At 63.8% G+C, this 54,796-nt stretch carries 58 protein-coding genes and 1 pseudogene (2 of these 59 running past the window's edge); 28 read left to right on the top strand and 31 right to left on the bottom strand.

The features are described 5' to 3' along the window. Together EP007_RS15190 and EP007_RS15185 are read right to left on the bottom strand one after the other, a co-directional pair. Positions 1-362, bottom strand: partial view of a S8 family peptidase gene (locus EP007_RS15190; RefSeq protein ID WP_128478455.1) — the start only. It extends 829 nt beyond the left edge of the window; the window shows 362 of its 1,191 coding nt (coding positions 1-362); the start codon lies at positions 360-362; its stop codon lies off the left edge, out of view. A gap of 159 nt (positions 363-521) precedes the next feature. Next, a complete protein-coding gene (locus EP007_RS15185; protein ID WP_128478454.1) occupies positions 522-1,718 on the bottom strand; it encodes a S8 family peptidase in 1,197 nt (398 codons plus the stop codon). Positions 1,719-1,874: 156 nt separating this feature from the next. Between EP007_RS15185 and EP007_RS15180 the strand changes: the two genes are divergently transcribed. Both EP007_RS15180 and EP007_RS15175 read left to right on the top strand, forming a co-directional pair. Continuing rightward, entirely contained in the window at positions 1,875-2,678 is an 804-nt protein-coding gene (locus EP007_RS15180; protein WP_394346044.1) for a DUF2797 domain-containing protein, read from the top strand. Positions 2,679-2,802: 124 nt separating this feature from the next. Continuing rightward, positions 2,803-3,984 carry a redox-regulated ATPase YchF gene (locus EP007_RS15175; protein ID WP_128478453.1) on the top strand — a complete coding sequence of 394 codons (1,182 nt, stop codon included), beginning with the start codon at positions 2,803-2,805 and terminating at the stop codon, positions 3,982-3,984. A 147-nt stretch (positions 3,985-4,131) separates the two neighbouring features. On the opposite strand, the gene EP007_RS15170 is transcribed toward EP007_RS15175, so the two are convergent. Continuing rightward, positions 4,132-5,076: an alpha/beta fold hydrolase gene (locus tag EP007_RS15170; RefSeq protein WP_128478452.1), complete on the bottom strand. Its 945-nt coding sequence runs from the start codon at positions 5,074-5,076 to the stop codon at positions 4,132-4,134. Between the two features lie 109 nt (positions 5,077-5,185). Here EP007_RS15170 and EP007_RS15165 point away from each other — a divergent pair, with 109 nt between their 5' ends. Beyond that, complete coding sequence (locus EP007_RS15165; RefSeq protein WP_128478451.1) at positions 5,186-5,452, top strand: hypothetical protein; 267 nt, start codon at positions 5,186-5,188, stop codon at positions 5,450-5,452. 74 nt (positions 5,453-5,526) lie between these two features. Here EP007_RS15165 and EP007_RS15160 read toward each other — a convergent pair whose 3' ends face one another. Together EP007_RS15160 and EP007_RS15155 are read right to left on the bottom strand one after the other, a co-directional pair. Then, a complete protein-coding gene (locus EP007_RS15160; RefSeq protein ID WP_128478450.1) occupies positions 5,527-6,168 on the bottom strand; it encodes a DUF7282 domain-containing protein in 642 nt (213 codons plus the stop codon). Between the two features lie 155 nt (positions 6,169-6,323). Further along, a complete protein-coding gene (locus EP007_RS15155) occupies positions 6,324-7,175 on the bottom strand; it encodes a UbiA family prenyltransferase (RefSeq protein WP_128478449.1) in 852 nt (283 codons plus the stop codon). Positions 7,176-7,273: 98 nt separating this feature from the next. On the opposite strand from EP007_RS15155, the gene EP007_RS15150 reads away from it, so the two are divergent. Continuing rightward, on the top strand, positions 7,274-7,927 hold the full coding sequence (locus EP007_RS15150; protein WP_166035632.1) for a ribonuclease H-like domain-containing protein: 654 nt from the start codon (positions 7,274-7,276) through the stop codon (positions 7,925-7,927). 174 nt (positions 7,928-8,101) lie between these two features. Here EP007_RS15150 and EP007_RS17995 read toward each other — a convergent pair whose 3' ends face one another. The 4 genes from EP007_RS17995 to EP007_RS15130 all read right to left on the bottom strand — a co-directional run bounded on the left by EP007_RS17995 (position 8,102) and on the right by EP007_RS15130 (position 10,576). After that, positions 8,102-8,197, bottom strand: coding sequence for an antitoxin VapB family protein (locus EP007_RS17995; RefSeq protein WP_128478447.1), 96 nt, complete (start codon positions 8,195-8,197; stop codon positions 8,102-8,104). Between the two features lie 103 nt (positions 8,198-8,300). Next, positions 8,301-9,422 carry a pyridoxal phosphate-dependent aminotransferase gene (locus EP007_RS15140; RefSeq protein ID WP_128478446.1) on the bottom strand — a complete coding sequence of 374 codons (1,122 nt, stop codon included), beginning with the start codon at positions 9,420-9,422 and terminating at the stop codon, positions 8,301-8,303. A gap of 63 nt (positions 9,423-9,485) precedes the next feature. After that, on the bottom strand, positions 9,486-10,025 hold the full coding sequence (locus EP007_RS15135) for a CBS domain-containing protein (RefSeq protein ID WP_128478445.1): 540 nt from the start codon (positions 10,023-10,025) through the stop codon (positions 9,486-9,488). Positions 10,026-10,195: 170 nt separating this feature from the next. Continuing rightward, complete coding sequence (locus EP007_RS15130; protein WP_128478444.1) at positions 10,196-10,576, bottom strand: DUF555 domain-containing protein; 381 nt, start codon at positions 10,574-10,576, stop codon at positions 10,196-10,198. Between the two features lie 379 nt (positions 10,577-10,955). Between EP007_RS15130 and EP007_RS17640 the strand changes: the two genes are divergently transcribed. Both EP007_RS17640 and psmB read left to right on the top strand, forming a co-directional pair. Continuing rightward, complete coding sequence (locus tag EP007_RS17640; RefSeq protein WP_166035384.1) at positions 10,956-11,096, top strand: hypothetical protein; 141 nt, start codon at positions 10,956-10,958, stop codon at positions 11,094-11,096. Positions 11,097-11,229: 133 nt separating this feature from the next. Next, positions 11,230-11,958, top strand: coding sequence for an archaeal proteasome endopeptidase complex subunit beta (psmB, locus tag EP007_RS15125; RefSeq protein ID WP_128478443.1), 729 nt, complete (start codon positions 11,230-11,232; stop codon positions 11,956-11,958). Between the two features lie 116 nt (positions 11,959-12,074). Here psmB and EP007_RS15120 read toward each other — a convergent pair whose 3' ends face one another. From EP007_RS15120 to EP007_RS15105, 4 genes are all read right to left on the bottom strand, one after another. Next, positions 12,075-12,908 carry a hypothetical protein gene (locus EP007_RS15120; protein WP_128478442.1) on the bottom strand — a complete coding sequence of 278 codons (834 nt, stop codon included), beginning with the start codon at positions 12,906-12,908 and terminating at the stop codon, positions 12,075-12,077. Continuing rightward, positions 12,905-14,110, bottom strand: a complete 1,206-nt coding sequence (locus tag EP007_RS15115; protein ID WP_208023509.1) for a PQQ-binding-like beta-propeller repeat protein — start codon at positions 14,108-14,110, stop codon at positions 12,905-12,907. The genes EP007_RS15120 and EP007_RS15115 overlap by 4 nt, the downstream gene beginning before the upstream one ends. Before the next feature lie 45 nt (positions 14,111-14,155). Then, on the bottom strand, positions 14,156-15,703 hold the full coding sequence (locus EP007_RS15110; RefSeq protein WP_128478441.1) for a glutamate--cysteine ligase family protein: 1,548 nt from the start codon (positions 15,701-15,703) through the stop codon (positions 14,156-14,158). Positions 15,704-15,837: 134 nt separating this feature from the next. Beyond that, complete coding sequence (locus EP007_RS15105; RefSeq protein ID WP_128478440.1) at positions 15,838-16,650, bottom strand: hypothetical protein; 813 nt, start codon at positions 16,648-16,650, stop codon at positions 15,838-15,840. Positions 16,651-16,916: 266 nt separating this feature from the next. Here EP007_RS15105 and EP007_RS15100 point away from each other — a divergent pair, with 266 nt between their 5' ends. From EP007_RS15100 to EP007_RS15085, 4 genes are all read left to right on the top strand, one after another. After that, positions 16,917-17,489, top strand: a complete 573-nt coding sequence (locus tag EP007_RS15100; protein ID WP_128478439.1) for a hypothetical protein — start codon at positions 16,917-16,919, stop codon at positions 17,487-17,489. Beyond that, complete coding sequence (locus EP007_RS15095; RefSeq protein WP_128478438.1) at positions 17,486-18,262, top strand: RNA methyltransferase; 777 nt, start codon at positions 17,486-17,488, stop codon at positions 18,260-18,262. Before EP007_RS15100 ends, EP007_RS15095 begins: the two co-directional genes overlap by 4 nt. 174 nt (positions 18,263-18,436) lie before the next feature. Continuing rightward, positions 18,437-19,258 (top strand): phosphatase PAP2 family protein, encoded by an 822-nt coding sequence (locus tag EP007_RS15090; RefSeq protein ID WP_166035631.1) that lies wholly within the window; start codon positions 18,437-18,439, stop codon positions 19,256-19,258. A gap of 133 nt (positions 19,259-19,391) precedes the next feature. Then, the gene (locus EP007_RS15085) at positions 19,392-20,888 is read left to right on the top strand and encodes a globin-coupled sensor protein (protein WP_128478436.1); all 1,497 of its coding nucleotides are present in this window, start codon (positions 19,392-19,394) and stop codon (positions 20,886-20,888) included. 34 nt (positions 20,889-20,922) lie between these two features. On the opposite strand, the gene gatE is transcribed toward EP007_RS15085, so the two are convergent. The 3 genes from gatE to EP007_RS15070 are packed head-to-tail and all read right to left on the bottom strand — an operon-like array spanning position 20,923 to position 24,800. Further along, positions 20,923-22,794, bottom strand: coding sequence for a Glu-tRNA(Gln) amidotransferase subunit GatE (gene gatE / locus EP007_RS15080; protein ID WP_128478435.1), 1,872 nt, complete (start codon positions 22,792-22,794; stop codon positions 20,923-20,925). A 36-nt stretch (positions 22,795-22,830) separates the two neighbouring features. Beyond that, positions 22,831-24,339: a PH domain-containing protein gene (locus EP007_RS15075; protein WP_128478434.1), complete on the bottom strand. Its 1,509-nt coding sequence runs from the start codon at positions 24,337-24,339 to the stop codon at positions 22,831-22,833. Then, complete coding sequence (locus tag EP007_RS15070) at positions 24,336-24,800, bottom strand: PH domain-containing protein (protein ID WP_128478433.1); 465 nt, start codon at positions 24,798-24,800, stop codon at positions 24,336-24,338. The genes EP007_RS15075 and EP007_RS15070 overlap by 4 nt, the downstream gene beginning before the upstream one ends. Before the next feature lie 221 nt (positions 24,801-25,021). On the opposite strand from EP007_RS15070, the gene EP007_RS15065 reads away from it, so the two are divergent. Both EP007_RS15065 and EP007_RS15060 read left to right on the top strand, forming a co-directional pair. After that, complete coding sequence (locus EP007_RS15065; RefSeq protein WP_128478432.1) at positions 25,022-25,735, top strand: hypothetical protein; 714 nt, start codon at positions 25,022-25,024, stop codon at positions 25,733-25,735. A 197-nt stretch (positions 25,736-25,932) separates the two neighbouring features. Then, entirely contained in the window at positions 25,933-26,634 is a 702-nt protein-coding gene (locus EP007_RS15060; RefSeq protein ID WP_128478431.1) for a TMEM165/GDT1 family protein, read from the top strand. A 1-nt stretch (position 26,635) separates the two neighbouring features. Here the strand turns inward: EP007_RS15060 and EP007_RS15055 are convergent, their stop codons facing one another. After that, positions 26,636-27,028, bottom strand: a complete 393-nt coding sequence (locus EP007_RS15055; protein ID WP_128478430.1) for a hypothetical protein — start codon at positions 27,026-27,028, stop codon at positions 26,636-26,638. 70 nt (positions 27,029-27,098) lie between these two features. Beyond that, the gene (locus tag EP007_RS15050) at positions 27,099-28,292 is read right to left on the bottom strand and encodes a PQQ-binding-like beta-propeller repeat protein (protein ID WP_128478429.1); all 1,194 of its coding nucleotides are present in this window, start codon (positions 28,290-28,292) and stop codon (positions 27,099-27,101) included. A 114-nt stretch (positions 28,293-28,406) separates the two neighbouring features. Between EP007_RS15050 and EP007_RS15045 the strand changes: the two genes are divergently transcribed. Further along, positions 28,407-29,237: a hypothetical protein gene (locus EP007_RS15045; RefSeq protein WP_128478428.1), complete on the top strand. Its 831-nt coding sequence runs from the start codon at positions 28,407-28,409 to the stop codon at positions 29,235-29,237. A 292-nt stretch (positions 29,238-29,529) separates the two neighbouring features. On the opposite strand, the gene EP007_RS15040 is transcribed toward EP007_RS15045, so the two are convergent. Continuing rightward, positions 29,530-30,939, bottom strand: coding sequence for a class II fumarate hydratase (locus tag EP007_RS15040; RefSeq protein WP_128478427.1), 1,410 nt, complete (start codon positions 30,937-30,939; stop codon positions 29,530-29,532). 157 nt (positions 30,940-31,096) lie between these two features. Here EP007_RS15040 and EP007_RS15035 point away from each other — a divergent pair, with 157 nt between their 5' ends. From EP007_RS15035 to EP007_RS15020, 4 genes and pseudogenes are all read left to right on the top strand, one after another. Next, positions 31,097-32,110: a hypothetical protein gene (locus tag EP007_RS15035; RefSeq protein WP_128478426.1), complete on the top strand. Its 1,014-nt coding sequence runs from the start codon at positions 31,097-31,099 to the stop codon at positions 32,108-32,110. Positions 32,111-32,316: 206 nt separating this feature from the next. Next, positions 32,317-33,219, top strand: a pseudogene (locus EP007_RS15030) (ABC transporter ATP-binding protein); the annotation flags it as partial. Positions 33,220-33,351: 132 nt separating this feature from the next. Further along, the gene (locus EP007_RS15025; protein ID WP_128478424.1) at positions 33,352-34,776 is read left to right on the top strand and encodes a S8 family peptidase; all 1,425 of its coding nucleotides are present in this window, start codon (positions 33,352-33,354) and stop codon (positions 34,774-34,776) included. 156 nt (positions 34,777-34,932) lie between these two features. Continuing rightward, complete coding sequence (locus EP007_RS15020; protein ID WP_128478423.1) at positions 34,933-35,550, top strand: hypothetical protein; 618 nt, start codon at positions 34,933-34,935, stop codon at positions 35,548-35,550. Positions 35,551-35,560: 10 nt separating this feature from the next. Here EP007_RS15020 and EP007_RS15015 read toward each other — a convergent pair whose 3' ends face one another. Further along, positions 35,561-35,818 carry a BolA family protein gene (locus tag EP007_RS15015; RefSeq protein WP_128478422.1) on the bottom strand — a complete coding sequence of 86 codons (258 nt, stop codon included), beginning with the start codon at positions 35,816-35,818 and terminating at the stop codon, positions 35,561-35,563. A 120-nt stretch (positions 35,819-35,938) separates the two neighbouring features. Beyond that, on the bottom strand, positions 35,939-36,214 hold the full coding sequence (locus EP007_RS15010) for a MarR family transcriptional regulator (protein WP_128478421.1): 276 nt from the start codon (positions 36,212-36,214) through the stop codon (positions 35,939-35,941). A 227-nt stretch (positions 36,215-36,441) separates the two neighbouring features. On the opposite strand from EP007_RS15010, the gene pan1 reads away from it, so the two are divergent. Then, positions 36,442-37,656, top strand: coding sequence for a proteasome-activating nucleotidase Pan1 (gene pan1, locus EP007_RS15005; RefSeq protein WP_128478420.1), 1,215 nt, complete (start codon positions 36,442-36,444; stop codon positions 37,654-37,656). A gap of 92 nt (positions 37,657-37,748) precedes the next feature. Here the strand turns inward: pan1 and EP007_RS17635 are convergent, their stop codons facing one another. From EP007_RS17635 to EP007_RS14995, 3 genes are all read right to left on the bottom strand, one after another. After that, entirely contained in the window at positions 37,749-38,597 is an 849-nt protein-coding gene (locus EP007_RS17635; protein ID WP_166035629.1) for a lamin tail domain-containing protein, read from the bottom strand. Positions 38,598-38,667: 70 nt separating this feature from the next. Further along, entirely contained in the window at positions 38,668-38,805 is a 138-nt protein-coding gene (locus EP007_RS17630) for a hypothetical protein (RefSeq protein ID WP_166035627.1), read from the bottom strand. A 71-nt stretch (positions 38,806-38,876) separates the two neighbouring features. After that, complete coding sequence (locus EP007_RS14995) at positions 38,877-39,074, bottom strand: DUF5800 family protein (RefSeq protein WP_128478419.1); 198 nt, start codon at positions 39,072-39,074, stop codon at positions 38,877-38,879. A gap of 114 nt (positions 39,075-39,188) precedes the next feature. On the opposite strand from EP007_RS14995, the gene EP007_RS14990 reads away from it, so the two are divergent. From EP007_RS14990 to EP007_RS14960, 7 genes are all read left to right on the top strand, one after another. Then, positions 39,189-40,304 (top strand): polymer-forming cytoskeletal protein, encoded by a 1,116-nt coding sequence (locus tag EP007_RS14990; protein ID WP_128478418.1) that lies wholly within the window; start codon positions 39,189-39,191, stop codon positions 40,302-40,304. 219 nt (positions 40,305-40,523) lie between these two features. Further along, entirely contained in the window at positions 40,524-41,393 is an 870-nt protein-coding gene (locus EP007_RS14985; protein ID WP_128478417.1) for an electron transfer flavoprotein subunit beta/FixA family protein, read from the top strand. Between the two features lie 20 nt (positions 41,394-41,413). Further along, positions 41,414-42,880, top strand: coding sequence for an electron transfer flavoprotein subunit alpha/FixB family protein (locus tag EP007_RS14980; protein WP_128478626.1), 1,467 nt, complete (start codon positions 41,414-41,416; stop codon positions 42,878-42,880). Between the two features lie 16 nt (positions 42,881-42,896). Continuing rightward, positions 42,897-44,564, top strand: coding sequence for an FAD-dependent monooxygenase (locus tag EP007_RS14975; protein ID WP_128478625.1), 1,668 nt, complete (start codon positions 42,897-42,899; stop codon positions 44,562-44,564). Between the two features lie 15 nt (positions 44,565-44,579). Next, the gene (locus EP007_RS14970; RefSeq protein ID WP_128478416.1) at positions 44,580-44,972 is read left to right on the top strand and encodes a hypothetical protein; all 393 of its coding nucleotides are present in this window, start codon (positions 44,580-44,582) and stop codon (positions 44,970-44,972) included. A gap of 28 nt (positions 44,973-45,000) precedes the next feature. Next, entirely contained in the window at positions 45,001-45,780 is a 780-nt protein-coding gene (locus tag EP007_RS14965; RefSeq protein ID WP_128478415.1) for a GNAT family N-acetyltransferase, read from the top strand. 78 nt (positions 45,781-45,858) lie between these two features. Continuing rightward, positions 45,859-46,398: a hypothetical protein gene (locus EP007_RS14960; protein WP_128478414.1), complete on the top strand. Its 540-nt coding sequence runs from the start codon at positions 45,859-45,861 to the stop codon at positions 46,396-46,398. Positions 46,399-46,506: 108 nt separating this feature from the next. On the opposite strand, the gene EP007_RS14955 is transcribed toward EP007_RS14960, so the two are convergent. The 5 genes from EP007_RS14955 to EP007_RS14935 all read right to left on the bottom strand — a co-directional run bounded on the left by EP007_RS14955 (position 46,507) and on the right by EP007_RS14935 (position 51,216). Next, positions 46,507-47,616, bottom strand: a complete 1,110-nt coding sequence (locus EP007_RS14955; RefSeq protein WP_128478413.1) for a twin-arginine translocation signal domain-containing protein — start codon at positions 47,614-47,616, stop codon at positions 46,507-46,509. A gap of 367 nt (positions 47,617-47,983) precedes the next feature. Then, complete coding sequence (locus EP007_RS17820; RefSeq protein WP_208023507.1) at positions 47,984-48,112, bottom strand: dodecin family protein; 129 nt, start codon at positions 48,110-48,112, stop codon at positions 47,984-47,986. Between the two features lie 105 nt (positions 48,113-48,217). Next, positions 48,218-49,192 carry a phosphoribosylformylglycinamidine cyclo-ligase gene (purM, locus tag EP007_RS14945; protein WP_128478412.1) on the bottom strand — a complete coding sequence of 325 codons (975 nt, stop codon included), beginning with the start codon at positions 49,190-49,192 and terminating at the stop codon, positions 48,218-48,220. A gap of 108 nt (positions 49,193-49,300) precedes the next feature. Next, complete coding sequence (locus EP007_RS14940) at positions 49,301-49,918, bottom strand: zinc metalloprotease (RefSeq protein WP_128478411.1); 618 nt, start codon at positions 49,916-49,918, stop codon at positions 49,301-49,303. After that, entirely contained in the window at positions 49,915-51,216 is a 1,302-nt protein-coding gene (locus EP007_RS14935; protein ID WP_128478410.1) for a TraB/GumN family protein, read from the bottom strand. The genes EP007_RS14940 and EP007_RS14935 overlap by 4 nt, the downstream gene beginning before the upstream one ends. Positions 51,217-51,426: 210 nt before the next feature. On the opposite strand from EP007_RS14935, the gene EP007_RS14930 reads away from it, so the two are divergent. Continuing rightward, entirely contained in the window at positions 51,427-51,921 is a 495-nt protein-coding gene (locus tag EP007_RS14930; protein ID WP_128478409.1) for an acyl-CoA thioesterase, read from the top strand. A 54-nt stretch (positions 51,922-51,975) separates the two neighbouring features. Here the strand turns inward: EP007_RS14930 and EP007_RS14925 are convergent, their stop codons facing one another. Beyond that, positions 51,976-52,767, bottom strand: a complete 792-nt coding sequence (locus EP007_RS14925) for a DUF4397 domain-containing protein (RefSeq protein ID WP_128478408.1) — start codon at positions 52,765-52,767, stop codon at positions 51,976-51,978. A 245-nt stretch (positions 52,768-53,012) separates the two neighbouring features. Between EP007_RS14925 and EP007_RS14920 the strand changes: the two genes are divergently transcribed. Beyond that, entirely contained in the window at positions 53,013-53,477 is a 465-nt protein-coding gene (locus EP007_RS14920) for a hypothetical protein (RefSeq protein WP_128478407.1), read from the top strand. Between the two features lie 30 nt (positions 53,478-53,507). Here the strand turns inward: EP007_RS14920 and EP007_RS14915 are convergent, their stop codons facing one another. Further along, entirely contained in the window at positions 53,508-54,407 is a 900-nt protein-coding gene (locus EP007_RS14915; protein WP_128478406.1) for a DUF7551 domain-containing protein, read from the bottom strand. A 185-nt stretch (positions 54,408-54,592) separates the two neighbouring features. Between EP007_RS14915 and EP007_RS14910 the strand changes: the two genes are divergently transcribed. Next, positions 54,593-54,796: the 5' portion of an FKBP-type peptidyl-prolyl cis-trans isomerase gene (locus EP007_RS14910; protein ID WP_128478405.1), read on the top strand. It continues 276 nt past the right edge of the window; 204 of the gene's 480 nt are visible here — the first part of the coding sequence; the start codon lies at positions 54,593-54,595; its stop codon lies beyond the right edge, outside the window.

Genomic DNA, 54,796 nt, shown 5'->3' with positions numbered 1-54,796 from the left:
TCTCCGTTCGCGTGTAGCACGTCGGCGTCGATGCGGTCCTGCCCCCACGGGAGAGTTTCGGCAAGCGCCTCCATCGTGCCGTTCTCCTCGACGAACTCGACGTTCGGGTTCTTCGACAGTCCCGTCGCCGCCCGCTTCGCCACGCGAATCGTCACGACATCGAGGGAGTCGAACGTCCGAACGGTCTCGTCGGCCTGACTGAGCGCGGCTTGGCGACCGCGCTCGGACTTGAACCCGACGTTGACCTCGACCGTGTCGTCGGGTTTCGCGGCCGCGAGTCCGCTCGCCGCCGCCGTTGCGACGGACGCACCGGCCACTTTCAGCACGTTACGCCTCGACACACCATTGTCATTATCTCCCATGACAATTGTAAAATAATGATTATGATATATAAATGTTCTAGCTAATATGTAAAATAAACGATTAGCAGAGCATTTCCAGGGGTTAGGGGCCAGATTTCTCTGTTTCGAATTCTCATCATTTCCTCGGAAAAATGAGCGCGTGACCGCTCGAACGCGAGGTCACGTATCGTCCGACGAGTCGAGACCGAGTGCGGCGGCCACGTCCAACAGGCCCGCTCCCGATTCGTTGCTCGACAGGCCGATGTTCTCGGCGGTGGACTTCAACTGACTGCGGGCGTCGCCGTTGGTCGCGCCGTTCGCCATGAGTTGGCCACCTCCGCCCGCGACGTGCGGACACGCCATCGACGTGCCCGAGAAGGTGGCGTAGCCGCCGGGCACCGTCGAGTAGATGTCGGTTCCGGGCGCGGCGAGTTCGATTTCGGGACCCTGCGAGGAGAACTCCGAGAGGTCGTCGTTCGAGTCGGTCGAACTGACCGCGACGACTTCGTCGTAGGCGGCAGGGTAGCCCACACAGCCGGTACACGGGCCGTCGTTGCCCGCGGCCGCGACGAGCAGGACGCCCTCGCCCTGCGCGTACTCGACGGCGTCCTTGAGCGCGGAGGACCCCGAACTGCCGCCGAGACTCATGCTGGCCACGTCCCAGCCTTGGTCGGCGACGTACTCGACGCCCGCCGCGATGTCCGAGAACGTCCCGCTCCCCGAACAGTCCAGCACCTTGACCGCGTGGAGGGTCGCCTCCGTCGAGACTCCCACGACGCCCTCGGTGTTGTCCACCGCGTCGGCGATGCCCGCGCAGTGGGTGCCGTGGTCGTTGTCGTCGGACCACGGTTCGTTACAGGCGTTGTTGTTGCCCGAGAACTGGCAGTTCCCGAAGTAACCGCCGTTCCCGCAGGAGACAAAGGCCTTGCCCCGCCCGAGGTTGGCTTGCAGGTCGGGGTGGTCGTCGTCGATGCCCGTGTCCACGATGGCGATGTCCGCGCCAGCGCCCGTCTCCCCGTTCGCGTGGGCGACCTCCGCGTCCACGCGGTCAACGCCCCACGGCAGGGTTTGAGCGAACGCCTCCATCGTCCCGTTCTCCTCGACGTAGCGGACGTTCGGATTCGTTTCGAGCGCCGTCACCGCCTGCTTTGGCAGGCGGAGCGTCAGCACGTCGATGGAGTTGAACGTCCGGACGGTCTCGTCGGCCCGACTGAGCGCGGCCTGACGACCGCGCTCGGAGTTGAACCCGACGTTGACTTCGACCGTGTCGTCGGGTTTCGCGGCCGCGAGACCGGTTCCCACACCTGCGGCCGCCACGGACGCGCCGACCCCTTTCAGTACGTTTCGCCTCGACACACCGTTGTCATTGTGAGACATGACGTGTGTAAATAATCGTGATAGATAATGAATTTTTCTTAGGTATAAATACTAAATGTAGGACTAGATATTATTTGTATAAGGTTGCGCAAGCTACATTGACCCGTTGACGCACCAAACCGCACGCCTTTAGGAGCCGACCCCGTAGCCAGCGGCGTGCAAATCGTCGGGTACGAGACCGAGCGCGAGGGCGACACGGACGCGAGCGGTGCGACTGTGAGCGAGACGGACGACCAGCGCGTGCGCGCCGCGCTGGTCGTCGCCGACGAGGGCGAGGTCCGCCGCGAGCGACTCGACCCCGGCCGCACCCTCGGCTATTCGCTCGGGGAGCGTCGCTGTGCGGGCGCGCTCGACGGCCCGACCCACTACGAGTGTGCGAACGAGGGCGCACCCTACTGCGACCAACACACCCGAACGTGGGTCTGCGCTCGGTGTACCGGGAGTTGTCTCAAAGACGAGATGGACTGCTACGACGACCACGCCATCTACCTCGCGGCGTTCGCGCCCGCGACGTTCAAGGTCGGCGTGACCAAGGAGTGGCGACTCCGGACACGCCTCCGAGAGCAGGGCGCGGACCGCGCGGCCCACCTCCGAACGGTCGAGAACGGCCGGGTCGCCCGCGACATCGAATCGCAACTGGCCGAGGAGTTCACCGACCGCGTTCGCGTCCCCGACAAGATAACGGGGCTTCACCGCGACGTGGACGCCGCGGCGTGGCGCGACACCCTCGCGGAGTTCGAACCCATCGAGCGATTCGACTTCGAGTACGGTCTCGACCTCTCGGCCCAACCAGTCGCAGAAACGCTGGCGACCGGCGAAGTTCTCGGCGTGCAGGGCCGCGTGCTGGTGCTAGCGCAGGGCGGCACGACCTACGCAGTCGATTTACGGGACTTGGTGGGCTACGAAATTAGCGAGGACGAAAGCGACCGACAGTTACAGTCGAGTCTCGGCGCGTTCTGAGCGTCGTCGCGGCCGACCGCTGGCGGTCGGCCGCGCGAGAACAGCGACTCTTGCGCGACGACTAGCGACCCTCGGAACTCGCGGAACCGAAAGGCAGTTCCCCGATACGCCGGTAGCTTCTCGCATGATTTCCATCGCGCTGGCGGGCAAGCCCAACGCGGGCAAGTCCACCTTCTACAAGGCCGCGACGATGGCCGACGTGGACGTGGCGAACTACCCGTTCACGACCATCGACGCGAACCGCGGCGTCAGCCACGCACGGACCGACTGCCCCTGTCTCGAACGCGACGAGCGCTGTGGCGACGAGAACTGCCACGACGGGAAACGCTACGTCCCCGTCGAACTGCTCGACGTGGCCGGACTGGTGCCGGGCGCCCACGAGGGCCGCGGACTCGGCAACCAGTTTCTGGACGAACTCACGAACGCCGACGCGATACTCAACGTCGTGGACGCCTCCGGCGGCACCAACGAGGAGGGCGAACCGGTCGAAATCGGCACGTTCGACCCCGTCGAAGAGGTCGATTTCATCGAGGAGGAGATGGACCAGTGGCTCGCCAGCATCATCGACCGCAACTGGGAGAGCGTCGAGCGCAAGTCCCGGTCGCCCGATTTCGACATCGACGACGCGCTGGCGGACATGCTGACCGGATTCGGCGCGACGGAGGCCGACGTGGCCGCCAGTCTGCGTGAACTCGACTATCCCGACGACCCGATTCAGTGGACCGACGACCACCGGGTCGCGCTCGCCCGCGACGTTCGAGCGCGAACGAAGCCCATCATCCTCGTGGCGAACAAGGCCGACGTGGCTCCCCCGGAGAACATCGAGCGCCTGAAAGAGACCGGCAAGCCCGTGATTCCGGCGACCGCAGAGGGTGAACTGGCGCTCCGACAGGCCGAGCAGGCCGGAGCCATCGACTACGACCCCGGCGACGAGGACTTCGAGGTGGTCGGCGACCTGAGCGACGACCAGCAGGCGGGTCTCGAAAAGATTCGGGAGGTCATGGGCGAGTGGGGCGGAACCGGCGTACAGGAGTCGCTGAACGCCGGGGTTTACGACCTGCTCGACCGGATTACGGCCTACCCGGTCCAGAACGAGACCAAGTGGACCGACGCGAAGGGCAACGTCCTGCCCGACGCCTTCCTCCTGCCTCGCGGGGCGACGCCGAAGGACCTCGCCTACGCGGTCCACAGCGACATCGGCGACGGCTATCTCCACGCGGTCAACGGGAAGACGAACCGGGAGATCAGCGACGAGTACGAGATGGAGGAGGGCGACGTGGTGAAAATCGTGAGTACCGCGAAGTAGTCGCCTCCAACCTCTGCGGTGCGCAGGCCGATCTGCTGACCGCCGTCGAAATAATTGCCGAGATGGACCGCGGTGAGGCGAGAACGCGCCTTGACTGTCTCATACCCTCTCGCTTTTGCTCACTCTCTTCCTCTTTCTCTCTGCCTCCTACTCTCGCTCACCCTCTCCGAAGAACTCGACCAGCAGGTCGCCGACCGCCTCTGGTCGGTCGTTCTGGACCCAGTGAGTCGCGCCGGGTAGTCGCTCAACGCGCAGGTCCGCCACCCACTCGCCCAGTCCCTCGGTCAGTTCCGTGCCGAGCGCCACGTCGTCCTCGCCCCAAATCAACAGCGTCGGCGCGCGAACGCGGTGCTGGCGGTCGTCTCTCCCGACGAGTCGGCGCGCCTCGGCGACCAGATTCTCGCGGAACAGCGCCCGGTAGTAGCTGATAGCCGCGGCGAGTGCGCCCGGCCGGGCGGCGGCCTCCCGGTAGCGCCGAACGTCCTCGTCGCTGAAGGTGTCCGGACGTGCGCTCTCGCGGAGCATCCGCCCGATTCCGGCGGCGGTTCCCGCGCCGAGAAGCGTCTCGGGGAGCGCGGGCATCTGAAACCACAGCATGTACCACGAGCGCCGCAACTGTTCGGGGTTGCGCGAGAGTTCCCGCCGAAACCGCTCGGGATGGGGCGCGTTCAGCACGGCGAGTCGGGAGACGACCTCCGGGCGGCGAATCGCGGTCTCCCATGCTATCGCGCCGCCCCAGTCGTGGCCGACGATGTGGGCACTCTCCCGGCCGAAATGCGCTATCAGGCCGACCACGTCGCCGACCAATTTCTCTATTCGATAGCTGTCCACGCCTCGCGGTTTCTCCGACAGGTTGTACCCGCGCATGTCGGGCGCGACGACCCGGTACCCGGCGTCGGCGAGCGCGGGAATCTGTTCGCGCCACGAGTACCAGAACTCGGGGAACCCGTGGAGCAAGAGAACGAGCGGGTCGTCCTCGTCGCCAGCCGCGACGTAGTGAAGGCGTACGTCGCCGACGACTGCCTGCTCGTGGGTCCACGGTCGGTCGGCGTCGCTCGGTACCGTCTCGCGCTCGCGTCCGTCGATTGCCATACCGAACGTCAGTGTGACAGCGGATTAAAGCTTGAGGGGTCGGTAGCGACTCGTCGGCGCGACAGGCTTCATCGAACAGACTTTTCTCCGCCCTCGATAACCCTCAGATGTGCAACTGTTCTACCTCTATCACGGGTCGCTGGCGATTTCCGGGGCGGCGATTGGCGTTGACGGTCTCCTCTCGGCCAGCGCCGACGGTGCTAGCGTACCGGTCGCACTGATGGTCCTCGGCGGCGGCGGACTGGTCGTCGTATCAACGTACAAGGCGTTCACCTCCGAGCCAGCGGATTTCGAACTCCCGGCAAGAAATGTTTTCGCAGTAGCTCTGGGGGCGCTCCTCATCCTCCTTGGCGTTGCGATTCAGATACTCGCCTGACCGTTGAGTCGAAACGCGGTGCAAAATCCGTTGGGCGTCAAATAGGTGCCCGAAAGCGGAGTATTAAATCGATTTTACATTTCGGTCGTCGTTTCGCCGTCCTCGACGGTCGTCGTCTCGCCCGCTTCGACGGTCACGTTCGCCCAGTCGATGACGGCCTGTCCGTCAACCGTATAGGGGTCGTCGGTCTCGGGGAACTCGTACGCTTGATTGTCGTTCGTATCCATGTGCGGCATGGCGATGAGGACTTGGTCTGCCTCGATGGGTTCGTCGAGTCGGACGGTCACGTCCTCGTGAACGCCGGGTTCGAGGTACGTCGAGTTACCGAGGACCGGACCCGCCGCGTACTGCTGGGTCTGGCCGTCCATGGCGGTCGTCTCCATGCCAACCGCAGTTTCGGTCTCCGTTCCCATCTCGGTCTCCATCTGGGTCGTTTGCAGGCTCTCGGCCTCGTGAATCACGACGAAGCCGCCCTCGGGAACGACGACTTCTTCGACCACGACCGCGGTCCCGTTCGAGGTCTGGTCACCGAGCGTGACGCTCGCCTGCCCCGTGGCCGTAGTCGTCTGCATCATCGTCGTCTCTACTGCTGTGGTCGTCTCCTGTTCCGCGACTACGTCGGAACTCGCCTGCGGCGTGGCGCCGAACGTCAGCGCCGCCGACGTTCCCATCGCAAGCATCGCAACGACTGCTACGAGCGTTATCTTTCGTGTCATCGAAACACCTCGTCGGAGCCACTACCGAGTCTGGAAAGAAAGGCTCCAATCGTTCATCGGGAGAACGGACGACTACCCCGACGTAGCCCGGATGGAACCCGGCGTAACCATCGTTTCAGGGAGGCAGGGACACCTTTCCGCAAGCGAACTCGGAGTCACGCTAGCGGTCGGAACCACACCGCCGCGAGCAACAGCGCGAGGAAGACGTACGACCCCCGGACCAGCAGCATCGTCGCCAGTTCGGGGTCGGCCCGGCGAGCGACCCCGGCTACTGCGCCGAACCCCGCGACGGCGGCAACGCTACTCGGCGGGAAGACGGCGAGCGCCGCGAGCGCGACGACGAGAACGAGCGCCGTCGTCATCAGCGCGTAGGCCGCGGTTCTGGCGCGCTCGGGACCGAGCGTCACTGCCACGGTGCGCTTCCGGATGGAGCGGTCGTAGTCGTAGTCCTGCGCGTCGTCGATGACCTTCACCCCCGAGAGCAAAACGAGGAAGACGGCGGCGAACGCGAGCGCGATGGGTGCGAGCGTCCCGGCCTGCGCGGCGTACCCTCCGAGGATGGCCAGCGCGATGCCGAGGGGATAGCCCGTCGTCGCGGTCACGGGGTTGGTGTCGAGTTGCGGGGCGTGGTGGTAGGCGACGAGCCACGTCGGGAGCGTCAAGAGCGCGGCGAGACCGCCCGCGAGCGCCCAGAGCGCGAGTAGACAGGCGGCGAACAGCGCGGTGGACCCCGCGAGCGCACGCTTACACCCGCGCTCGGAGAGGGGGTGGTCGTCGTCCTCGTCGCGGACGTAGAAGTCCACGTAGCCGTCCTTGACGTGGGCGGTGTAGACGGCCGCGAAGATGGCCGTCGCGTGGAGAAGCCCCGCCGCGAGGTCGAAGCGCCCGGCCAGCACGCCGCCGAACAGCGAGGAGGCGACGGGCGGCGTCATGAAGACGGGGTGGACCTGCGAGGCGAGCGCGCGGGCCGCGGGGACGACGCCGGACTCCCGGCGAGCGATGGGCATGGTTCCAACGCACGAGAGCGAGACGCATAAAATCTCAGGGCGGTAAAACGGACGGCAGAAGGAGAAGATTTACTACAGTTTTGTATGTTGTAAATTATGTGTCTACGCTTGACCTAAATACGGAAGATCGATTCCCGAGTATCGGGACTCTCGACATCGAGACCTCGGGCTTCGACGGCGGAAGTGAACACCTCATCGCGGTCGGCGTCGGCTACTACAAAGCCGATGGAGGTGATGCTGAAGTTGCAGTCCACACTCAGAAGGACTTCGACGGAGACGAAGCCAAACTGATCCGGACGACTTACGAGTGGTTGAACGAGCGAAATCCGGACGCGCTAACGACCTACGGCGGCGAGGGCTTCGACTTCGAGTTCCTTGACGACAAACAGACAGCACTCGGTGTTTCGGACGGGCCGGACCTTGCGTGTCGGTCGAATCACATTGACCTGTTCGAACCGCGGAAGTCCCTCGCAGACAAACGGAACAACAAGTGGCCGTCGCTCGAAGAATCGCTCAAATCGTACGAAATTCCCGAGTACGAGACGACATGGCGGAACGCAAAACTTGACAACACGATGTTCGGCGAAGAACTCGCGCCCGAGTACGTCGCGGCGCTTGAAGACGGCGACACCAACACACTCGACGCACTGGAAACAATCGTCCACGAGTACACTGAGACAGACATTGAGGGTAACATCGCGCTCTACGAACACGACGTAGGACGCGAGTACATGCCGACGTACGCGCGGTAAGTCAATTCGCCCAAACCTCTTACCGTAAGACGACTAGACCGAACTTGCTCAGCGATACGTCTCTACGTCGAGAGCGACTGTCACGTCCTCGTGTGCCTCGCGCATCGCCTCGGTCGCGTCGGAGTCCGACCATACGCCGAACCCGGCGTAGATGTCGCACTCCTCGTCAGTAAGTCATTCGAAGAGGTCGGTGAAACTCTCGTCGTCCTGCTTTCGCGTTTCGAGTCGTTCGTAGATTTCGTCGCTGACCCAAATCGTCTTTGTTCCCATGTGCAGCTGTATGTTTATTCTGCCTGAAAGTTATTCACATCGACACGACCGAACGAAAATCGGACGTGACAAAACCCCGCTCGTTATCGATTCGGTCGTACCGTCACCGAACCGCGTTCGTCGCCTCGCGCATGACCTCGATGGCCTCCTTCAGGGTCTCCATGTCGGTCGCGTAGGAGATGCGGGCGTAACCCTCGCCGTGGTCGCCGAAGGCCTCGCCGGGCACGACGACGACGCCGCGGTCCAGCACCTCGTCGGTCCAGCCTTCGGGCACCTTCGGCATCGCGTAGAACGCACCCTCGGGCGTCGGACAGTCGAGGCCCATGTCGGCGAAGCCGTCGAGAAGCACGTCGCGGCGCTCCTCGAACGCGGCGACCATCTCGGAGACGGGGTCCTGCGGGCCGGAGAGAGCGGCCTCGGCGGCGAACTGCGCCGGGGCGCTGGCGCAGGCCTGTACGTACTGGTGGACTCGGAGCATGCGCTCGATGCGGCGCTCGCTCGCGGCAACCCACCCGAGTCGCCACCCCGTCATCGAGTAGGTCTTCGAGCAGGCGTTGACGACGACCACGTTGTCCGACTCGGCGTAAGCCATCGGCGAGTGGTGGTCGCCCTCGAAGACAATGTGTTCGTACACCTCGTCGGAGATACACAGCAGGTCGTGTTCGTCGGCGATGCGGGCGAACTCCCGCATGTCCGCCTCGCTCTGGACCGCGCCCGTAGGGTTCGCGGGGCTGTTGACGATGAAGGCCGCGGTGTCGTCGGTGATGGCCTCTTCGACCGCCGCGGGGTCCAAGGTCAAGTCCTCGCGCAGGGCGACGGGCTTGGGGTCGCCGCCAGCGAGGCGGGTCAGCGCGTCGTAGGAGACGAATCCGGGGTCGGGAAAGAGAACTTCCTCGCCAGCGTCCACATGGGCCTCCAGCGCGAGGTGGAGGGCTTCGCTTCCGCCTGCGGTGGCGACGAGGTTCTCCGGCGGGACCGAGAAGTCGTTGTCCCGGTCGTGTTTCGCGCTGATGGCCTCCCGGAGTTCGAGCGTCCCCTTGTTGGAGGTGTAGGCGTCGGCCTTCCCGGCCTCGATGGCCTCGACTGCGGCCCGTCGGGCGTGTTCCGGCGTCGGGAAGTCCGGTTGCCCGAGACCGAGGTTGATGGCGTCCTCGCCAGCCATCTCGAATACTTCGCGGATGCCGCTGATCGAAACCTGCTCGACCCTGTCGGAGAAGTCCGTCATGTGTTCCTCTGTGGCACCCCGAACGATAATTGTTGGTGTTTTTCGAGAAACTGGAAAACGAAGTCAGGACAACCGCGCCGCGATGTCCGCTTCCGTGATGATACCGACCGTGTTTCCGCGCTCGGTCACGATGACCGCCTTGTTGTGGCCGAGGTCCGTACTCAGTTCGTCCAGCGTGGCGTTCCGGGACTTGGTGGGGAAGCTCTCGCCCATGAACTCCGAGACCGGCTGGTCGCGTGACTCCTCGCCGACACTCATCAGGTCCTCGAAACTGATGGAGCCGACGGGCACGCCCTCGTTGATGACGGGCAACTGCGAGAAGCCCGCGTCCTGCATCTTCGTCACGGCTCGGCTGACCGAGTCGTCGGGACCCACGCTGACCACATCCTCGTGCATCAGGTCGCCCGCGCGCACGATGTCGCCCTCCGACTCGTCGAGGGCGTCCACGATGTGCCGGAGCGTCGAGAGCCGCGGGTCCACGTCTCCGCCCTCGATGCGCGCGATGAGCGGCTGCGAGACGCCCGCGCGGTCGGCCAGTTCGCTCTGGGTCAGACCGAGTTCGGTCCGGCGCTCCCGGATGTCTTGGGGCGTCGGTAGTTCCATGTCCCCCGATAACTAACGGTTATAAATAAAGGTTCGGTTCGCGTGCCGAGACGACGGTCGGCCGACCGTCGTCTCGGCACGCCCGCGGTTCGCTCGGCCGGACTTTCCACGAGGGAGTCGGTCTCAGCGCGCCCGCGGTTCGCTTTGTCGAACTCCCCGGAAACGGCGACTTACTCGTCGCTGCCGCCGAGTTCGATGTCCTCGTCTTCCTCGTACTCGATGGTCTCGACGATTTCGAGGGGCACGTCGCGGAGCGCGCCGCCGATTTCGCTCTTGGCGATGCGCTGGGCGTGTTCCTCGCTGTCGGCGTTGAAGACCTTCATCTCCAACAGGAGACCGACGAGCGCGGTTCCCGCCGCGATGAACGCCGAGTCGAACGGCTCGCCACACGCCGGACAGCCAGTCGCGCCGACCTCGACCTCCACGTAGTCCATGTCCTTTTCGTTCAGCCGCCGACCGGCTTCACTGACCGAGACGCCGATAGCGTCGTCGATGTCCTCTACGTCGCGCACCAACCATGCCGCCTCCATCGCAACGAGATAGTTGCTCATACCGTGGGGTCGTTCCGTGGTGGTTCGTGTCTTTCGGTTTTGCGGCGAGTCGCGCCGAGGTCCCGATTGCGGCGAGGTCCCCGCGGAGACCTCCCCGCGCCGACGCTCGACCGCGCGCGAGCCGCGGACGTGAGCCGTATCATCCTCATAAGTTATGCGTACGCCGGGCGTCGCCAAGTCGATGCCTACGTCCACGCGGCACGGAAATCCTGTTTCGTTGAACCGAGTGCAAACTGAGTTGAATCGCAAGCGGGCGACGCCTTCGAATCTAGATATCGTTCGTTATGAATCCTCGTTTTCAAGAACTCTTTTATATTCCCTCGGCCGACCCCCAGTCGAGGTACGAACCCAGATGTCCACGCGGATTCACCGTGCGATCATGTTCGCCCTGTACCAAACGAGCGTCGCCGCCAGCATCGCGCTGCTGCCGCTCGCCATCCTGACCAGACAACTCGGCGTCACGCTCCCGGCGCACCGAATCGTACAGCGATTGGAGCGGGCCTACGACACGACGGTCTGAACGGAACCGTCGGCGAAGCGACGACGATTTTCCAAGCGACGACTTCCGACAGCGGCGACTCCGGCAAGTGCGACCGATACCACAGTCTCTCGAAGAGTTGGTTTTATCAGTGCCGGTGGCCTAGGGACGGGTAATGCGTAGCCCAATGCACGGTTCCGAATTCTCCCAGAACGTCTCGCGGCTCGAAGCCGACGACACGAACCCCTACGAGCCGGAACTCGGCTCGCTCCCGAACCGCTCGGTCGATACCGAGGACGTTCAGGAGCTGAAGACCGGCACCACGACCATCGGTCTGACGACCGCCGACGGCGTCGTGATGGTCACGGACAAGCGCGCCAGCCTCGGTAACATGGTCTCCTCGAAGACCGCCCAGAAGGTCGAGCAGGTCCACCCGTCGGCCGCGCTCACCATCTCCGGGTCGGTCTCGGCGGCCCAGTCGCTCATCCGCACGCTGCAGGTCGAGGGCAACCTCTACGACTCCCGACGCGGCGAAGAGATGAGCATGCAGGCGCTCTCGACGCTGACGGGCAACCTCCTGCGCTCGGGCGGCTTCCTCATCACGGTCCCGGTCCTCGGTGGCGTGGACGAGGAAGGCGGTCACATCTACTCCTACGACGCGCTCGGCGGCGTGACCGAGGAGACCTACAGCGTCTCCGGGTCCGGGTCGCAGTTCGCGCTCGGTGTCCTCGAACAGGAGTACGACGAGGAGATGAGTCAGGACGAGGCCCGCGAGGTCGCCGTCCGCGCGCTCAAGAGCGCGGTCGAACGCGACACCGCGTCCGGGAACGGCATCTGGCTCGCCGAAATCGACGAGGACGGCGTCGAGATTTCGGACTACGAAGACTACGACGACGCGCTGTAAGTCGGTTCTTCTCCGACCACTCGGGCGCTTCGCGCCCTCGTTTTTCACTCTCGGAAGCCGCGGGGTTCTCGCCCTCGAAAGAGTCGCGGCGTTCTCGCTCACCGAACAGCACGTCGTTACCGGCGCGGTCCGACTTCCTCGGCGAAGACGACCGCTGCGACGGCGTGAACCGGCGCGACGACCGCGGTACTCAGCAACGCCCCGACGACCGGGACGCTCCCGAGAAGCCACGCGCTGATTCCGAGGAGAAGGACGAGACCGAACAGCGTCGCTCCTTCGCCCGCCGACCGTGTTGTACTTTCCCGAACCGCCCCACGGATGTCGTCTCCGGCGACCACCAGCGCGGGCGCGGCGAACAGACGGACGGCGAGTACCGCGAATGCGACGAATCCGACCAGTGACAGCCATCCGAGTCCGTCGAAAACCCCGAGTAGGCGAATCAGAACGTGGGCGACGACCGTGAATCCGAGGTAGGCGCCGAGTCGGTCGCCAGAGGAGAGACGCGTCTGTGCGGGCGGACGGTCGTTCGCCGCGCGCGAGCGAGCGCCCGCGGCCCGCGAGAGCGTGAGCCATCCGGCGACACCCACCGCGAGGAACGCCCCGAGTTCGAGACCGAGCGTCCGCACAAGATACGCGGGTTCGAGGTCCACCAGCGCCGCGGGGCGAAGGCCGGTCGCCCGGAGTCCCGCGGGGTAGAGCTGATATGCGACGCTTAGCGTCACGTCGCCGACTAGCTCGGGTGACGGCGTCGGCACCGAGTCGCGCGCTCGGAACCAATCGACCACCGTCAGAGCGAGTCCCGCGACGACGAACGGAAGCGCGAGTCTCGGGTCGGCGGCGATGCGGCCGACCGACTCCCGGAGGACGCCAGAGACCGACGTGTCGGGAAGGCGTTCGCTATCGACGCGCTCGGCGGGCGGGTCGCTCCGACCGGGATTCTCGGCGCTCATCGCTTTTCCTCCAGCGCGACGATTCGGCCGTGGGCGACGGCGTACAGCACCCCGTCGCCGACGGCGGGCGTCGAGAGCGGGAGCCGAGAGTCGTATCGCCAGCGAACCGTGCCGTCGTCGGCGTCGAGCGCCACGAGGTCGTTGTGGTCTCGGGCGTAGACGACGCCGTCAGCGACGACGGGCGTCCCCTCGCGTCCGACGGCGGCCGACCAACGCTCCTCGCCCGTTTCGAGGTCCAACGCGTGGAGCGAGTCCTCGCTGGCGTTCGACTGGACGTACGCCGCGCCGTCGGCGACTGCGGCCGCGCCTTCGGTCGCGTTGCCGTCGTGGTCGGCGCGCCAGCGGACGCTCCCGTCGTCGGCGTCCAGCAGGGTGAGGCCGGTTCGGTCCGGGACGAGTACGCCCTCGCCGGTCGCAGTCGGTGGGAGGACCATCTGCTCTTCGAGGTCGGTCCGCCACAGTCGCTCGCCGGTGTCCGCGTCGTAGGCAGTCGCTCGGTACGGCCAGTGGACCGCGAAGACCCGCCCGTTCCGGACCGCGAGACGCTGGAGTCCGTCGCCGGGGGAGCGTCGCCACAGTTCCCGGCCGCTACTCGCGTCGAGCGCGACGACCTGTCCGGTGCCGGGAATCACCGCGTAGACGGTTCCACCGACGGCGACCGGCGGCACGGACGTGAGGAAACTCAGTGCCGACTTGGGTCGGGGACCGCGCCATCGCTCGACGCCGAACTCGCGGTCGAACAGGCGAACGCCACCGTCCGCGTTCAGACCCGCCACGGTCCGCCGCGTCGAAACCGCCAGCGTGTCGGTGTCGTACGCCTCGGCCGCGGCGCGCGCCGGACTCGACCAATACGACCCTTCGTGGCCGAATCGCGTCTCGCCGGTCTCGGCGTCGAGCGCGAGGAGTCGCTGGCCGGTCGCGTAGAGCGTGTCGCCGAGCAGAATCGGTGACTCGGTGCCGCCGGAGAAGCCGTCCGGTTCTCGCTCCCACTTCACCCGCGCGCCGTCCTTCGGTCCGGCGGCGTCGGGGTTGTAGCCGGTGCCCGCGGCGTCGTAGCGCGCCATCGGCCAGTCGAGCGCCGAGTTTGTGCGGGACTGCGAGTCGGTCACGTCGTCCGGTCGGATGGCGCGGACCGCGCCTAGTCCGCACAGTCCGGTCCCGAGTCCGAAGAGGGCAGACCGGCGCGAGAGGTCGGAGACCATACCCGCCGAATGGTAGCTGTCCGACAAGAAACTCCCGCTTGCGGGTCAGTCTTCGCGCTCCATCTCCGTATCCCCGCGACCCACCCAGTCCGCGAACGTGCCGTCTATCAGCGTCTCGCTCTGCATCTCGACGTAGTCGGACTGCATCCCGTACACCGCGTCCTCGAAGTCCGCGCCGTCGTCCAGTCGGTCCCGGACGCGTTCGCGCTTCCAACTCGCCGGAGTCAGTCGGTGGCGGGCGCGCTGGCGGAGCGGATAGAGATACTTCGCGGCGTCTTGGTCGCTCAGGCCGCGCATCTGGAGACCGTCCTTGGCGTGGGCGAAGATGTCTTCGTACATCTGCTCGTGGTCGGTGGTCTCCTTGCCGTCGTTGGTTATCCAGTAGATGTCCGCGTCGAGTCCATCCTCCATCGCGCCATAGAAGTTGTCCTTGGCGACCACCCAGTCGAGGTGCCGGACCGGGTGTTCGCGCCGGAAGGTCGATTCGAGCAGGCCAGCGAACGCGGCCTGAAACGCGATGGAGTCCCGGACGGTCGGTTGGGCCGCGATGGGTCGGAACTCGATGCGGGCGTTGGCGGCCGACCGCGTGGCCCCGCCGAACACCGGCCGGACCCACCGCCAGTAGGTGCCGTGCTTGAGTCGGAAGTGGGCGAACTCGTCGTCGAACCGGTCGGCGGTCTCGACGGGCATCGGGACGATGGTCCGGTCGTTGGCGATGCGCTCGACGGCCTGCTCGACGCTGTCGAACTCCCGCGGAAACCGAACTTTGTCGGGGTCGTCGCCCGACCGATTGAGGGCCGTCTCGAAGACGCCGATGCGATGCTCGTCGTAGCCGTCGGCCAGAATCTCCTCGGCGGTGGCGTCGGCGTCGTAGAGGTCCGGCGGGAAGAACGGCGAGTTCACCCCGAGCGCGAGCAAGGGACCGGCGATACGGAGCGCGTACTGGAAGTAGGTCGGCAGGTCTCGCGCGTGGGGCACCTGATAGTGGGGCTGGATGGAGGTGATGAGGCTCTCGGGCATCACGGTGTCGGCGTCCAGCGAGACGTGCGGGGCGTCGAGAGCCATTCCGGCCCGCCCGTCGGAGTTGGCCATCGCGTGGTAGCGCACCGAGTCGCTCATGTTCGAGGCGATGCGAACCCCGCGGTCGGACACGCTGTCGGTGAGATACTCCTCGGCCGTCTCGCCCTCGGGCGGGACAGTCCACATGGCGTCGCTGACCAGTCGCATCCCCTCCGCGCCGGTGCGGTCCTCTGCGGCCGAGAGTTGGGCTTTCACCTCGGCCTCTTGGGCGGCCAGTCCGTGCGTGTTGAGCGGTTGCGGACTGGTAGACATCTCGGCGTTGTGCAGTCCCAGTTCCTTCTCGAAGCCGATGAGGTCGAGGAGTCGCCGCGGCACCCGCCGGAGAGCGCCGCTCTCGGCGTCAACCGCGTAGAACTCGTACTCGAAGCCGATGATGGCCTGCGGGTTGTCGAAGGTCCCGTCCTCTATCTCCTCGACGATAACCTCCGCGTCCGCTTCGACCTGCGCTTGAAACTCGTCGGGGGCGACCGAAAGCACGTCTTCGACCTGCGCCGCGAGGTCGGACTCAGGCATACCCACTATGTCTCACGGCGCTCCCTTGAATCCACGGGCCATCGCCCGAGAACCCGTCTCGTCCGCTATGCGGTCTCGTCAGGCCTCGCTCGCTCGCGCTCTGACGCCGCGGCGACACTCCCAGCCGCCAGCATTTACGGCCCTCCGGCGTCATCGCGCTCTCCGGCGTCCAACTCCGCGACGAATGCGGTCGTGGTGAAGGTCAGCGCGAGCGCGACCGGGGCCGTCGCAACCGCACCGACCGCGACGCCGATGACGCCGAGGTTGACGACGAAGGCCGAGACCACCAGCGAGACCGCGGCGGCGAACAGCACGTACCCCGCGCTGAAAGAGACGTAGGGACCGCCCGTGGTCGCCCACCGATAGCTTCGGGCCAGCGCGTCGCCGAGCGACTCGTCGGCGACCGCGACGACGTACGCCGTCGCGTAGAAGAGGTACTTCAGCACGAACAGGGCCGGAATCAGAACCCCGAGAAGCAGCGGCGAGAGCGCCGCGAAACCTACCGTCGAGAGGGTGGCGAGGTTCACGAGCGCGACGAACCCCAGCATCGGTGCGAAGTATCGCCGGGCATTGTCGGCGAAGTCGTACCGGCCGGTCCGGAGGATTTGGTCGATACTTCCGAGCAGTCCGGCGACGAGGACGGCTTGCACGAGAATCCGGACGGGGAGGAACGCGGCGGTCGGCGAGACGTAGAAGCCGGGGTCGGAACTCGGCACGTTCACGAAGGTCCAGAGGTCGGGAAGCGCGGCGGGCAACGGGAAGGCCACGCCAATCTCGATTCCGTCGGCGGCGCGAATCCGCCGGACGTTATCGACCGCGAGCAGACTCGACAGGAGCGGCACGGCCGCGAGCGGGAGGTTGTCCATCGCTCGCTCCCAGCCAGTTTCGAGTCGGGTGCCAAACGATTTCCCGTCGGGCGGCGTCTCGGAGGCGTCTGCGGAGGGCATCGCCCGTGACTGGCTCACTCCGGGGCGAAAAAGGTTGTCTTCGTTTCAGGTCGGGCGCTAGGGCGTGGAGTAGCTAGCGCGGGCGAAGCCATACAGTGTTCGACCGAAACCTCCAAACTCACGACACCCCGCCTAGCGACGGCGGCGAAACGTAAACCACACTCAGCGACGACGCTGAAAAATAAACCCGTCCCACAAAACCGAGCGTGTGCGGCGAGCGCCGAGAACGCGCTCTTTTTCACCGCCGAACCCGAAACGTCTCGCAAATGGGCAAAATCAGCATCGGGCTTCGCGGCTGGCGGTTCGACGAGGACGAGGTGTTCACCGAGGACGGCGAGTACCGGCCGATAGACGATATTCCGGCCGACCCGCGCAAGCGCCTCGTGCGGTTGCAGGCGCTAGTCTCCTCGCCCTGCGACGCCTGCTGGTTGATTCACGGCGACGAGAACGTCCACGAGTGCAACGTCGCGGAGGTCGTCTACGGCGAACCGCTCGGCGAGGTCATCCTCTGTTCGGACCACGAACCGGACTTCCTCTACTGGTTCGGCGAGGAGGGCGGGAGCCAGTACAAGGGTCAACAGGAGCTACAGGACGAGTTCCACGAGTGGTTCGTAGACGGCGGGCGCGCGCCGGAGGGGTACGGCGGCGTCGAACACGTCGAAACCGACCCCGACGACATTCCCGAACCCCCGGAACCCGACATGGAGGACATGAACGTCGATGTGCCGGAGGAAGAACGCGAGCGCATCGACCTCCGGAACATGGAGGTCGAGACCGGCGAGGACGCCGAGGCCGACGAGGACGACTTCGACCTCAGCAGGGACTACCCTTCCTCATGACCCCGCCAGCAGTCGCCATCGTGGAACCGAAGACGCCGGGCAACATCGGCACCATCGCGCGGGCGATGAAGAATTTCGGCATGCACGACCTCAAACTGGTGGACCCGCCGGAGTTCGGCCGCGACAGCGAGGCCTACGGCTTCGCGGGACAGGCCCGCGAGGACGTGTTACCGGACGCCGACGAGGTGACGTTCGACCACCTCGTGGAGAACTACCACACCGTCGGGCTGACCGCGACGACCAACGAGGACGCCCGGAAGCACCGCCGGTTCCCCTTCAAGACGCCCGACGAGTTGGCCGACAGTCTCCGCGACGTGGAGACCGACACCTGTCTCGTCTTCGGCCGGGAGGACAACGGCCTGACGAACGACGAGATGGCTCGCGTTGACGAGGTGTGTTCGATTCCCGCCAGCGCAGACTACTCGTCGCTGAATCTGGGGCAGGCCGCAACCGTCACGCTCTACGAACTCCGAGAACTCACCGTCGAGGAGACCCAACTGCCGGACGTGGAGCGCGAGCGGGCCGACGAGTCCGAAATCGAGGGGTTCTACGACCACTTCGGCGAGTTTCTCGACGCCATCGGCCATCCCACCGAGAAGCGGGCCAAGACGGTGCGACTCGCCCGGCGACTTCTCGGGCGCGCGCATCCGACCGGCCGTGAGGTCCGGACGCTCCGGGGACTGCTCCGGCGCGCGATGTATCACACCGAGGACGGAACCGACCCCGCGAAGGAGAGCGCGGTCGGGAGCGCCGACCCCGCGGACGACCGATAGCTTTCGCCCGAACGATTTTTACTCTTCCCCGCGACACGTCCACAGAGGCGGTCGCAGAGACATCAATTTCAGGAGGATACAGTAGTGCTATCTCGTCGCATACCGCAGTCTTGGTCGCGTTCACGGAGAGAAAGTCAAATCTTTTATCGGATTGGGGAGTAGCTATTGATGAATATGTTTGCCTCCCTCCCGCTCGGTACGCAGTTCACCCTCCTCGTCGCCGTCCCGAGCATCGCGGCCATGCTCGTGGGCAAGCGGGTCTTCCTCCCCGAACAGCGATTTCGAGTGCTCTTCACGGATTTCCTCCGAACCGACTGGAAGTACCTCGGCGTCGCGTGGGTCGTCACGGAAATCGTGAACACGCTCGCGCTCAACTTCCACGTCGCCAGAACGTTCACCGGCGCGATTTACGCCGTCGAAGGAGCGACCGTCGCGGCGTTTCAGGCGTTCGCGGTGACGCCGCTGACCGTGTTGGCGACCGGCGTCTATCTCGTCGGGTTCCCCTTCATCGTCCTGTTCACGTACTTCAAGCTGAAGGTCCACGACGAGGAGGAGGCCTACCGCTACGCGCTGGCGTACGTCATCGTGGTCGTCTGCGCGGTGCCCTTCTTCGTCCTGTTCCCGGTGAAGGTGTCGGGGCTGTACCTCTCGACGGTCGAACCGCTGATGTACGAACTCACACCCGCCATCGAACACGGCATCTACAGCACGGACACGCTGGTCAAGGCCTTCCCGAGCCTCCACACCGGCCTGTCGGTGCTGGCGGCCCTCTACGCCCAGAAGGCCGACACGCGCTACGCCTACACTGCCGCGGTGCTCGCGGGGGCCATTGTCCTCTCGACGCTGTATCTGGGTATCCACTGGGTGACCGACGCCGCGTTCGCAGTCCTGTTGGTCGGGGTCGCCTACCGACTCTCCCAGCGCGTCAGCGAACCTCACTGGGCGGTCGTCTCACGGGAGTTCGTCTCGGGCGTCCGGCGGTACGCGTGGCCGTGAGTCCGACGACCGAGTGACGGATGGTCCGACCCGGTTCGGCCACCCGAGAATCCCCCAACACGTTTTGTCGGTCATTTTTCAGTCCTGATAATTTACGGAGCGATTAAGTCACGGGGGTGCGGTCAAAGTGAACATGGAGACCGCAGCTTCCGACGACCGGTTGGCGAGCCAAATCGACGGCGACTCGCTGTTGGCGTCTCTCGACATCGACGAGGAGGAAATCCGGTGGCGCAAGGATTTCACCGGCTTCGGTCCGGACGACGCCGACCGGCTGACCGAGATGGGCGATCTCTTCGAGTCGGTCGCCGACGACGCGGTCGAGGAGTTTTACGACCATCTGACCGACTACGAGGAGACCACGGCGGTTCTCGACCGCTCGACACGGACGGTCGAGCAACTCAAGCAGACGCAGGCCGAATATCTGGTGTCGCTGGCCGACGGCGAGTACGACCGCGATTACTTCGAGAACCGCGCCCGCATCGGCAAGATTCACGATATGCTGGACATGCCGATGAAACACTATCTCGGGGCGTACGCGCTCTATTTCAATATGCTCCTGCCCCGAATCGGCGAGCGCGTCGTCGAACGCACTACCGAGCGCATGGACGAGGAGGCGACCGCCGTCGTCCGCGAGGAGTTCTCCGAGGGCATCGAAGAGATTCTGTCGCTGTTTCGCATCGTAAACCTCGACATGCAGGTCGTCTCGGACACCTATATCCACTCCTACAACGAGCAGATTCAGGAGACCAACAGCCGACTGGTCCACCTTCAGGAGACGATTTCCGAGGACGTGGAGAGTTCGCTCGACGACCTCTCGGACTCGGCGGCGGGCGTGGCCGAGAGCGCCGACGAAATCCACGACCTGACCCGCGAGCAGGCCAGCGACGTGGACGACATCGCCGAGGAGACCGAGAATATGAGCGCGACGGTCGAAGAGGTCGCGGCCAGCGCCGAGCAGGTCGAACAGACCAGCAGACAGGCCAAGGAACTCGCCACCGAGGGCCAACAGACCGCAAGCGACGCGATGGACGCGATGGCCGACATCGACGACGCGCGCGCCGACGTGACCGGCGACATGGCCGACCTGCAACAGACCGTCGCGGAGATCGACGAGGTGGTCGAGGTCATCGACGACATCGCCGAACAGACCAATCTGCTCGCGCTCAACGCCTCTATCGAGGCCGCTCGCGCGGGCGAGGCCGGGGACGGCTTCGCGGTCGTCGCCGAGGAAGTCAAGAACCTCGCCGAGCAGTCCAAAGAGCAGGCGAGCGAAATCGAGGCGATGGTCGGCGAGATTCAGGACAAGACCGACGACACCGTCGAGAGTTTGGATCGGACCGAGCGGCGCATCCAGTCGGGCGTCGATAACGTCGAGTCCTCGCTAGAGACCCTACAGGACATCGTGGAAGCTGTCGAGGAGACCGTCCACGGCATCGGCGAGGTCGCCGAAGCTACCGACGAGCAGGCCGTCGCGGCCGAACAGGTCTCGGCGATGGTTGATGAAGTCTCCCGCCACGCCAACAACATCGCCCGAGAGGTCGCGGAGGTCTCGGAGGCCACCGACGAACAGGTCGAGCGCATCGAGCGCATCGAGGAGTCCGTGGAGCGACTGGACGAAGAAGCGTCGTAGCGCAAAAACGTCGAAAAGACGATTAGTGAGTGTTCTACGCCCGTTTCTGAATCTCCTCGCGGAGCAGTTCGCTCACCGTGTCACCGTCAGCTTTCCCGCCGAGCGCGCCCATCGCCTCGCCCATCAGGCCGGAGAACGCCTGCATGCCTTCTTCTTCGACCTGCTCCGCGTTGCGCTCGACGACGCTGACGATGGCCTCGCGCACCTCGTCCTCACCCGCACTGCCGAGACCTTCCTGCTCGATGGCCTCCACCGGGGTGAGGTCCGGACTCTCCGCGAGCGCCGTCAGCACCTCGCCGACGTTGCCCTTCGCGGTCTCGCCGTCGGCGACGGCTTCGAGCGTCCCGAGGAAGTGGTCCGCGGTCAGGTTCTCGACTGGCACGCCGTCGCGCCGGAGTTCCGTGACCGTACTCTCGACGGTCTGGGCCGCGAGAGTCGGGTCCGCGCCCAACTGCTCGACGGCGCGCTCGAACAGCGGCATGCGCTCGCCGTAGGCGACCTGCTCGGCCAGCGTCGCGCCGAGGTCGTACTCGTCCTGATAGCGCTCGACCTTCTCGGTCAGGAGTTCGGGCGTCTCGACCTCGCTCGGGTCGGGTTCGACCGGCGGCACGTCGGTCTCGGGATACATCCGGGCCGCGCCCGGCAGGGGTCGGAGGTAGCCGGTCGTGCCGTCCTCGTTCGCGCCGCGGGTCTCCTCGGGGACGCCCTCGAAGGCCGTCTCGGCGCGCTCGGCCGCGGCCTCGATTGCGAGGTCGGCGGTCTCGGGGTCCGCGGCGACGATGGCCACCGCGTCGTCCTCGCTCGCGCCGACCGCCTCGCGCAGGGCCGCGACCTCTTCCTCGGTCACGCCGTAGGCCGGGAGTTCGTCGGTGTGGAAGATGCCGCCCGCGCCGTGGCGCTTGGCGTGGTCGGACAGTTCCGTCCCGAGGCGGCGGTCGGGTTGAATCTCCGCGCCGACCAGTCCGTCGAAGCCGTACAGCGGGACCGCCGTGACCTTCCCGCCGGAGTCGAGCGCGCCGCGGATGACGCCCGAGTCGGTGTCCGCGAAGGTGTCGGTCACGTCTACCACGTCGCCGACCGAGGCGTCGCGCTCGTGAAGCTCGTCCTTGATTTCGAGCAGGCGGACCTGCCGGTGGACCTCGTTTTCCACGAGGTCGTCGATGTCGTCGAGGCTCTGGACGCCCTTGACCTCGACGCGCGCGCCCTCCGCGATGGAGATGTTCACGTCTTGGCGGATGGTGCCCAGTCCGCGCTTGACCTTGCCCGTCGAGCGCAGGAGCATGCCGATGGTCTCGGCGGCCTCGCGGGCCTGCTCGGGCGACCGAATGTCAGGCTTGGTGCCGATTTCCACCAGCGGGATGCCGAGTCTGTCCAGGCTGTAGCGCACGCCGTCGTCGGTCTCCTCGACGCGCTGGGCCGACTCCTCTTCGAGCATCAGGTCCTCGACGCCGACCGGCCCGTCGCTGGTCGAAATCTCGCCCTCGGTGGCTATCAGCGTCGAGCGCTGGAAGCCGGAGGTGTTCGACCCGTCCACGACCATCTTCCGCATGACGTTGGCTTGGTCAACCACGTCCATGTCCAGCAGTTGCGCGATTTCGAGGACGACCGACTGGGCCTGTTCGTCGAGTCGGTGGGGCGGTTCGTCGTCCTCCTCGACCAGACAGGTCGTGTCGTAGGCCAGATACTCGAACTCGCGCTCGACCTGACTCTCTTCGAGGGCGGCCTCGTCCAGTTCGCCCAGTTCGCTCTTGGTCGGGTGGAGGAAGCGCGTGAACTCGCGCTCGGCGTCTTCTGGTTCCCGGAGTTCGGTCGGACAGTTACAGAACAGTTTGGTCTCGGTGTCGAGTTGCTGGTGAATCTCCAGTCCTGCGACGAGGCCGAGGTCCTCGTAATCGTGGTCAGTCATTACTCGCCACTGGGACCGCGAGGGGTAAAAAACCGTTCAGTCTCGACGCGAGGAGTCGAGGTCTGACTCCCGGTCGGTCTCGCCGCGCCGCGCCGCCAGACTCGCCTGCAACTTCTCGCCGACAGTCTCGCGCAACTCCGCCGCCGTCTCGGCGTCCACGTCCACCGCGGCGGCCGCGCCGCCCGCGGAACTCGCGGTGTCGATGACCACGCTCGCCAACTGTCGCCGTCGCTGGAAGACGGTCTGGCTCTGAATCACGGTCTGGACGCGGTAGTACGGCACCACCTTCGTCGTCTGGCTCCAGAACCCGTTTCGCGTGAGGGTGTGGTCCTCGCCCACTGCGTAGCCCCGGTTTCGCCACTTCAAGTGCGCCGCGACGGGGACGACGACGAGGAACGCGAGCGGAATCGCCGCCAGCGGGACCGGAATCGGCGCGGGCGGTGTGACGGCGACCTCTAAGGCGTACAGCACTCCGGCGAGTCCCGCGAGGACGAGTGCGTACCGGGCGGCGTACCGAGTCCGTGCGCGCTTCGGCGGCCGGGAGAACTCCGGCACCTCGAACTCCTCGACCTCGCGCGCGAGGCGAAGCACGCGCTCGCGGGTCGCCAGCGGCACCGCGGCCTCCGACCCGCCGGAGGGCGTCTGTCCCGGCCCGTAGCCCGCCGTCTCGACCGCGAGCGTGGTGTAGTCGAATCGTCGCATCAGGACGTTGGCGTCAAGCGTGAGCGCCTGCACTTTCCCGAGCGGAATCGACCCGTCGTAGCGTTGGAGCAGGCCGCGCTCGTACCGGAGTTCGTCGCCGAGGCGAGTCAGTCGGAACCCGTAGTAGCGCGCGAACGTCGTCGCGGCGCTCAGCGCCCAGAGCGCGGCCACGAGAAGCGCGACCAGCACGAGTCCGCCGACGAACGCCAGTTCCGCGACGCCCGGCACGAACGGGAGCGCGGCCGGACCGAACGCCAATAGCGAGAGATACCGGAAGTCAAAGGAGAGGACACTGAGCAGGGCGAGTTCGTCGGTCTGAAGCTCGAAGAGGACCGTCTCGCGCTCCTCGGGACTGGCTCGCTCGCCGGGTTCGGTCTCGTCTTCGGCGGCCTCCTCGCCGCGCTTCAGGCGCTGAATCTGGCGCTGGACGCGCTTGGCCTCGTCGTAGCCGACGTACCGGAGGCTGGCCTCCGTCGCGCCGCCGCCCGCCGTCTCGATGTCGATGACCGCGACGCCGAGCGCGCGCTGAATCACGTTGCGCGAGATGTCCACGTTCTGGATGCGCCCGAGCGGAATCTCGCGGTTACGCCGGGAGACCACGCCCGACGCGATTTCGAGACCGTCGCCGGTGAGTCGATACTCGAACCGGCGGTAGTAGGCGACCTGCCACGCCGCCGCGCCGACGACGCCGAGCGCCGCGAGGACGACCAGCACCGGACCCGCCAGCGGGAACGGGAGTACGTCGGACCCCGAGAGCGACTGGCCGAGGAAAAACAGCATCAGCCCCAGACTCAGCCCGCGGGAGGCCGCCCGGTAGGGAATCGACAGAGGATGGAGCTTCATACGGCGTCGGTCTCGCGCTCGCTCTCGATGGCGAGGCGACGAAGCTGTTCTTGCAGGTCGTCGGCCCGCTCGGGCGTCAGGCCGGGAATCGACACGTCGGCCCCGCGGGAGCCAGCGGTGTAGACCACGACGCTCGACAGGCCGAGCGCGCGTTCGACCGGCCCGCGCTGGGTATCGACGTGCTGGACGCGGACGAACGGGACGACGGTGTTGATCCGCGTCAGGACGCCACGTTCGAGGTAGAGGTCGTCCTCGCGTACCTCGAAGCGCCAGCTACGATACCGCAACACGACGAACGCGAGACCGAGCGCGAGCGCCCCGAGGGCGACGGCCAGTCCGACCGTAACGCCGGGACCGAGCGTGAATCTGCTCACCACGGCCGCGAGAACGCCGACGACGACTGCGGTCACGACTGCGCCGACGCCCCACGCGAGGCGGACGCGCGGATTCAGAACTTCCATGCCCGTTCCATCTACCTCGCGGCCGATAAGTCTCCCCGTCTGCGCGCGTGTGAAGTCGGTGACTGGCGTCGGGTCGCCCTGGGAAAGTGGCGGCCGCGACGACTCCCCAGACCATCGGCGCCGATTCGCCGAGCTAATCGCTTGAGGGCCGCGCTCTCGGCGAACCCCAAACCGGGGCACTATCCGGACATTTATATCAAACGTCTGTTAATCGAACGACAATGGAAACCGACCAACGCCGCGATTCGGTCGAACCGACCGATAGCGTCCACGTCCGCACGCTCGGCGTCGGGGACACGTTCCGGTGGTCGTGGGAAGCGCTCACCGACCGCCTCGAACTCGTCGGCTTCGCCCTCCTCGTCTCCCTGCTTTCGGTCGTCGTCAGCTTCGGCGTCTCGCCGACGGCGATAACAGAGATGCCCGAGTTCGACGCTTGGGTGTGGCCGCTCTTTCTCGTCTACGTCCTCGCCATCCCGGTCGTCTGGGGCGTCGCGTACACCAGCGCCGAGGACGCGGTAGCGAACCGGAAGCGACCGATTCGGGACCATATCGTCGCGGTCGCCAAGCGCGTTCCGGCGCTTATCGCCGCGGCCATTCCGATGTGGATTCTGACCACTCTCGGTCTCCTCGTGCTCTTTCTGCCCGGTATCTATCTGTTCCACCGTCTCGTGCTGGCGTACCCGGCCTGCGTCATCGACGGGAAGGGACCGTTCGCCAGTCTGAAGGCGGGATGGCGAGCGAGTAGCGGGAACGTATTCAAACTACTGGGCGTCAGTCTCGTCTACGCCGCGGCCCTCGGCGTCTCGAACTACGCGGTGGGCGTCGTCGGCCCGCTCGCCGGGGGACTGGTCTCGGCAGGACTGTCGGCCGTACTGCTCCCAGTGTTCGGTCTCGCGCTCGGTCATCTCTATCTCGAAAGCAGTCGGAATCGGTAGCCGCGACTGGGTCGCTTCTGTCGGTTACGGCGCTCTCCTCCGTTGGAACGACCAGTGGTGAGCCTCGACCGACGCGAGTGATTAGAAGGAAAGGTATTTTAGTTTAGACGGGTCTAATCTTTGGTAACGATGTCCTCTCCCCACACGCTCGCACCGCGGATAGTGACGCCGACTCGGAACACAGAGGTGACGGGTCGATGACCGGTTGGTTCGAAATCCTCGTCGTGGCGTTCACGGCCCAACTCGCCGTGCTTCCTGGCGAGAAGGTCCAGTTCATCATCGCGGGTCTCTCGACCCGGTACAATCCGTGGGTCGTCGTGGCGGCCGCCGGGAGCGCGTTCGCCGGATGGACCGCCCTGGAAATCTGGTTCGGGAGCGCGCTGAAGGGCGCGCTTCCGCAGGTCTACCTCGACGCGTTCACTGCGGTCCTCTTCCTCGTCTTCGCGGTCCTGCTCTACCGGTCGGTCCCCGAGCGCGGCGACCCCGCGGCCGAGACCGACGGCGGCACGCTGGAGTCGAGCGAACTCGACGTGTCGCTGTTCGGCCGCGAGGTTCCGAACGCCTTCGGCGGCTTTCTGCCCATCTTCGTGATGATGGCGGCGGGCGAGTTCGGCGACAAGACCCAACTTGTCACCATCGGTCTCGCGGCCCAGTACGGGGCGAGTTCGGCCATCTGGGCGGGCGAGATGCTGGCCATCATCCCGGTCAGCCTCGCCAACGCCTTCTTCTTCCACAAGTTCTCCCACAAGTTCGACGTGCGGAAGGCCCACTACGCCGGGGCGGCGCTGTTCCTGTTTTTCGGTCTCGACACCGCACAGGCCATCTTCACGGGATTCTCGGCGTGGGAGACGGTCGTCGGTGCCGCCTCCGGCGTTATTACGGCCGCGATTCCGTTCTGACTCACGACTCCAAGGAGTCGGCGATTCGCTCGCGCACGTTCTCGGCGGTCCCGGCATTCTTGTGGCTCTCGTCCAACTCGAACCCGGCGAGCGCGTCGGTCACGGCGTCGGCCTCGGCGCGCGAGAGTTCGACGCTCGCGGTGTCGTCGGGGTCGTTGCCGCCGAAGATGGAGTCGTTGTCGAGCCATCCCGCGTCGTCCCCGGCGGCCGTCTCGCCCAACTCGTCGCCTCGGTGTTCGTCGAAGTCGAACTCGGCCGCGAGGTGGTCTTGGACGTTCTGGAGAACCATTCCTCGGTCGTCCGAAGCGGTCATTTCCTCGTCGGAGAGCGCGGCGATGACCACGCGGGCCTCGTTGCGGGTCATCTCGAACGTGGCTGTGTCGCGGTCGGACATCTTTCGGAGGACTACACTCCCATCGGTGAAATGAGTGGCGGGCATGGCAAAGTTACGAGGCCAAATATTCCTACTTCAGAACGTGGAGGATGGGGGAGTTCTGCCCATACTCGATAAATAAGATGTTTTCCCCAGAAGCGATCGGGGTATTATATCCACTTTGTCCGATAGACCATAATTTTCTGTTTGAATCTCCTACAAACCTATTTTCTTCTGTTTTGAAAGCTACTAAGCCGAGCGATGACGAACTAGTAAGGATAGTGTTACCAACGATGCTGATACCGGATTGAATCGGCCCGTGTACGCCGTGACCGTCTGTCCGCCACTCTAATTCACCTGAGCGTTTATTGAGTACAACGACATCTGATTGTTCAGTTGCATATATTCTATCATTTGTGATCGCCGGAGGCGACCAGCAACCGGTTCCTTGCCATACCCATTGTTGGTCTCCGGTTTGAATATCAAGAGAGTACACTCCTCCCTTGATGTCTGAAACAAAGACGTGTTCGTCTGCTATTACAGGGCAGGAACGAACCTTGGTTAATTTCTTCTCCCAAAGCACTGTTCCGTCTCTCTTATCGACTGCAGTGACACCGCTACTATCAGGAAAGACGACTACGTCTTCACTGACTGCAGGTCCAAAATTCATGTAGTTGAGGTAATCGGCCTCAGTAATTTCACCAGAGCTTTGCTGTCGCCAGCGTGTTTCTCCCGACCTCTTATCAAGTGCAACATGGCTGTCGGCTAAACGAACGTAAATAGTCTTGTTTTTAAGTGTCGGTGATGTTGCCAACCTCGACTCGTAACTGGTTTCCCATTTCAATTCCCCGTTGAGATCTATAGCAGAAACCACTGCTTGCTTCGTTCGGCTGTGTCTGTAGTCAGATGTAGCGTAAACGTGGTCGGAGTCAATAGCCGGTGTCCCCCCAACAGTCCCAGGAGTAGTAAACCGACTAGTTACGTCGTCTTCTCCAAGTGGGATAATAACAATTCCTTGACCATCACCGACGGCGGCGTAGTTGTTGATCGCTACGGGTGAGGTTGCGATGTCACCGTTTAGTTGGAAAGTTCGGGCTGAAGATGGTGACTCTGTAGGAATGAATCCTTGCTGGTAACTCGCTACGTGCGTTGGTAGTCGCCCATACATTCGCCATCTTCTTGGCCCTTGGACTTTACGATTAGTTGAGATTGAATAGTTTGTCCACGTATAAGCACCCAATGAAACAAAACTGGCGGTAAGCAGTGAGCGACGGCTTATTCCCATATAGATCCGTTCGCTCTATAGCGTAAATATCTTTCCGGGCCAATTGATTGTTAATAGTTCAATTTTTCTATAAAATAGAAAGTCTTATAATGTGTTAGAATTAATAATTTTCTGATGTCAGAAGAGAAAAACTGCTCTGGCAAGTTGAATCGACGTACGACTCTGAAATCAATTGGTGGAGGACTTACTCTTGCAGCGATAGGAGTTCCAACAGTTAGCGCACGTAGTGAGCGTAGCTATCGGGAGACTATTGAACAATCACATCAAATCCTTAAGGATACAGATAGTGTTGAGAAACAGCATAAATTCCTTCGGAACCGTGGTGTTGGAACGGCAAAAAGTTCAGCATTGTTAGAGGTAGAGAAAGTCGACTCTGGGGCATCCACACAGGTAGTGGAAACAGAAGAAACGTCCCTTTGGTTTTCATTGTACAATGACTGTACCAGTACCGGATATCCTGATGGAACGTTCACTGCCGAACTGACTTGGGAATACGATCCCGACTTCAGTGAAACGGGATACAGTCCTAAGGACTACGCTGGGATAGGTTGGCGAAGTGGGAGTTGGGACTACGAAACCAACAATACTGATGACCTCTACAGTAGTGATCCAGATTGGATTTACTACGATCAGGGTTCCTCAAGTATGGGTCCCGCCTGGGTGGTCGAGGATTGGAAAACTATCTACGCCAGCCAAGATAATACTCGCAAGTTCACTGCTGGAGTACATCTCGATTGGACTGGAGATAGTCCAAGCGAGAAAACAATTAGTGCTTCGTACTCCCACACTTGGAGTAACGTAACAATTAGCGGTGTCGGTACGGGTTACCCAGGCGGCGTTACCGTTCAGGTAGCCGATAATTCTGAAGAATGGACGAAGGACACTAACGATAGTGGGGATTTCCTTCGATTATCGAAGAATGATTCTATAGATAACTGCAGATAGTAATTAATTTATTAAATTATATATTTACTCTCGCCATCTAAAGTCAGTCATTTATTAACAGACGCATTAGTTCATGCTGGGTCATCCTGAGGGAAGCAAACGGGCCCGTCAGGGTAGACTCTGACAGTGGCCGAGGACCGCCCGCGATTGGGGGCGAGGACGATTACGATGTGATGTAGTTTCCCATCCCTCAAGGCAGTAGATAGCTCAATCCGGCCCGAAACGGAGAAAGCGGGATAGTAGCCGTCACTAGAAATCAGAGGGGGGGAGCCAAAACGGAAATCCAGTCTGTTTAGTCGTCGCTTCCCAGAATCCCGCGGTGGGTCATCTTCTCGGGGTCGATGACCTCCTCGGCCTCCTCCTCGCTGAGGTAGCCCTTCTCGACGACGACTTCCTTGACCGTCTTGCCCTCTTTCAGGGCGGTCTTGGCGGCGTCGCTGGCCTTGTCGTAGCCGATGTGGGGATTGAGCGCCGTGGCGAGCGCCATGCTCTGTTCGACCTGTTCCTCGCAGTGGGTCTCGTTGGCTTCGAGTTTCCGGACGAACTTCTCGCCGAACACCTCGCTGGCGTTGGCCAGCATCTCGGCGGACTGGAGGAAGTTGTGCGCCAGCACCGGCTTGTAGAGGTTGAGGTCGATTTGGCCCTCGGCCGCGCCCGCGCTCACGGCGGCGTCGTTGCCGACGACCTGCTTGTGGACCTGATTGACGGCCTCGGCGACGACCGGATTGATTTTGCCGGGCATGATGGAGCTACCGGGCTGGTTCTCCGGTTGTTCGAGTTCGCCGAGTCCGTTCCGCGGGCCGGAGGCCAGCAGGCGCAGGTCGTTGGCGATTTTGTTGAGCGACCCCGCGATGGTCCGGAGCGCGCCGTGGGCCTCAGACATCGCGTCGTGGGCGGCTTGGGCCTCGAAGTGATTGTCGGCCTCGCGGAACTCGACGCCGGTCTCCTCGGTGATGTACTCGGCGGCCTTCTCGGGGAAGTCGGGGTGGGTGTTCAGGCCCGTGCCGACCGCGGTGCCGCCGAGCGCGAGTTCCGAGAGGTGGTCACGAATCCCGTCGAGTCGCGCCAGACCCTTCTCGACCTGCGTCCGGTAGCCGCCGAACTCCTGTCCGAGGCGGACCGGCGTGGCGTCCTGTAGGTGGGTTCGGCCGGTCTTGACGACGCCGTCGAACTCCTCTTCTTTGGCTTCCAGCGCCTCGCGGAGCGAGTCGAGCGCGGGCAGGAGGTCCTTCTCGACGGCTTCGAGCGACGCGACGTGCATCGCCGTCGGAATCACGTCGTTGGAGGATTGGCCGAAGTTGACGTGGTCGTTGGGGTGAATCTCCCGCGTCCCGACTTCGCCGCCGTAGATTTCGGTCGCGCGGTTGGCGATGACCTCGTTGGCGTTCATGTTCGTGGAGGTGCCCGACCCGGTCTGGAACACGTCCACGGGGAACTGGTCGTCGTGGCGGCCCTCGATGACCTCGTCGGCGGCCTCGACGATGGCGTCGGCCTTGTCCTCGGGGACCAGTTCGAGGTCGCGGTTGGCCCGCGCGGCGGCTTTCTTCACGACGCCGAGCGCCCGGACGAACCGCCGCCCGAAGGTGATGCCCGAGACGGGGAAGTTAGCGAGTGCGCGCTGGGTCTGTGCGCCCCAATAGGCGTCGGTCGGGACCTGCATCTCTCCGAGACTGTCCTCCTCGATACGGTAGTCCTCGGTCATGCTCTTGACGAGGTCGGCCCAGTGGTAAAATCTACCGAAGCAATATTCTGCCAAAACATCCCTCAATGATATTATCATCTTATACCGAAGAATTCAATTATAGTCAAAATAGCTAACAATATATTTGTATAAATTAGAGAATTAAGAACTGCGAACAATGAAAGAAGAACAAAGCAGTGAATCTAGCACGAGAGCTAGCCAGTTAAACGAACAAGGCTCTACCGATGCAACCCGCCGAGATATTCTCAGCAAAATAGGGTCTACAAGCATCGGCATCGGGGCGATTATCGGTGGATTTAGTAGTTCTTCCACGATAGCCAGTGCACATCATAACGGATCACCCTGGTCAGATGACTACGGGATTCTAGCAACTCGGGATACTGTGAGTCGCGGTCATCAGGTTAAGGACCTCAGCTTCAACCTAAAATATCAGGGATATGATGACGAAGGGAGTCTGATTTCCCATCACTTTGGGTTCGCGCTTTCCAGCCATACTTACGGCGGACAGAAAAATTGTAGCTATTGTGAGGTAACGAAAGACTATGGCCATCACGCTCAGGAAGGGTCCAGATTCCTAATTGACAATGTGAAGGGTGGTACCGAAAATATGAATATCGATAGTACATACCCTGGGTATGTTACTAACAATACGGACCCTACTTGGGAAGAAGTAATCAAACAAAGTGGTGATTCAATTGAAACCTACAAAGGAGAAGTTGTAGACACTGTTTACAACAACAGTAACAAAGGTTACGACTTTGCCGGGTTCATAGGACAGTTGGCATTTGAAGCGATGAAAGCGACCGTTAGCAGCGTAGGTAACGCTCTTACACTTGCAAAACTGTTGTTCAAACTTTACGACGATCCGAATTTCTGTGGTGAAAATACAATCACGGGGAACCCTAGTGGATTCAAGTGGGACTTCTGCAACGGCGGAAATATTGTAGTTCCTCTTCAGTGGCAACACGGCAAAGTTGAAATCAAAGTACCTAATGACGGTGATGTCCACAGGGTTGGTCTTACTCAAGAAGCCTTGTTCAGCGACAGTGTCGGTTCCTATGGGGCAAATGATGAGACGGCACTACGCTGGAAGCTTGATCTGCCGGGGAGAAACGAGTCGGCAAGTTTAGCTGGCAAAGAAGCAAAGCTTGCGTCCGAAGTGAAGGACTAAGAATAAGAGATATTTTCCCGTGATTTTCTTACATGCCTTTGTATAATCAATAATTATTATAGTATAGGATTAAAGAATTAATTACATCATCTATAAATTATATAAATAACTTATTTAAATTATATACTAAATTAAAATAAATAATATTCTAATTTATAAGTGAAATAATTATTTATAATCATATGTTTTTCTAATTATCAAACAAGAAATCGTACGCGCTCTACCCCCACATGACGGTGCGGGAAAACATGAGCTTCGGACTGGAGGAATCGACCGACATGCCCGACGACGAAATCGCCGCGCAGGTCGAGGAGACCGCCGCGATGATGGGCATCGGGGACCTGCTAGACCGCAAGCCCGGCGAACTCTCGGGCGGCCAGCAACAGCGCGTCGCCTTGGGCCGGGCCATCGTCCGGGACCCGGAGGTGTTCCTGATGGACGAACCGCTGAGCAATCTGGACGCGAAACTCCGCTCGCAGATGCGGACGGAGCTACAGCGGTTGCAGGAAGACCTCGACGTGACGACGGTGTACGTCACCCACGACCAGACCGAGGCGATGACGATGGGCGACCGCATCGCCATCCTGAACGACGGCGAACTCCAGCAAATCGGGACGCCGTTGGAGTGTTACCACGAACCGGCCAACGTCTTCGTCGCGGGGTTCATCGGCGAACCATCGATGAACTTCTTCGACGTGACGCTGGACGGCGACTACCTCGTAGCCGACGAGTTCGAGTATCCGCTCTCGGCCGACGTGTTCGCCGACGTGGAGGGTCACGACCGACTCGTCCTCGGCATCCGTCCCGAGGACATCGAACTCGTCGCCGAGGGCGACGGCCGCCACGACTTCCGGACGCACGTCGATGTGGTCGAACCGATGGGCGACGAGAACAACGTCTATCTCACCTTCGAGAGCGCGACGGCGGAGTCCGACGAGGAGACCGAGACGTTCGTCGCCACCGTCTCGGGCCTGCGGAACGTAGACAGCGGCCAGTCGGTGGTCGCCAACGTCCCCGAGGAGGCAGTCCACATCTTCGACCGCGACACGGGCGAAGCGTTGCACAACCGCGAACTCAACCGGACGGAAGTCGCACAACCGAACTTCTGACTGCTCCCGCGTTTCTCCGCTTTTTGCGACGATGAGCGACGCCAAACGTGTTGTCTGTCCATAGAATCTCCGTTCGATTTAGACGCATTTATATAAAATATTAAGTGGTCGTGTGACAACTGTTACAGTGGAATGTCAGACCATAGCAGACGAACGTTTCTCAAGGCTGCTGGCGGGGCAGTCGGCAGTGCGGCACTTCTAACGGGGTCGGCGAGCGCGGACGGCAGTAGCGGACCGGACCGACGATTCCTCGTTGACCTGCGCGAGGTGTCGCGCAGTGAGGTCCCCGACGACGTGGAGATTATCCACGACATCTCGGAGATCGACGTACTCGCGGCGCGAGGCGACCCCGGCGCGGTACCCGGTTCGGCCTCCACAGTCGCCGACCTCGCGGTGTACCAGCACGACGCGACGCCCGAGGGCGGTCCCGCCAAGGAACACTCCGGCAAGGGCCGCGGAAGCAAGGGTCCCGCATGGGACAGCGGCGAACCCACCAACACGGAACTCCAGTGGGACAAGCGCGCCCAGCGCGTCGGCGACCTGACCGAGAATCCCGGCAACGGCCGGACGGTTCAGGACACGGCGACCGGCGAGGGGACTCGCGTCGCCGTCATCGACAGCGGCGTCTACGACCACCCGGACCTCGCGGGCGTCGTCAACGAGGAACTGTCGGAGAACTTCACTACCGACCCCTACGACTTCCGTCCGAACGGCGCTGGCAACCACGGGACCCACGTCGCGGGCATCGTCGCTGGGAACAACGCCGACGGCGAGGGCATCCTCGGCACCGCGCCCGATACGGAAATCCTCTCCCATCGCGTCTTCTCCGGCGTGCAGGGCGCGAGCGGCGACACCATCGCCGCCGTCGTGGACGCCGCGAGCAAGGGCTGTGACGCCGCGAACCTCAGCCTCGGCTACCCGCTCCCGTACGTCTACCCCGACGAGTACCCGTTCCTGCTCGACGTCAAGGAGATGTACGAGCGCGCCGTCTCGTACGCGCGGTCTCAAGACATGGTCGTCGTCAACTCCTCGGGCAACGACGCGCTGGACATGGACCAAGAGGGCGTCCTCAGCCTCCCGACCGAAGTCGAGGGCGTCTTCGGCGTCGCCGCGACCGGTCCCATCGGCTACCTCTGGGACGACAAGAAACCGAGCCGCGAGGACAAGGCGCTGAAGAAACTCGACAAGCCGACGGCCTACCCCGCGAACTACACCAACTACGGCGAAGCGGTCGATGTGAGCGCCGCTGGCGGGAACTACGACCCCGAAGCCATCGACGAGGTCGAGGGCTGGTACTACGACCTCGTCCTTTCCACCGTCTACGAGACGAACGAGGACGGCGAAACCGTCCCGGACTACGGCTGGAAGGCTGGCACCTCGATGGCGGCCCCGCAGGTCGCCGGTGCGGTCGCGCTCGTGCGCTCGCTCCGCCCGGACGCCAGTGTCGAGGAAGTCGAGACCCTGATTCGGGAGACCGCACGAGACGCCCCGGAGGGCGAGACGTACCACGGCGCAGGCCACCTCGACCTCCGCCGACTCATCAAGCGCGCTCGATAAGCCGCCGCGCGCTCGACCGAACCCACCGACGCCGTTCTTTCTCGTGGCCGAGGACCGGAGACGACGCCCGACGAGTCGAATATCCGCGCTCGGCCGCGACCCATATCAAGTTAGCTAGATTAAATTTTTATTTCAAAAGGTATTGTACTATGGCGTATGCCACGAAAAAGCATACCAATCGACCGTCGAACGATGCTGAAGCGAATCGGTACCACCGCCGCCGTGGGTGCCGGACTGGTCTCGACCACCGGCGGTGCCGCGGCGACGGCGCGGGAGAAGGCCCGACTCGTCGGGGAGTACCACGACGAACGCGCCCTGCGGTCGGCGTTCGAGCGCCACGGCAGGGACCTCCGGGAGACGCTCGTGGACGAGGGGTTCGTCCCCGAGGACTTCGAGTTCCGGGCGCTCGACGTTGGACTCGACTCGGAGGTGACTGGTCTCGAACCGACCGCCGCCGACTCGCTGGCGGGCGTGACGGCCATCCGCGAGGAGGGAACGACCACCGCGCTCGCCACGGTTTCGGCGAGCAGTTCGACCCACGAACTCGCGCTGTTCGTCCAACCCGAGCGCGAGACGGCGTACGCGCTGGTCGAACCGAAGTCCGGCGGCGACCGACTGCTGGTAGACGAGTCCGGCGTCACGCCAACCGGCTGTAGATACCAGACGTGCGGGAGTTCGTGTGCTGACAACTACTCGACGCTCAAAAACTACAACTGCGACGTGAACTGTCGGAACTGCAAAGTGTACGACACCGAATGTGCGTGTCCGGACTAGCGGACCGCGGCTACTTGTCGCTTTTTTCGGCGTACTCCTCGGGGGTGTAAGTCTTGAGTTCGAGCGCGTGGATATCGTCGGTCATGTGGTCGCCCAGCGCGTCGTAGACTAGTTCGTGTTGGGCGACCAGCGATTCGCCCTCGAACGCTGGCGAGACGACGGTGGCCGCGAGGTGGTCCTCGTCGTCAACCCCGCGCGGGTGGCTGACGGTCGCCTCGGCGTCTTCGAGATTCGATTCGATGAGTTCGGTCACGTCGTCGGCGTCCATGCCTTTGGCTACGAAACGGGTGGCCAAATGCGTGTGGATACCGAGCGGAGAACGAAAGAAGATTGCTCGCGCGGTCGCGCCGTGCCCACCCGAAGAGCTATGGGACGACGACGCAGCGAGTCAGTCGAGATTCAGCGTGTAGAGACGCTTGCGCGCGTCCGAGAACGAGAACCGCGAGTCCACGATTCCCTCGTCGTCGAGGCGGTTCAGCGCGTAGCGGACGGTCCGGTCGGGGAGCAGCGACTCCTCGGCGATCTGGCTCTGGGTCAGGGTGTCGTTGTACTCCAATACCTTGGCGACCAACTTGGCGCTGGGCGGCAGGTCCCGTATTGACTCGGTGGCGTTCTCCCCCGTGAGTTGGCTCTCTTTCGGTCGCGCAGTTTCTGATGCACTCATGCTATCACCACCTTTCGGATACGGCTTAATAATATTTGCCCTTTGAATATATTACTAATGAGCATTTTGTCGGTCGAACGCGTTCGGCGTGAGAGGGTGAGCGAGCGACCCGAATTCCGACGCCGAACGGGAGTTCGATGCAGTTCAATTCCGAATAGTGTGCGACTGTATGACATGCGTCACACTGACCCGAAGCCTCTTATGAGGGAGGGACTTAGACCGTTGTGATGACCGACACTGTGGAAGACGTAGACCTCCCCTACGACGAGGAGAGCGCGTCCCAGCAGGACAAGATCGAGGCCCTTCAAGAGCGGTTGGAGGTTCTGGAATCTCAGAACGAGGAGATGCGAGACAAGCTTCTGGATGCGAACGCCGAGAACAACAAGTACCAGCAGAAGCTCGAACGCCTGACCCACGAGAACAAGAAGCTCAAGCAGTCGCCGCTGTTCGTCGCCACCGTACAGGAACTCACCGACGACGGCGTCATTATCAAACAGCACGGCAACAACCAGGAGGCCGTCACCGAGGTCACCGACGAGATGCGCGAGGACCTCGAACCCGACGACCGCGTCGCCGTCAACAACTCTCTCTCTATCGTAAAGACGCTGGAGAACGAGACCGACGTTCGGGCGCGAGTCATGCAGGTCGAGGAGAGCCCCTCCGTGACCTACGAGGACATCGGCGGACTCGAAGAGCAGATGAACGAGGTCCGCGAGACGGTCGAGATGCCCCTCGAACGCCCCGAGATGTTCGGCGAGGTCGGCATCGAACCGCCGAGCGGCGTCCTGCTCTACGGCCCGCCCGGAACGGGCAAGACGATGCTGGCGAAGGCCGTCGCCAACCAGACCGACGCTACCTTCATCAAGATGGCTGGCTCGGAACTCGTCCACAAGTTCATCGGCGAGGGTGCGAAGCTGGTCCGGGACCTCTTCGAGGTCGCCCGCCAGCACGAACCCGCCGTCCTCTTCATCGACGAGATTGACGCCATCGCGGCCAAGCGGACCGACTCGAAGACCTCGGGCGACGCCGAGGTCCAGCGTACGATGATGCAACTACTCAGCGAGATGGACGGCTTCGAGGACCGCGGCGACATCCGCATCATTGCGGCGACCAACCGCTTCGACATGCTCGACCGCGCCATCCTCAGGCCCGGCCGATTCGACCGCCTCATCGAAGTGCCCAAGCCGAACCTCGAAGGCCGCGAGAAGATTTTCCGCATCCACACCCGCGACATGAACGTCGCCGACGACGTGGACTTCGAGAAGTTGGCCAAGAACGCCGAGGACGCCTCGGGCGCGGACATCAAGGCCGTCTGCACCGAGGCCGGGATGTTCGCCATCCGCGACGACCGCACCGAAATCACGATGGACGACTTCGAGGAGGCCAAGGCGAAGATCGACGCCGAGGACGAAGAAGAAGAAATCTCGAAAACGTTCGCCTGACGCGACACGTCTGCTGAGAAGGGCCTTCTCGTCGTATTTTTCTCTCTCCTCGAAGCGAGTAGCCGACCGGCCGTCGGTCGGGCGACGCGTCGTCAGTACGACACCCGAATCACGCGGCGGTCGGTCTCGTCGCGGACGGTCACCACGTCTCCGGTGTTCTTCCAGAGCGCGCGCGCCGACCCCCAGTAGAGGTTGTCGTCGGCGTCCTCGCCCGACCCGGAGTGAATCGTCACCGACCGGTTCGGAGCGAGGACGAACTCCTCGGGGAACTCGTAGGTCGTCCCGTCGGAGTTTTCGACGGTCCAGCCAGTCAGGTCCAGCGGATCGTCGCTCTCGTTGCGGAGGACGACGTACTCGCCGTTCTTGTTCCAGTGGTCGTACCCCCGCGCGTTCTCGTGAATCTCGTCTACGACCAGCCCCGCGGTGAGTCTCGGTACTCGCGGGCGGCGGTTGCCCAGCACCTCGTCGGGGACGCCCTCGGCGGTCGGACCGCGAGCAGGGTCGGTCTCCGGATTCGTCTCGTCGTCCGCTTCGCGGTCGGCTTCCTCGGCCGCGTCGCGGTCGGTCTTCGACTCATCTCCGGCGACCGGCACCGACTCCACGGCGACGACCGACACCGCCGCGTCGGGCACGTCGGCCACGCCGGTCGCCTCGCGGTTCACGAACCGATGGAAGTAGCTCTCCTCGCCGTTCTTCTTCTCGTTCTGGTAGCGAAACGCGAGGTCGGCCTCCTCGAACTTCCCGAAAAACCGGTCCCACGGGACTGGTTCGAGATTTCGGTCCGGGCCGTCGTCCGGGAAGTCGATGCGCAGGACCCCGAGGTCGTCGCCCTCGCCGGTCTGCTGTACGTGTGCAGGGTCGGCGTCGCGCGCCTCGATCCACTCGCGTATCTCGTCGTGGTCGGTCGTGGTTCTGGTCGCCCACGGATTCGTGACGGTCATTCCCATTCCCCCGGCTGAGAACCGACCGCGGCAGGCTTAGCTATTCGGAACTATCGGCGAGCCGATAGCCTTAGCCGAGAGCGAGAAACGCCGCGTAGGGCAGGAGAAACAGCACGACGAACATCGCCAGCAGAATCGCGCCGTAACCGGCAAGCGTTCCGAACGCGGTCAGCCACGAGGGGTGTTCGAAGTCGGCGGGCAGGTTCATGTTCGACTCGTCGGGCCAGCGGCCCTTAACCCTACCTGAAACCGGCCGGAGGACCGCTCGGCCCTCCTCGTCTACCCGATGATGTCCTTGATTTGGCGGGCGTCACCGTCGAGGTTCGGGTTCTTCTCCACGATTCGAAGCACCTCGTGGTCGGTCACGTCGAAGTAGGACTTGCCTGTCGCTCCCTCGATGAGGTCCTTCGAGAGGCGGAACTCGGTCCCCTCGTACACCACGTCCACACCGTCCTCGTCGAACGCGAGCGTCGTCATACCCCCGCATTTGAGGGCGCTATTTAAAAACCCCTCCGAATTTCGACGGCGAGTGTTCGATTTCCGGCAGGTGTCTGACTGAAGTTTATTAGGGTTCGACCAGAACCAACCGGTGTGTCGCTTGGTTCGGACCCCTTGGACGAGCTTGCGATTCCCGACGGAACGACCGTCGAGGAACACGACCTCGTGACCGACGGCGACGTTATCGTCGGCGGGCAGAGTACGGTCGAGTTCGGCGTCCGAGGTCACAACGTCATCGCCGGAGAGCGCGTCCGGTTTGGCGGCCACATCGAGGCCGAGGCCGACCTCCGCCTCGACATGTGGTCAGACGTGGCCGACAACGTATTGGTCGGCCGGGACGCCTACCTCGGCGAGCGCGTCCACGTCGGTGGTCGCCTGATGGTCAGTGGCGACCTCGACATCGGCGACGACGTGGACATCGAAGAGGGGTTCGAGGCGAACGGGTGGATAGTTATCCGGAATCCGATGCCGACAATCGTCTTCGTCTTCGTCTACCTCCAGCAACTGCTTCGCATCGGCGAGGAGGAGGCCGCAGAGGAAGTCGTCTCCGAACTACTCGAAAACGAAGAGGTCGAGGCCGACCCCGTGGTCGTCCCGCGGAACGGCCACGTCTCCGACGACTCGTGGCGCGTCTCGACGCCCGCGGCCATCGGCGACGACTGCCGACTCCACGGCAACATCCGCGCCGAGTCCATCGAGGTGGGCCAGCGAAACGACGTGTTCGGCAGCCTGCGCGCTCGCGGCGACATCTCGGTCGGCGGCGGGACGGTCATCCACGGCGACGTGACGACTCGGAACGGGACGGTCGAACTCGCCGACGATGTGGAGGTTCGGGGCGACGTTTCCTGCGAGGACCTCCACTTCCACGAGGGCGCAATCGTGGACGGAACGATGCGCGCGAGCGGCGAGATGTCGATGGTGAAAGCCGGAACCCACGAGCAGATAGCCGCCGACGGCGACGGCGGTCGCAAGCGATTCCACGGCGACGCCGTGAGCGCGGGCGAGGACGGCAGTACCGCCGCGAGCGTCGGCGCGGAACGCGCCGACGCGGAGGACTCGGAAACGCAGTCCGGCGAGAGCAACGATTTCCGGTCGGAGAGCGATTCCGGCGAGAATAGCGACTCCGAGACGACCGCCGACGCCGGAGATATCTTCAAATTCGACGCCGACACCGAGGTCCCCGAGAGCGAGCGTCCGACCGACGAGTAGTTTTTCGCCGCCGATGTTCCAGAGAGCGCCGACTCGATAGCGGTTCTCCGGGTAATTCGGCAGTTTCGGCGGCTTACGGTCGTTTCGACGGCTTTTCGCCCACTTTTGGAGTCGATAGCGCGAACCTGAGAGCGCGATTTCGGGGTTACTGTAATAAACATTGACGATGATACTTTGAGGGCGTATGGGAGAGAGACACAATCGTATCAGGTGGTGTCGATGCACTCGGTAGTGCTCACGAAGGGCGTCCCCGACTTCCGAGAGGGGCAGGTGTCGTTCGACGAGGACGGCCACCTCGAACGCGGGGCGACCCCCACGGTGATGAACCCTAACGACGAGTTCGCGCTGGAGGCCGCCCTTCAGACCAAAGTCAAGCAGGGCGGGCAAGTCAGCGTGATGAGCATGGGACCGCCGGGCTACGAGAGCGTACTGGAGGAGGCCATGAGCGTCTACGCCGACGACCTCTATCTCCTCTCGGACCGCGAGATGGCCGCGGCCGATACGTGGTCCACCGCGATTACGCTCTCGGGCGGCGTCGAGAAGATAGCCGAGCGTGATGGGCAGTCGGGCGAACCGGACCTCGTGTTCGCGGGGTTCAAGACCGCAGACGGCGAGACAGGCCAGACCGGCCCGCAGACCAGTTGGTGTCTCGACCGGCCGATAGTGACCCACGTCATCTCGCTGACCGTGGACGACGAGGAGGAGACGCTCCGCGCCAAGCGACTCGTGGAGGGCGACGCCAACGAGATAGAGACCGTCGAGGCACCCCTGCCCGCGTTCGTCGTGACCGACCCGGATTTCGAACCCTCCTACCGGCGGGCCGAACACCGACTCCGGCACAAGCGACTCAAAGCCGAGACCGAGGAGCGCGTCGAGGAGTACGACGAGCATCTCACGACGTGGAGCGCCGAGGACCTCGATTTGGACCCCGACTTCATCGGTCTCGACGGGTCGCCGACCATCGTCTCGGGCGTGGACCCGATTCCGAAGGCACCCTCCGAGCGCGAGGCGACGACGGTGGCTCCCGACGACGAGGAAGAGATGGAGCAACTGATAGACGAGATGCGACCCCTCGCGGGGGGTGAGTGAGCGTGGCCGACGACAACGACGTGGACCTGAACCCGAGCGAATACACGGTCGCGGAACTGAAACAGAAACTCGCGGCGGCCGACGACCCCGCAAAACTCGACGCGGTACTCGCGGCCGAGCAGGCGGGCAAGGACCGCAAGACCGCCAGCGAGGCGATTCGGCGGCGCATCGACGAGTTGAGCGACGAGACCGCGCCCGCGGCCGACGACGAGGAAATCAGTTACGAGGTCCAGACCCGAACCCGCGACAAGAAGCACGTCCGCGCGCTCAAGGGCGGGGAGTACCGCGACATGTGGGTCTACTGCGAGACTCAAGGCGGCGAACTGCTCGACGTGTCCACGGAGATGCTCGGGAAGGCCCGCGAACTGATGGACGAGTACAACGACGAGTACGAATCGGAGCGCGTCGTCGGCGTCCTCGTCGGCGACGCGGACGCGACGACGGGACTTACCGACGAGGTAGTGGCGCGCGGCGCGGACGTGGCAATCTACCACGAGGACGACCGACTCGAACGCTTCCGCCACAAGCCCTACACCGAAATCGTCGCGGACATGGCGCGGGGCGGGGCCGACCCGCCCAACTGGGAGACGGGCAACCCCGGAAGCGACCCCACTGCCGAGTGGCGCGACTACGACAAGCCCCGCTACTTCCTCTTCCCGGCGACGAACAACGGCCGGGACCTCTCGGCGCAGGTGCAGGCCGAACTCGACTCCGGCCTCGCGTCGGACTGCTCGGGACTGTTCATCGAGGAGGAGCTTATTTCGAATCCCGTCAAGACCGGCGAACCCGGCGAGAAAGTAGAGTTCGAGCGCGTTCTGCACATGAAGCGCCCGGATTTCTCGGGGTTCGAGTATTCCACGATTCTCTGTCTCGACAACCCCAGCCGGGAGTTCCATCCGCAGGGCTGTTCGGTGATACCGGGGAGCTTCGAACCCATCGACCCCGACTACGAGCGCGAGGGTGAGGTGGTCGAACACGACCTTGACCTCTCGGACGACTGGTTCCGGGTGGACGTGACCGACTTCGACCGACTGGACGAGGGCGTGGACCTCACGGGTCACGAAGTCGTCGTCGCGCTCGGTCGGGGCATCGGCGACGACCCGACGCGGGGCATCGAGTTGGGTCTCGACCTCGTGGACGCCTTCGAGGACGCCGCGCTCGGACTCTCGCGGGGCGTCGTTACGGCCTCCTACGACGTGGACGGCCACGTCGCCGACTACGTCGCCGAGGAGCGCCAAATCGGCGAGACCGGCCAAGAGGTCGCACCCACGCTCTACGTCGCGGCCGGAATCTCCGGCGCGGTCCAGCACAAGGTCGGGATGGACGAGTCCGACACCATCGTCGCGGTCAACACCGATTCAGACGCCCGGATTCGGGACTTCAGCGACTACTTCGTGGAGGGCGACCTCTTCGAGGTGCTTCCCCGCCTCACCGACTCCATCGAGGCGGGCGAACTGACGGGGAAAGCGGAGGCCAGCGATGACTGACGAAACCGGACGAACGATGACCGACGAACACGAACACTACGAGGCGGTCGTGGTCGGGGCGGGACCCGGCGGGGCCGCGGCGGCCGCGGTACTGGCGCGAAACGGCGTGGAGACCCTTGTCCTCGAACGCGGGGTCGAAGCCGGGTCGAAGAACGTGACGGGCGGTCTCGTCTACGCCGAGGAGTCCGCGCCCTACACGGTGGACGCGCTCTTTCCGGACTTCCGCGAGGAGGCCACGGAACGACCCGTCACCGACTACTACCTCCACAACGTCGCGGGCGAGCAGGTCGAGACCTTCGACATCACCGACCTGCACGAACACGACACCGAGTGGTCCGACGCCGTGCTTCGCCGGGAGATGGACTCGTGGATGGCCGACCGAGTTCACGAGTTGGCCAGCGAGACCGGCGGCGGCCTGCTGACCGACGTTCGGGTGAACGGACTCCTGCGTGACGGCGGAGAAATCGTCGGCGTGACCTGCGACGAACTCGACCCGATTTGGGCCGACCTCGTAATCGCGGCGGACGGAGTAAACTCCGAGTTGGCCCGCGACGCGGGCCTGATGGACTGGGACGACCCCGACGAGTGGTTCCAAGGCGTCAAGGCCGTCGTGGACGTGCCCTCCGAAATCATCGCCGAGCGGTTCGGGGTCGGCGACGACGAAGGTGAGGCCCACCTCTTCTCGGGCGACCTGTTCGAGGGCGTTCGTGGCGGCGGGTTCGTCTACACCAACGAGGACTCGCTGTCGATTGGCTCGGTGTTCCACCTCGACAGCATCGTGGAACAGGAGGCCGAACCCCACCAACTGCTCGACAACCTGTTGACTCATCCCCTGCTGGCGGACTGGTTGGAGGGCCACTACGACGAAGTGGAGTACAGCGCCAAACTGGTGCCAGACTCGAAGAAGGCCGCGAACCCCTCGCCTCACGAGGGGCGACTGCTCGCGGTGGGCGACGCCGCGGGCCAGATGCAGGCCCAAGGTCCCATCATCAAGGGGATGAACCACGCCGTCTCGGCCGGGGCGCTCGCTGGCGAGGCGTTCGCCGAGGCGAAATTGCGCGGCAAGCCCGAGCAGGCGGGCGACCTTTACGAGCGAAAACTCCGCGAGGAGGGCGTCATGGGTAAACTCCGGCCGAAAGGGTATCGGGTCGCCAGCGCGCTCGGCGAACGCGAACCGGTGGCGAACGCGACCGACTCGCTTCTCACCTCGCCAGTCGGCCGACTCGGCGTGCGCCTGCTGGGCGACCGCCTCGAAGACCTCTACTCGTCACCGTATCTTTCCCAAATCGTGCCCGACACGCAGACGCCCTACGTCACCCTGCCGACCGTCATCGCCGAGGAGTTGGGCGAGCGCGTCGCGGGCGAGGCCGACTTCGAACCGAAGGACCTCGCCACCAGAATCGGCGACCTGACCTACGACACCGACGTTGGCAACCCGCACATCGAACTGCTGGACGACTCCGTGGCGGCCAGCGGCGCGGCCGTCACCGCCTGCCCGGTCAGCGCGAAGGACTTCGGCGGCGGATGCTACCGCGAGGAGACGGTCAAGACTAACGGGAGCGAACAGAAGCGCGTCAGCCTCGACACCCAACCCTGCGTCGAGTGTGGTACCTGTGCGGTCGTCGCCGACACCGACTGGGAACACCCGCGGGGCGGCAAGGGTGTCGAGTTCGAGCAAGGGTAACCCCGTGAGGAGCGCATGAGCGACTACCGCGACCGAATCGACGCCCTCGCGGCGCGCGCCCGCGAGGACCGCCGAGAGTTCGACCCGCCAGCGAACCCGCCCGCCGAGGAGCGCGCGCTGACCTACCTCCGAGACGGCGTCGGCGAGGTGGTCGCGGTCTACGTCGAGACCCGGACCGGCGAGTTCGCACCCCTCGACCGCGCGGAGATGTCCGACTTAGAGACTGCACTGAACGACTGGCTCGAACTCTACGCGCGGTGTCACGGCCGCGCCATCGACGCCGAGTTCACGGTCCGCGAAGTCGCTGAGTTAGTCATCAAGACCCGCGACGTGGTCGAGAGCGCGCGACTCCTGACGGCCATCCCCGAGCGCGACCGGAGCGTGGCGTGGGGTTCGAGAAACAGTTAAGGAGTCGCGGGGTGTGTTACCATTGTTCATGAAGTTCTCAGAAGCGCTCGAATTCGGACACGAGGACCGCAAGCGAATCTACGAGTACGTCGAGAGTCGCGGCGAAGTGGACTTCGAGGCGGCCCGCGACGCGCTGGGCGTTGACCCCGGCGGATTCCGCCACCACGTCGCCATCCTCAAGCGCGACGGCTATCTGGAAGAGCGCGAGGGGAGACTCCGGGCCTCCTTCGAGGAGGGCGTGGCCGAGGAGTACGACGTGGACGGCGTGGCGTTCACCATCCGGCCCGCCCGACAGGAGGACCTCTCGGGCATCGTCGGCGCGATTCGCCGAGTCGCCGAGCAGGGAAGCTACATCGTCGCCGAGAGCGTCGCCGACGAGATAGACCACGACGAGGCCCTGTTGCGACACAACGAAATCGAGTCGCGGATGTTCTTCGTCGCCACGGTCGGCGGCGAGGGGCGGAGCGCCTCGGACGGTTCGACTGGCGTCAGGCCGGGCGAGGACGTGGTCGGGTGGGTCCATCTCTACGCGCCGGAACTCGACAAACTGGCCCACACCGCGGAGTTGACCGTCGGCGTGCTGGACGAGTATCAGGGCTTCGGCATCGGGAGCCACCTGCTCGAACGCGGCGTGGCGTGGGCGGCCTCGAACGGCTACGAAAAACTCTACCAGAGCGCGCCCTCGACCAACGAGTACGCCATCGAGTTCCTCGAAGGACACGGCTGGGAGACCGAGGCGGTCCGCGAAGATCACTACAAAATCGACGGCGAGTACGTGGACGAAGTGATGATGGCCGTGAAGTTGTAGGCAAGTCAGACCGAATTCGCCCCACTGTTTTATCCCCGACAGAAAAAGGTATTATTATCGCAGAGACAAAGGCAGAATATGGTAGCGAACACGTTCGACCGACTTCGTCCGTACGGGTACGCACTTGTCGGTCTCATCTTCCTCGCCATGGTCCTCCGTTCGTTCGAGGACTTCACGGACCCCGACGTGTTGGCGAAGGTAGCTGGCGTCGCCGTTCTCGTCGTCGTCTGGTTCGGCTACCTCCACCTTTCGCGGGTCTCGAACCGACTCTCGACCCGACAGGAAGGCGTCGCCGTCCTGCTCGCGGGGGCCGTCTCACTCGGCGTGCTGGCGCTCGTCGGCCCGGAGGGCCAGTCCTTTCTTAACAGAGAGTTATTCGCGGGGTTCGTCGCACTGGTCGCGTTTGCGCTCGCTCACCTCGTCGGGCCGTCGCTTCCGATGGGACCAGCGCGACCGGTCGGCGCGGTCGGTCTCCTCCTCGGAATCGGACTCCTCGGTTTCGCAGCCGACGCGTTTCTGGCGGACTCGCTCTGGGCCGCCGCGGACGCGGCGGTTTTCGGGGTTATCCTTGGACTGGTCGGACTGGCGTCGCTCCTGAAACCGGACGAGTTCGGGTGACCGAATCGATGCCGGACGGGAACTGGACCCGAAAGCGCCGCTTTCGGGTCCGTTTGCTCGGTGAAATGACGGCGAGAAACCGGAGGACGACAAACGCGCCAGTTATCGTCAGATGGACGGGAGCGACGGCGGCGACGGCAGTTCGTCCCAGACCCAGTTGAGGAAGGCGTTCGGCGGGTTCGGGGGAACGTCGGGTTCGTCGCCCGTGAGGAGACACGCCATACAGGCCGCGCAGTTCGCCTCACCGCTGATGGGCTTGCTACAGAACGCGTAGAAACAAGCGACGCACAGGATCGCACCGACGCCACTCACGCTGCTCGAACAGAAGCCGACACACGTCCCGCAGGCAGTCACTACGTCGTAAATCCACAGCCCACAGTTAGTACAGGTGTCGTCACACTCGATGCCGAGTTCGTCGAGCGTCCCACTGATGACGTTGGCGAGGAGCCAATCCTTGAGGATGTCCGCGATTATTTTGGTTCCGATGCCCTCCGTCGTGACGCGCTGGGAGGTGTGGCCGGACGCGGAGACGGAGCGCAGACTAGCCGATGGCCCAGTGAACTCCTCGGATTTCGGGTCGAACCCTCGGCCGACGTTGACGAGGTACTCCGGCGTTTCCAGTTCGTCGGTTTCCGGGTCGGTCACTGCCAACTTCACGCGGAACCCGTCGATGGCCGTGGTCGCCTGTATCCTCGTTCGCTCGATCTTACCGTCAACGTCGAGCGTTGACAGGACGCGTTCCTCCTCGGCGTCGGTAACGCCCCGCGCGAACTCAACGTCGGAGCGGGTACTCGCTATCGACCCGCCCGTCTCAGTCACTATCGAGTAGTTGGTCGGTGCCGACGAGAGGTCCCTATCGAACGTAAAGACGGTCCCGATCTGACCGTTCCGCTTTGCGGCGAGGAGCGTCCCGTACTTCAACTCGACTTTCATCATGACGAGTTCGCCGTCCGTGACCTCGCCGTCGCCTTCGAGGCGTCGCTTCTCGACTTTCTCGGGGTCCGGAAGCGATTCGACGCCGAGTTCGTCAAGAATCTGTTGGACGCCCGGTGCCTGCTTGATCTGCTCGATGTCGCTGGCCGTGGCCTCTTCCGCCCGGACAGTACCGAACACCGAACTCAGCGCTCCGCCGCTCGTACCGAGCGCACCTGCGGCGGCAGAGCTCTTGATGAGGTTTCTCCGATTTATTCCACCCATCTCATCATCTTTCTCAGACATCAGCTGAAAGGATGAAATATACAGAGATAATATTTTCGACTGAAGAATATTTATAAAATACTCTTCGTATTTTGAGTAATCTTCGCTGCTTGAATCTCAAAGTATCCTGTAGAATCACGGCCATGACGGGTAAGCCGGAGATATCGCTTCGTTACCGGCTCACGGTCCGGTAGTCAGTCGAGTCCATTCGCTCGCAGTCACCTCGCTGTGGTCGGACTGGTGTCGCTCCTGAAACCGGACAAGTTCGGGTGAAAAATCGACCGCCCGACCGCCCGGCCGCCGCTCACTCCTGCTGTTGGTGGACCGGAAACGCGACTTCGACAGTCGTCTTGTACTCCTGAATCCGGCCGTTCTCCACGTCCGCGGTCTAGTCCTCCACTTCGACGCCGTGGATGTCCTCAATAGTCTCGCTCGCCTGTTCGACCGCTTCGTGGGCGGCCTGCTCCCACCCTTCCTCGGAGGTGCCGAGGACCTTGATCACTTTGACTGCCGTCATGGGCAGCGACGCTACGACGTGTCCCGTGTAGCGTCTTGTAGCCACAAAACGCGTCGGCGCGCCAATGCGGTCTGGGACACGTCACGCTTCGAGGACCGCGCCCCGCTACAGTTCGAGACCGCGAATCGCCACGCAGTCGCCCTCGCGGACCTCGCCGACGATTCGGCCGTCCGTCTCGTCGGCCAGCGTCTCTGCCTCGTCTGGGGGAAGCGCAACGACGAACCCGGTGCCCATGTTGAACGTCCGGTGCATCTCCTCGTCGCCGATGTTGCCCTCCTCCTGCACGAACTGGAAAATCGGATGGGCGTCGAACGGGTCGGCAATTTCGTAGCGGAACTCACCCATCCGCGAGAGGTTGGTCCACCCGCCGCCGGTGACGTGGGCCCCGGCGTGAACCTCGCGGTCCCGCAGGTGGTCGAGCAGGTACGTGTAGATGCGGGTCGGTTCGAGCAGGACCTCGCCGATGGACTCCTCGCCGTCGCCGAGCGGGAAGGGGTCGGTGTACTCGTGGTCGCGCGTCGCGGCCTCCCGTGCGAGGGTCAGGCCGTTCGAGTGGATGCCGCTGGCGGGGAACCCGACCAGCGCGTCGCCGACCTCGGCCTCGCCGGGAAAAACGGCGTCTTTCGGTGTGAGACCGACGCACGCGCCCGCGAGGTCTAGCCCCTTGATTACCTCGGGCATCACCGCCGTCTCGCCGCCGACCAGCGCGATGTCGGCCTCCTCGGCACCCGCGGCGAGTCCGTCGCCGACCTGCTCGGAGAACTCCTCGCTGGGTTCGTCTACGGCGAGGTAATCCACGAACGCGACCGGTTCGACGCCTGACGCCACGAGGTCGTTGGCATTCATGGCGATGCAGTCGATGCCGACCGTCGAGTAGTCGCCCAACGCCTCAGCCACGAGCAGTTTCGTGCCTACGCCGTCGGTCGCAAGCGCGAGGTAGCGGTCGCCGATGTCCAGCAGGCCCGCGTATTCGCTCTCGTCGATGTCGCCGACAGCGCCGACCAGCGCCGCCGTCGCGGCCTCGCTCGCCTCGATGTCCACCCCGGCGTCCGCGTAGGTGAGTTCCTCGTCTTCGGTCATGGTGAGAATGGGGCGGTCGGCGAGTAAAGTTCCACCGTTTGCGCGTCGGGAGGGAGCGCGTCTGAATTCTGTGGGCCTCCGATTCGGCGCGCTGGCGTCTACACGAACTCAGAGGACTGAGAAGCCAAAGAGCGCCCACGCCGCCAGCGCGAAGCAGGGCAGGCCGAACCCGGCGAACGCGGGGACGCTCCACTCCTTGACCGTGTTGCCGTCGAGCGGTCCGAACGGAATCATGTTGAAGCCAGCCAGCAGGAAGTTGATGCGGACGCCGAGCGCCGCGATGCTCCCAAGTGTGCCGCCGAACAGCAGTTCTAGCACGAAAAACACCATCCCGAGCGCAACGTTGGTCAGCGGTCCGGCGAGCGCGATGAGACCGTTCTCTCGGAGCGTCGCGCGGCCCTGATGGTACACCGCGCCGGGCGCGGCGAAGAGAAAGCCAGCCAGCGCGCCCACGACGGCGAGAAAGAGCATGCCGTAGTCGGCGCGGAACTCCGCTATCTGCCCGAACCGAATCGCGGTGATTTTGTGAGCCATCTCGTGGAGCAGAAACCCTAACCCCGCGGTCACGAGACTCGCGGGGAGCAGTCCGAGCAGGACGCCCGGACGACGCAGAATCGTCCGACCGCCGCCGCCGAAGAACAGCGCGAAGGCGAGTCCGAGGGCCGCCCACGCGACGGCGATATCGAATACCTCGCGCGTGCCGAACCGAATGTCACCGACTTTCATGTCAACGTCCGGATGATGAGGTCTGCGCTGTTCTGCGCGCCCTGTATCATCAGGTCGGTCACCTGCCCGACGCCGCCGACTTGGGACCCGAGCAGGGGCAACACGACGAACGGGAAGGCGAAACTCGCAATCATGCTTCCGACGTTCGTCATCGCCACGATGGCGATGAGGCGGAACAGCGGCACGTCGAGCATTCGACGCATGATGTCCCGGAGCGGACTCTCCTCGTCGGCCAGAATCTCGTTAAGTTTGGAGATGTCGCCGACGTTGACCGAGGTGTACTTCAACTCGACGTAGCCCGCGAACCACCCCGGCGCGAGCAGGGGGTTGACGCTCGTTAGCCACGCCACCGCGCCGCCGACGCCCGCCGAAGTCCAGCGCGCGCCCGCCAGTTTCGCCAGTCCGAACGCGAAGATGCCGTTGAACAGGAACCACGCCGCGAACACCTTCAGGAGGAGAACGTTCCGCACACCGGCCATGAACAGCAGGAAGAAGAACGTGAGAAAGCCCAGCGCCATCACGTAGCCGAAAATCTTGAACAGCGAGAACCGCCGTCCTGATTCCGTTCCGACCAACTCCTCCATCGGCGGCAGGCGCTCGGGGTGGTCGAGATACTCCTCGATGCCCGCGCGGTGGCCCGCGCCGACGATTGCGACGACATCGTGGCCCGCCCGCCGCAGGGCGACGAGTCGGTGAGCGATGAAGGCGTCGCGCTCGTCGATGAGCGCCTCCGCGCCGCCGGGGGAGAACTGGCGGAACTCCTCCATCATCGCCGTCACCACGTCGCCGTCGGTCATCTCCTCGATGTCGAACTCCTCGTCCTCGTCGGGTTCGCCGATGCCGACCATCACCAGACAGAGTTCCCAGACCATCCGAAGTTTCTCGAAGAAACTCATCCGCGCCCAGAAGCGCTGGATGGTGGTCTGGATGTCTCGGTCAACCAGCGCGACCTCGCTCCCGACCGCCTCGGCGGTCTCGATTGCGGCCTGCATGTCCGCGCCGGGTTCGATGTCGAACTGCTCGCCCATCTGGGCCTGCACGTACGACAGCATCCAGTAGGCGATGAACTGGAAGACGGTGTTCCCTTCGAGCAGGTCCGAGGGTTCGAGGTCTTGGGCCACTTCGCCCTGCATCTGGCGATACCTCCCCTCGTCGAGTTCGACCGCGACCACGTCGGGGCGCTCCTCGTCGATGGTCTCGCGGACCTCCTCGACGCTGTCGGCGGAGACGTGGGCGGTCCCGACGACGCGGACGCTGCCCTCGCCGTCTCCGGCGTCTAACTCGGCTGAATCGCTCATCGTTCGCCTTACACGCTATCCCTTTTTACCGTTGTCGGTGCCGAGATAAATACCAGCCAGCCGAGAGTTCCGCATCGGGAGTTCTCCGACGAATGTTCGCGTCGCGCTCGGACGCGAACGCCGGACCCGACGCCGAGCGCGGAACGCCCGACTCGACGCCGAACGCGCGAGGCGAAAACGGGATTGCCCCCGAGCGTGACGGTCCGAACGATGTCGGACACAGCGACGCTGATGGACTCCTACACCGAGATGACCGAACTCCTGTTGCCAAACGATACCAACAACCTCGGCCGGGCGCTCGGGGGTGCGGTCCTCCACTGGATGGACATCTGCGGAGCCATCGCCGCGATGCGGTTCTCGAACTACCAGTGTGTCACCGCCTCGATGGACCACGTCGATTTCATCTCCGCTATCGACCTCGGAGAAGTCGCCGTCGTCGAGGCGTTCGTCTTCGAGACCGGTCGGACGAGCATCGAGGTGAAAGTTGACGTGCGCGCCGAGGACCCCCGGACCGGCGAGGAGCGTGAGACGACCACCTCCTTTTTCACCTTCGTCGCGCTGGACGACGACGGCACGCCGACCGAGGTACCGGACCTCGACTGCCCAACCGAGAACCAGCGTGCGCTCAGAGACGCCGCGCGCGACCAGCGCCGCGAGCAGTTGGCCGCGGTCGCCGAAAAAATCGAGGAAAACGGCGACGAGTGAGTCACCGCGGAACTCCCGTCTGCAGCGCGTTACGCTTCTGCCGTGGTTAGCGCGTTACGCTTCCGCCGTGGTTTCGTTTTCGCTATCCATCATCTCCGTCATCTCGCCGCCAGCGTCGGTGGCGAAGATGACCTCGAAGGGCGTGTCGGCGGGTGCCTCGTCGGGCGAGAGGTATCCGGCGGCGAACGCCGAGTAGACCGTGCCGCCCTCTGCCGAGACGTTGACCGTGGTCACGACCTCACCGTCGTTGTCTTCGGTCGCGCCCCGGATTTCTAGCTCGTAGTCGTCCGCCGGAATCTCCACGTAGTCGGTGGCGTTACCGAACGAGACGTTGTCGAACAGCACCGTGTCGGTGCCCGCGACAGTCACGTCCACCGCGGGCGCGTCGGGCGAGACGTGGACCAGGCGCACCGAGGTGTTCTCGTCGCTCGGCGTCTCGAAGTCGTCCTCGAAGACGGCCAGTTCGAGGGTCTCCTCGGACACTTCGCCGACCGCCGCCGCGGTGTAGGCGGTGTCAGCCTCGACCGTGACGTTCTCCTCGATAACGACCGTCTCGTCCTCGCTCGTTTGAACCGTTATGTCGTGGTGGCCTTCCGAGAGGGCCAGGTAGTCGCTGACGGCCCCGAACTCGACGCCCTCGACGACCGGTTCGCCGTCTACCAGTACGTCCACGGCGGGCGCGTCGGGTGACATGTGCGCCACCCTGACCTGGGCCTCGCCGTCCTGTGCGCCCGAGTTACTCGCCGCGACTGTCGCTACCCCGACCCCCGCGAAACTCATCATCACCAGCAGGGCGACGCCGACCGTCGCCATCCGCGTTCGTACGTCTGATAGTGTGTTACCCATACTGCGGACGAATCTCGGGACGAGACGAACATAAATCGACACGACGCTCCACGGCGTAACGAGTCGTAGAGGCGTCGGAAACCCGGATTACGGCGAGCGTATTGCACGCACGCCGGAACGCGACCCCGGAGAAAGCCGGTCCTAACTCGGCGGTTCGACCTCGACGCGCCGAGTTCGGACCGAGCGAATCGCCCTCCTGCGGCCGGAAGGAACGCTTATCGGCGTCGCGGGCGTATCGCTCGGGCATGGGACTCGACGTAGCGGTTCCGGACCCGCCCGAACTGGCGGACGCGAGGGACCTACAGGAGTACGACGACGTGGAGGTGCAGGGCGACACCGACTACCGCCGGGAGGAACTGGAGGAGTTCCTGTCCGACGGCGCGTGGGACGACGCCTTCGAGGAGTGGGCCGAACACACCGACCTCGACGAATCGGAGTTCGAAATCGCCCGCGAACTCGGCCTGTTCCGCGAGTACGACTTTTTCTGGGACGATTTCGCCGACCGAGTTGGCTACCACGCGCCGGGCATCCCCGAGGACTGGAAAGCGAGGGACTACCACCCCGACCTCGACTCGTGGAACACCGTCTCGGGAATCAACGCCGCGATGACCGAACTCGGACAGGTCGTCTGCGACACGCTGGAGACCGACTACATCGACTGGGAGGCCGAGTACGACGCCCCGGAGGACCTACCGGACTTCGAGACCTGACCGGACTCTTTCTCTGCGACCTCTTCCGATTCAGGCGTTTTCCGGCACGGCGAGGCTGACCGCCCGCGAACTCGCAGCGTCGGCCGAGACGACGAACGTCCACCCCGACTCGCCGGTCGCTCGGAGATCGGAGACCGCGATGCGCTCGCCGGGCAGTCGCCGGAGCAGTTCGACGGCGAACGGGAGCGTCGGCACCCGGCCGTCCACGCTGTCGAAGGCGTACTCCTCGACCGTGACCGTCCACGAGCGCCCGGCGCGACCGTCCTCGAACAGGCTGGTCCGCTCGCGTCCGCCGTTCCGGTCCACCGCGTAATCGCCGACCAGCGAAAGTCCGTCCAAGCGCGACAGCGCGGCGTCCACGGGGTCGGCCGCGCCCGACGCCGCGGAGTCCGAGCGAGCGCCGAGTCGGTCCGCGGCGACTCGCAGGACCTCGCCCTGCCGGTCGGGTTCGAGTCGGTCGTCGAGTTCGACCGCCGCCGTCGAGAGCAAGACCAAACAGAGTTCGTCGGGGTCGGTCACCGACTCGGCAGAGTGGAGATACGCCTCCAGCACGGCCCGCTCGACGGCTTTCTCGTCGAGTTCCGAGAGTGCCTCGAACACCGCGGCGGCAACGTCGTGACAGAAGTCCGAGACCCGCGTGGCGTCGGTCTCCTCGACCACCGGAACCGGGTCAACCGGGCCGCTCGGGCCGGGGTCCTCCGAGACCACGAGGTCGTAGTGAGGGAGGCGGGGGTCGTAGCACCGGAGTTCAGCCCGGTACTCGGCGGCGAGTTCGGCCGCCCTCGCCGCGGTCTCGCGCGTCTCGAAGCGCTTTCCGGCGACCGGAACCGGCCGTTCGCCGGTTCGGGCACAGCTCACGTAGTAACGACCGCTCTCGTCGTGACGGTCCGCGATGCGCTCTCGCAGGTCCCGCAGTGTTCCACCGACCATTTTAGGCTTGCCTAAAACTTCGCGGGAAAAGTAAATTCCGGTTCTTCTCTGCTGGAGTTTGGCACGTCCGTGCGCACTACGAACGCACTCGGCGTCGCACCAATCGCCCGTTTCCGGCCGATTCGGCTCCGCCACTCGCTGAACGCTCCCGCAGGTTCAAGGGAGAGAGCGTCGAGTGGTATCGTATGGCGTCGAAAGGAGACATCGCGGTCGTACACTTCACGGGGCGCATCGCTGGGGGCGAAGACGCCGGAGCGGTTTTCGACACGACGGACGTGGACGTGGCGATGGAGTCGAGCATCTATCACGGTCACCGCGACTACAAACCGCTGGAGTTCCGGGTCGGCGACCGGAACGTCGTGCCGGGGTTGGACGATGCGGTTCGGGAG

Origin of the sequence: Halorussus pelagicus (assembly GCF_004087835.1) — an archaeon.
Taxonomy (GTDB): domain Archaea; phylum Halobacteriota; class Halobacteria; order Halobacteriales; family Haladaptataceae; genus Halorussus; species Halorussus pelagicus.
Note: the sequence above shows the minus strand (reverse complement) of the source record. Positions and strands in the feature narration are given on the sequence as shown.

What these genes read in the sequence shown, in the direction of transcription:
- EP007_RS15185 (WP_128478454.1), bottom strand. Translation starts at nt 1,718, where the DNA reads ATGTCTCACAATGACAACGGTGTGTCGAGGCGAAACGTACTGAAAGGG.
- EP007_RS15175 (WP_128478453.1), top strand. Translation starts at nt 2,803, where the DNA reads ATGATTTCCATCGCGCTGGCGGGCAAGCCCAACGCGGGCAAGTCCACC.
- EP007_RS15170 (WP_128478452.1), bottom strand. Translation starts at nt 5,076, where the DNA reads ATGGCAATCGACGGACGCGAGCGCGAGACGGTACCGAGCGACGCCGAC.
- EP007_RS15160 (WP_128478450.1), bottom strand. Translation starts at nt 6,168, where the DNA reads ATGACACGAAAGATAACGCTCGTAGCAGTCGTTGCGATGCTTGCGATG.
- EP007_RS15155 (WP_128478449.1), bottom strand. Translation starts at nt 7,175, where the DNA reads ATGCCCATCGCTCGCCGGGAGTCCGGCGTCGTCCCCGCGGCCCGCGCG.
- EP007_RS17995 (WP_128478447.1), bottom strand. Translation starts at nt 8,197, where the DNA reads ATGGGAACAAAGACGATTTGGGTCAGCGACGAAATCTACGAACGACTC.
- EP007_RS15140 (WP_128478446.1), bottom strand. Translation starts at nt 9,422, where the DNA reads ATGACGGACTTCTCCGACAGGGTCGAGCAGGTTTCGATCAGCGGCATC.
- EP007_RS15135 (WP_128478445.1), bottom strand. Translation starts at nt 10,025, where the DNA reads ATGGAACTACCGACGCCCCAAGACATCCGGGAGCGCCGGACCGAACTC.
- EP007_RS15130 (WP_128478444.1), bottom strand. Translation starts at nt 10,576, where the DNA reads ATGAGCAACTATCTCGTTGCGATGGAGGCGGCATGGTTGGTGCGCGAC.
- EP007_RS17640 (WP_166035384.1), top strand. Translation starts at nt 10,956, where the DNA reads ATGTTCGCCCTGTACCAAACGAGCGTCGCCGCCAGCATCGCGCTGCTG.
- psmB (WP_128478443.1), top strand. Translation starts at nt 11,230, where the DNA reads ATGCGTAGCCCAATGCACGGTTCCGAATTCTCCCAGAACGTCTCGCGG.
- EP007_RS15120 (WP_128478442.1), bottom strand. Translation starts at nt 12,908, where the DNA reads ATGAGCGCCGAGAATCCCGGTCGGAGCGACCCGCCCGCCGAGCGCGTC.
- EP007_RS15115 (WP_208023509.1), bottom strand. Translation starts at nt 14,110, where the DNA reads ATGGTCTCCGACCTCTCGCGCCGGTCTGCCCTCTTCGGACTCGGGACC.
- EP007_RS15110 (WP_128478441.1), bottom strand. Translation starts at nt 15,703, where the DNA reads ATGCCTGAGTCCGACCTCGCGGCGCAGGTCGAAGACGTGCTTTCGGTC.
- EP007_RS15105 (WP_128478440.1), bottom strand. Translation starts at nt 16,650, where the DNA reads ATGCCCTCCGCAGACGCCTCCGAGACGCCGCCCGACGGGAAATCGTTT.
- EP007_RS15100 (WP_128478439.1), top strand. Translation starts at nt 16,917, where the DNA reads ATGGGCAAAATCAGCATCGGGCTTCGCGGCTGGCGGTTCGACGAGGAC.
- EP007_RS15095 (WP_128478438.1), top strand. Translation starts at nt 17,486, where the DNA reads ATGACCCCGCCAGCAGTCGCCATCGTGGAACCGAAGACGCCGGGCAAC.
- EP007_RS15090 (WP_166035631.1), top strand. Translation starts at nt 18,437, where the DNA reads ATGTTTGCCTCCCTCCCGCTCGGTACGCAGTTCACCCTCCTCGTCGCC.
- EP007_RS15085 (WP_128478436.1), top strand. Translation starts at nt 19,392, where the DNA reads ATGGAGACCGCAGCTTCCGACGACCGGTTGGCGAGCCAAATCGACGGC.
- gatE (WP_128478435.1), bottom strand. Translation starts at nt 22,794, where the DNA reads ATGACTGACCACGATTACGAGGACCTCGGCCTCGTCGCAGGACTGGAG.
- EP007_RS15075 (WP_128478434.1), bottom strand. Translation starts at nt 24,339, where the DNA reads ATGAAGCTCCATCCTCTGTCGATTCCCTACCGGGCGGCCTCCCGCGGG.
- EP007_RS15070 (WP_128478433.1), bottom strand. Translation starts at nt 24,800, where the DNA reads ATGGAAGTTCTGAATCCGCGCGTCCGCCTCGCGTGGGGCGTCGGCGCA.
- EP007_RS15065 (WP_128478432.1), top strand. Translation starts at nt 25,022, where the DNA reads ATGGAAACCGACCAACGCCGCGATTCGGTCGAACCGACCGATAGCGTC.
- EP007_RS15060 (WP_128478431.1), top strand. Translation starts at nt 25,933, where the DNA reads ATGACCGGTTGGTTCGAAATCCTCGTCGTGGCGTTCACGGCCCAACTC.
- EP007_RS15055 (WP_128478430.1), bottom strand. Translation starts at nt 27,028, where the DNA reads ATGTCCGACCGCGACACAGCCACGTTCGAGATGACCCGCAACGAGGCC.
- EP007_RS15050 (WP_128478429.1), bottom strand. Translation starts at nt 28,292, where the DNA reads ATGGGAATAAGCCGTCGCTCACTGCTTACCGCCAGTTTTGTTTCATTG.
- EP007_RS15045 (WP_128478428.1), top strand. Translation starts at nt 28,407, where the DNA reads ATGTCAGAAGAGAAAAACTGCTCTGGCAAGTTGAATCGACGTACGACT.
- EP007_RS15040 (WP_128478427.1), bottom strand. Translation starts at nt 30,939, where the DNA reads ATGACCGAGGACTACCGTATCGAGGAGGACAGTCTCGGAGAGATGCAG.
- EP007_RS15035 (WP_128478426.1), top strand. Translation starts at nt 31,097, where the DNA reads ATGAAAGAAGAACAAAGCAGTGAATCTAGCACGAGAGCTAGCCAGTTA.
- EP007_RS15025 (WP_128478424.1), top strand. Translation starts at nt 33,352, where the DNA reads ATGTCAGACCATAGCAGACGAACGTTTCTCAAGGCTGCTGGCGGGGCA.
- EP007_RS15020 (WP_128478423.1), top strand. Translation starts at nt 34,933, where the DNA reads ATGCCACGAAAAAGCATACCAATCGACCGTCGAACGATGCTGAAGCGA.
- EP007_RS15015 (WP_128478422.1), bottom strand. Translation starts at nt 35,818, where the DNA reads ATGGACGCCGACGACGTGACCGAACTCATCGAATCGAATCTCGAAGAC.
- EP007_RS15010 (WP_128478421.1), bottom strand. Translation starts at nt 36,214, where the DNA reads ATGAGTGCATCAGAAACTGCGCGACCGAAAGAGAGCCAACTCACGGGG.
- pan1 (WP_128478420.1), top strand. Translation starts at nt 36,442, where the DNA reads ATGACCGACACTGTGGAAGACGTAGACCTCCCCTACGACGAGGAGAGC.
- EP007_RS17635 (WP_166035629.1), bottom strand. Translation starts at nt 38,597, where the DNA reads ATGACCGTCACGAATCCGTGGGCGACCAGAACCACGACCGACCACGAC.
- EP007_RS17630 (WP_166035627.1), bottom strand. Translation starts at nt 38,805, where the DNA reads ATGAACCTGCCCGCCGACTTCGAACACCCCTCGTGGCTGACCGCGTTC.
- EP007_RS14995 (WP_128478419.1), bottom strand. Translation starts at nt 39,074, where the DNA reads ATGACGACGCTCGCGTTCGACGAGGACGGTGTGGACGTGGTGTACGAG.
- EP007_RS14985 (WP_128478417.1), top strand. Translation starts at nt 40,524, where the DNA reads ATGCACTCGGTAGTGCTCACGAAGGGCGTCCCCGACTTCCGAGAGGGG.
- EP007_RS14975 (WP_128478625.1), top strand. Translation starts at nt 42,897, where the DNA reads ATGACCGACGAACACGAACACTACGAGGCGGTCGTGGTCGGGGCGGGA.
- EP007_RS14970 (WP_128478416.1), top strand. Translation starts at nt 44,580, where the DNA reads ATGAGCGACTACCGCGACCGAATCGACGCCCTCGCGGCGCGCGCCCGC.
- EP007_RS14965 (WP_128478415.1), top strand. Translation starts at nt 45,001, where the DNA reads ATGAAGTTCTCAGAAGCGCTCGAATTCGGACACGAGGACCGCAAGCGA.
- EP007_RS14960 (WP_128478414.1), top strand. Translation starts at nt 45,859, where the DNA reads ATGGTAGCGAACACGTTCGACCGACTTCGTCCGTACGGGTACGCACTT.
- EP007_RS14955 (WP_128478413.1), bottom strand. Translation starts at nt 47,616, where the DNA reads ATGTCTGAGAAAGATGATGAGATGGGTGGAATAAATCGGAGAAACCTC.
- EP007_RS17820 (WP_208023507.1), bottom strand. Translation starts at nt 48,112, where the DNA reads ATGACGGCAGTCAAAGTGATCAAGGTCCTCGGCACCTCCGAGGAAGGG.
- purM (WP_128478412.1), bottom strand. Translation starts at nt 49,192, where the DNA reads ATGACCGAAGACGAGGAACTCACCTACGCGGACGCCGGGGTGGACATC.
- EP007_RS14940 (WP_128478411.1), bottom strand. Translation starts at nt 49,918, where the DNA reads ATGAAAGTCGGTGACATTCGGTTCGGCACGCGCGAGGTATTCGATATC.
- EP007_RS14935 (WP_128478410.1), bottom strand. Translation starts at nt 51,216, where the DNA reads ATGAGCGATTCAGCCGAGTTAGACGCCGGAGACGGCGAGGGCAGCGTC.
- EP007_RS14930 (WP_128478409.1), top strand. Translation starts at nt 51,427, where the DNA reads ATGTCGGACACAGCGACGCTGATGGACTCCTACACCGAGATGACCGAA.
- EP007_RS14925 (WP_128478408.1), bottom strand. Translation starts at nt 52,767, where the DNA reads ATGGGTAACACACTATCAGACGTACGAACGCGGATGGCGACGGTCGGC.
- EP007_RS14920 (WP_128478407.1), top strand. Translation starts at nt 53,013, where the DNA reads ATGGGACTCGACGTAGCGGTTCCGGACCCGCCCGAACTGGCGGACGCG.
- EP007_RS14915 (WP_128478406.1), bottom strand. Translation starts at nt 54,407, where the DNA reads ATGGTCGGTGGAACACTGCGGGACCTGCGAGAGCGCATCGCGGACCGT.